Source organism: Chitinophaga deserti (assembly GCF_003149455.1).
Lineage (GTDB): Bacteria > Bacteroidota > Bacteroidia > Chitinophagales > Chitinophagaceae > Chitinophaga > Chitinophaga deserti.
In genome coordinates this window covers 794,620-852,290 of the sequence record NZ_QFFK01000001.1, presented here as the reverse complement: position 1 = coordinate 852,290, position 57,671 = coordinate 794,620, and the positions used below count along the sequence as shown (strand labels likewise).

47 protein-coding genes (2 of these 47 only partly in view) are annotated in these 57,671 nt (G+C 46.3%); 13 read left to right on the top strand and 34 right to left on the bottom strand.

What is annotated here, in order from left to right; all coding sequences use genetic code 11:
• On the top strand, nt 1-1,030 hold the 3' portion of the coding sequence (locus tag DEV76_RS03360; protein ID WP_109695060.1) for a hypothetical protein. The gene continues 413 nt to the left of window position 1, outside the view; 1,030 of the gene's 1,443 nt are visible here — the last part of the coding sequence; its start codon lies beyond the left edge, outside the window; it ends in the stop codon at nt 1,028-1,030.
• Between the two features lie 72 nt (nt 1,031-1,102).
• Here the strand turns inward: DEV76_RS03360 and DEV76_RS03355 are convergent, their stop codons facing one another.
• Both DEV76_RS03355 and ligA read right to left on the bottom strand, forming a co-directional pair.
• Nucleotides 1,103-1,543 carry a nucleoside deaminase gene (locus DEV76_RS03355; protein WP_109695058.1) on the bottom strand — a complete coding sequence of 147 codons (441 nt, stop codon included), beginning with the start codon at nt 1,541-1,543 and terminating at the stop codon, nt 1,103-1,105.
• Nucleotides 1,540-3,630 (bottom strand): NAD-dependent DNA ligase LigA, encoded by a 2,091-nt coding sequence (gene ligA / locus DEV76_RS03350; RefSeq protein WP_109695056.1) that lies wholly within the window; start codon nt 3,628-3,630, stop codon nt 1,540-1,542. Before ligA ends, DEV76_RS03355 begins: the two co-directional genes overlap by 4 nt.
• A 72-nt stretch (nt 3,631-3,702) precedes the next feature.
• Here ligA and DEV76_RS03345 point away from each other — a divergent pair, with 72 nt between their 5' ends.
• Together DEV76_RS03345 and DEV76_RS03340 are read left to right on the top strand one after the other, a co-directional pair.
• Nucleotides 3,703-5,337, top strand: a complete 1,635-nt coding sequence (locus DEV76_RS03345; protein ID WP_109695054.1) for an amidohydrolase — start codon at nt 3,703-3,705, stop codon at nt 5,335-5,337.
• Between the two features lie 38 nt (nt 5,338-5,375).
• Nucleotides 5,376-6,080 carry an NUDIX hydrolase gene (locus DEV76_RS03340; protein WP_109695052.1) on the top strand — a complete coding sequence of 235 codons (705 nt, stop codon included), beginning with the start codon at nt 5,376-5,378 and terminating at the stop codon, nt 6,078-6,080.
• A 1,208-nt stretch (nt 6,081-7,288) separates the two neighbouring features.
• Here DEV76_RS03340 and DEV76_RS03335 read toward each other — a convergent pair.
• Nucleotides 7,289-8,041: a hypothetical protein gene (locus DEV76_RS03335; RefSeq protein WP_109695051.1), complete on the bottom strand. Its 753-nt coding sequence runs from the start codon at nt 8,039-8,041 to the stop codon at nt 7,289-7,291.
• A 371-nt stretch (nt 8,042-8,412) separates the two neighbouring features.
• Here DEV76_RS03335 and DEV76_RS03330 point away from each other — a divergent pair, with 371 nt between their 5' ends.
• The 10 genes from DEV76_RS03330 to DEV76_RS03285 all read left to right on the top strand — a co-directional run bounded on the left by DEV76_RS03330 (nt 8,413) and on the right by DEV76_RS03285 (nt 23,756).
• Complete coding sequence (locus tag DEV76_RS03330; RefSeq protein ID WP_109695049.1) at nt 8,413-11,754, top strand: methylmalonyl-CoA mutase family protein; 3,342 nt, start codon at nt 8,413-8,415, stop codon at nt 11,752-11,754.
• A 79-nt stretch (nt 11,755-11,833) separates the two neighbouring features.
• Nucleotides 11,834-13,615: a MutS-related protein gene (locus DEV76_RS03325; protein WP_109695047.1), complete on the top strand. Its 1,782-nt coding sequence runs from the start codon at nt 11,834-11,836 to the stop codon at nt 13,613-13,615.
• 51 nt (nt 13,616-13,666) lie between these two features.
• Nucleotides 13,667-14,749 (top strand): PA0069 family radical SAM protein, encoded by a 1,083-nt coding sequence (locus DEV76_RS03320; RefSeq protein WP_109695045.1) that lies wholly within the window; start codon nt 13,667-13,669, stop codon nt 14,747-14,749.
• A 143-nt stretch (nt 14,750-14,892) separates the two neighbouring features.
• The gene (locus DEV76_RS03315) at nt 14,893-16,077 is read left to right on the top strand and encodes an ATP-binding protein (protein ID WP_109695043.1); all 1,185 of its coding nucleotides are present in this window, start codon (nt 14,893-14,895) and stop codon (nt 16,075-16,077) included.
• A 78-nt stretch (nt 16,078-16,155) separates the two neighbouring features.
• Nucleotides 16,156-18,066, top strand: a complete 1,911-nt coding sequence (locus DEV76_RS03310) for a transglutaminase-like domain-containing protein (RefSeq protein WP_109695041.1) — start codon at nt 16,156-16,158, stop codon at nt 18,064-18,066.
• A 6-nt stretch (nt 18,067-18,072) separates the two neighbouring features.
• Nucleotides 18,073-20,274, top strand: a complete 2,202-nt coding sequence (locus DEV76_RS03305; RefSeq protein ID WP_109695039.1) for a DUF3857 domain-containing protein — start codon at nt 18,073-18,075, stop codon at nt 20,272-20,274.
• A 522-nt stretch (nt 20,275-20,796) separates the two neighbouring features.
• Nucleotides 20,797-21,363: a DinB family protein gene (locus DEV76_RS03300; protein WP_109695037.1), complete on the top strand. Its 567-nt coding sequence runs from the start codon at nt 20,797-20,799 to the stop codon at nt 21,361-21,363.
• 83 nt (nt 21,364-21,446) lie between these two features.
• A complete protein-coding gene (locus DEV76_RS03295) occupies nt 21,447-21,644 on the top strand; it encodes a hypothetical protein (protein WP_109695035.1) in 198 nt (65 codons plus the stop codon).
• Between the two features lie 46 nt (nt 21,645-21,690).
• The gene (locus DEV76_RS03290) at nt 21,691-22,272 is read left to right on the top strand and encodes a hypothetical protein (RefSeq protein WP_109695033.1); all 582 of its coding nucleotides are present in this window, start codon (nt 21,691-21,693) and stop codon (nt 22,270-22,272) included.
• A 74-nt stretch (nt 22,273-22,346) separates the two neighbouring features.
• Nucleotides 22,347-23,756, top strand: a complete 1,410-nt coding sequence (locus DEV76_RS03285) for an RtcB family protein (RefSeq protein WP_109695030.1) — start codon at nt 22,347-22,349, stop codon at nt 23,754-23,756.
• A 77-nt stretch (nt 23,757-23,833) separates the two neighbouring features.
• Here DEV76_RS03285 and fcl read toward each other — a convergent pair whose 3' ends face one another.
• From fcl to DEV76_RS03125, 31 genes are all read right to left on the bottom strand, one after another.
• Complete coding sequence (gene fcl / locus DEV76_RS03280; RefSeq protein WP_109695028.1) at nt 23,834-24,763, bottom strand: GDP-L-fucose synthase; 930 nt, start codon at nt 24,761-24,763, stop codon at nt 23,834-23,836.
• Nucleotides 24,764-24,767: 4 nt separating this feature from the next.
• Nucleotides 24,768-25,880 carry a GDP-mannose 4,6-dehydratase gene (gmd, locus tag DEV76_RS03275; protein ID WP_109695026.1) on the bottom strand — a complete coding sequence of 371 codons (1,113 nt, stop codon included), beginning with the start codon at nt 25,878-25,880 and terminating at the stop codon, nt 24,768-24,770.
• Between the two features lie 99 nt (nt 25,881-25,979).
• Nucleotides 25,980-27,110: an acyltransferase family protein gene (locus DEV76_RS03270; RefSeq protein ID WP_109695024.1), complete on the bottom strand. Its 1,131-nt coding sequence runs from the start codon at nt 27,108-27,110 to the stop codon at nt 25,980-25,982.
• Between the two features lie 66 nt (nt 27,111-27,176).
• Nucleotides 27,177-29,081, bottom strand: coding sequence for an ABC-F family ATP-binding cassette domain-containing protein (locus DEV76_RS03265; protein WP_109695021.1), 1,905 nt, complete (start codon nt 29,079-29,081; stop codon nt 27,177-27,179).
• A gap of 641 nt (nt 29,082-29,722) precedes the next feature.
• A complete protein-coding gene (locus tag DEV76_RS03255; protein WP_109695017.1) occupies nt 29,723-31,309 on the bottom strand; it encodes a hypothetical protein in 1,587 nt (528 codons plus the stop codon).
• A gap of 116 nt (nt 31,310-31,425) precedes the next feature.
• A complete protein-coding gene (locus DEV76_RS03250; RefSeq protein WP_109695015.1) occupies nt 31,426-32,178 on the bottom strand; it encodes a glycosyltransferase family 2 protein in 753 nt (250 codons plus the stop codon).
• A gap of 6 nt (nt 32,179-32,184) precedes the next feature.
• Nucleotides 32,185-33,402 (bottom strand): polysaccharide biosynthesis protein, encoded by a 1,218-nt coding sequence (locus DEV76_RS03245; protein ID WP_109695013.1) that lies wholly within the window; start codon nt 33,400-33,402, stop codon nt 32,185-32,187.
• Nucleotides 33,403-33,431: 29 nt separating this feature from the next.
• The gene (locus tag DEV76_RS03240; RefSeq protein WP_109695011.1) at nt 33,432-34,403 is read right to left on the bottom strand and encodes an NAD-dependent epimerase/dehydratase family protein; all 972 of its coding nucleotides are present in this window, start codon (nt 34,401-34,403) and stop codon (nt 33,432-33,434) included.
• Between the two features lie 70 nt (nt 34,404-34,473).
• Nucleotides 34,474-35,787, bottom strand: coding sequence for a hypothetical protein (locus DEV76_RS03235; protein ID WP_109695009.1), 1,314 nt, complete (start codon nt 35,785-35,787; stop codon nt 34,474-34,476).
• A 1-nt stretch (nt 35,788) separates the two neighbouring features.
• A complete protein-coding gene (locus tag DEV76_RS03230; RefSeq protein WP_109695007.1) occupies nt 35,789-36,640 on the bottom strand; it encodes a glycosyltransferase family 2 protein in 852 nt (283 codons plus the stop codon).
• A complete protein-coding gene (locus DEV76_RS03225) occupies nt 36,621-37,808 on the bottom strand; it encodes an oligosaccharide repeat unit polymerase (protein WP_109695005.1) in 1,188 nt (395 codons plus the stop codon). Before DEV76_RS03225 ends, DEV76_RS03230 begins: the two co-directional genes overlap by 20 nt.
• Nucleotides 37,809-37,812: 4 nt before the next feature.
• Nucleotides 37,813-38,724, bottom strand: coding sequence for a glycosyltransferase family 2 protein (locus DEV76_RS03220; RefSeq protein ID WP_157962693.1), 912 nt, complete (start codon nt 38,722-38,724; stop codon nt 37,813-37,815).
• A gap of 17 nt (nt 38,725-38,741) precedes the next feature.
• Complete coding sequence (locus DEV76_RS03215; protein ID WP_109695001.1) at nt 38,742-39,704, bottom strand: glycosyltransferase; 963 nt, start codon at nt 39,702-39,704, stop codon at nt 38,742-38,744.
• Nucleotides 39,705-39,719: 15 nt separating this feature from the next.
• Complete coding sequence (locus tag DEV76_RS03210) at nt 39,720-40,862, bottom strand: NAD-dependent epimerase/dehydratase family protein (RefSeq protein ID WP_109694999.1); 1,143 nt, start codon at nt 40,860-40,862, stop codon at nt 39,720-39,722.
• A gap of 31 nt (nt 40,863-40,893) precedes the next feature.
• Entirely contained in the window at nt 40,894-41,466 is a 573-nt protein-coding gene (locus DEV76_RS03205; protein ID WP_109694997.1) for an acyltransferase, read from the bottom strand.
• 1 nt (nt 41,467) lies between these two features.
• Complete coding sequence (locus DEV76_RS26335; RefSeq protein WP_109694995.1) at nt 41,468-42,184, bottom strand: CatB-related O-acetyltransferase; 717 nt, start codon at nt 42,182-42,184, stop codon at nt 41,468-41,470.
• Nucleotides 42,181-43,734 carry an MATE family efflux transporter gene (locus tag DEV76_RS03195; protein ID WP_109694993.1) on the bottom strand — a complete coding sequence of 518 codons (1,554 nt, stop codon included), beginning with the start codon at nt 43,732-43,734 and terminating at the stop codon, nt 42,181-42,183. The genes DEV76_RS26335 and DEV76_RS03195 overlap by 4 nt, the downstream gene beginning before the upstream one ends.
• Nucleotides 43,735-43,754: 20 nt before the next feature.
• Nucleotides 43,755-45,569, bottom strand: a complete 1,815-nt coding sequence (locus tag DEV76_RS03190) for a hypothetical protein (protein ID WP_109694991.1) — start codon at nt 45,567-45,569, stop codon at nt 43,755-43,757.
• On the bottom strand, nt 45,566-46,144 hold the full coding sequence (locus DEV76_RS03185) for an acyltransferase (RefSeq protein ID WP_109694989.1): 579 nt from the start codon (nt 46,142-46,144) through the stop codon (nt 45,566-45,568). The genes DEV76_RS03190 and DEV76_RS03185 overlap by 4 nt, the downstream gene beginning before the upstream one ends.
• Nucleotides 46,145-46,165: 21 nt before the next feature.
• Nucleotides 46,166-46,906, bottom strand: a complete 741-nt coding sequence (locus DEV76_RS03180; RefSeq protein WP_109694987.1) for an oxidoreductase — start codon at nt 46,904-46,906, stop codon at nt 46,166-46,168.
• Nucleotides 46,887-47,822 carry a Gfo/Idh/MocA family protein gene (locus tag DEV76_RS03175; RefSeq protein ID WP_109694985.1) on the bottom strand — a complete coding sequence of 312 codons (936 nt, stop codon included), beginning with the start codon at nt 47,820-47,822 and terminating at the stop codon, nt 46,887-46,889. Before DEV76_RS03175 ends, DEV76_RS03180 begins: the two co-directional genes overlap by 20 nt.
• Nucleotides 47,819-48,541: an acylneuraminate cytidylyltransferase family protein gene (locus tag DEV76_RS03170; RefSeq protein ID WP_109694983.1), complete on the bottom strand. Its 723-nt coding sequence runs from the start codon at nt 48,539-48,541 to the stop codon at nt 47,819-47,821. The genes DEV76_RS03175 and DEV76_RS03170 overlap by 4 nt, the downstream gene beginning before the upstream one ends.
• A gap of 14 nt (nt 48,542-48,555) precedes the next feature.
• Nucleotides 48,556-49,602, bottom strand: coding sequence for a nucleotidyltransferase family protein (locus DEV76_RS03165; RefSeq protein ID WP_109694981.1), 1,047 nt, complete (start codon nt 49,600-49,602; stop codon nt 48,556-48,558).
• On the bottom strand, nt 49,599-50,273 hold the full coding sequence (locus DEV76_RS03160; RefSeq protein WP_109694978.1) for a PIG-L deacetylase family protein: 675 nt from the start codon (nt 50,271-50,273) through the stop codon (nt 49,599-49,601). Before DEV76_RS03160 ends, DEV76_RS03165 begins: the two co-directional genes overlap by 4 nt.
• On the bottom strand, nt 50,270-51,157 hold the full coding sequence (locus DEV76_RS03155; RefSeq protein WP_109694976.1) for a formyltransferase family protein: 888 nt from the start codon (nt 51,155-51,157) through the stop codon (nt 50,270-50,272). The genes DEV76_RS03160 and DEV76_RS03155 overlap by 4 nt, the downstream gene beginning before the upstream one ends.
• Entirely contained in the window at nt 51,154-52,329 is a 1,176-nt protein-coding gene (gene neuC / locus DEV76_RS03150; protein WP_109694975.1) for a UDP-N-acetylglucosamine 2-epimerase, read from the bottom strand. The genes DEV76_RS03155 and neuC overlap by 4 nt, the downstream gene beginning before the upstream one ends.
• Nucleotides 52,326-53,333: an N-acetylneuraminate synthase gene (gene neuB / locus DEV76_RS03145; RefSeq protein WP_109694973.1), complete on the bottom strand. Its 1,008-nt coding sequence runs from the start codon at nt 53,331-53,333 to the stop codon at nt 52,326-52,328. Before neuB ends, neuC begins: the two co-directional genes overlap by 4 nt.
• A gap of 3 nt (nt 53,334-53,336) precedes the next feature.
• Nucleotides 53,337-53,972, bottom strand: coding sequence for an acetyltransferase (locus DEV76_RS03140; RefSeq protein WP_109694971.1), 636 nt, complete (start codon nt 53,970-53,972; stop codon nt 53,337-53,339).
• A gap of 26 nt (nt 53,973-53,998) precedes the next feature.
• Nucleotides 53,999-55,147: a LegC family aminotransferase gene (locus tag DEV76_RS03135; RefSeq protein WP_109694969.1), complete on the bottom strand. Its 1,149-nt coding sequence runs from the start codon at nt 55,145-55,147 to the stop codon at nt 53,999-54,001.
• A 112-nt stretch (nt 55,148-55,259) separates the two neighbouring features.
• Nucleotides 55,260-56,333 carry a lipopolysaccharide biosynthesis protein gene (locus DEV76_RS03130; RefSeq protein ID WP_109694967.1) on the bottom strand — a complete coding sequence of 358 codons (1,074 nt, stop codon included), beginning with the start codon at nt 56,331-56,333 and terminating at the stop codon, nt 55,260-55,262.
• 28 nt (nt 56,334-56,361) lie between these two features.
• A protein-coding gene (locus DEV76_RS03125; protein ID WP_157962692.1) for an SLBB domain-containing protein crosses the window boundary here: on the bottom strand, nt 56,362-57,671 show its end. The gene runs 1,342 nt beyond the window's last position; 1,310 of the gene's 2,652 nt are visible here — the last part of the coding sequence; its start codon lies off the right edge, out of view; it ends in the stop codon at nt 56,362-56,364.

Below are 57,671 nucleotides of genomic sequence, written 5' to 3'. Positions count from 1 at the left end.
TACAGACAGCTGCCAGGGTAACCTGGGCTATACCTATCGTGTTACCGCAAGCCAGCCGCTGAAGAAGCCTGTTCAACTGGCATTCGATTACCGGTTCATGGAGTTGCACGGATCGGATCACCGTTGCCTGATGGTAGCACGCCATAACAGTGACAAAGTCTGGTATGTGCAGGAGAATTATGAGCACGATGCGCCCCGCACACGCATTGTAATACAAACCAAAGAACCGGGCGACTTTACATTGATGCGTACCCTCCTTATCAGCCCCAAAGATTCCTCCCTTGTAGTAGGCGGCGAAACGGATGTGGAAGTGATGCGTGTGATACCCCTGCGCCCGCAGGAAGGAAACGGGGATGTGCTGGCACCCCTCAAACCAGTGGGTAAAGACGTTTTCACCAAAGGCATTCCCGTTATTAAAGCAGTGCCATTGGAAAGGGAACTGGTGAATAACTGGACAGCTGAAGAACTTGCTGCCATTACGGATATAGGCAATCATGCCATCTGCCATGCCAGACCGGAAAACCCCGAAGGCATGAATGCACGCATCTTTGCAAACCTGAACGCCCGCGTTACATCAGATTTTTTAATGGCTGTATCGTATACCCTGCCTATTACCGGTGATGCACTGGAGCTGAAGATTGCCAACCACAACTGGTTCTCCCTTCCGGCGCGTATCAGTGAAGTAAATGGCATGTACAGGTTGCTGTATCAACAGGGAGAGTATCATGTGATGGTTGCATGGCCCATTACTGGCAGCGGGCCCTGGAATTGGGAATCGGGGAATGCACCGCCTGCAACATTTGAAGCAGGAAATATTTATATGGGCGACCGCATGTCTTCCTGGTACATTGATCCTGTTACCGGAGAAAGAAAGCCCAGCGGAGGTATGCTGACAATTACCAGCAATGGAGGGCCCGGAGAATTTGTGGAAGGGCATTTTGTGCTAACGCATGCAGGGAGATATTATGACCTCGGGTACAGGGTATCGGAGCGCGTGGAAGGCAAGTTCCGCGTAAAGAGAATGCCCTGAGGATTTATATTCCTTCGCATTGTTGATGAAAAAACGGCGGCCCTTAAAAGCCGCCGTTGATTTTTTCTGTCATTATTTCCTTCGCCGCTGGAAGAAGTCCTTCACCATCTGCAGGCTTTCATCCCCCAGCAATCCGCTTTCCACTTTGGTTTTCGGATGAAAGGGCGATCTGCCTTCGGTAACACGGCGGTAGCCGTTCTTTTCATCTTCCGCTGCATACACAATACGGGCAATTTTGCTCCAATACAATGCTCCTGCACACATTACACATGGCTCCAGCGTTACGTAAAGCGTTGCCTCCATTAGGTATTTGGAACCGAGGTAATTGAATGCGGATGTAAGTGCAATCATTTCCGCATGCGCGGTACAATCGTTCAACATCTCCACCTGGTTGTGCCCGCGGCCAATCACCTGTCCGTTCATCACCACTACTGCGCCGATGGGTACTTCTCCCTTCTCTTCTGCCACGCGCGCTTCTTTTATGGCCTGGCGCATGAAATGCTCATCGGTCATTGTACCATATTTATGAATTCATCTTCCGTCAGAATTTTAACGGTATTTATCTTCTTTGCTTTCTCCAGTTTGCTGCCTGCATCTTCTCCTACAATGAGGTAGTTGAGTTTGCTGCTTACGCCACTGAGTATCTTGCCGCCCTGTGCTTCCACCATGGCTTCGGCATCGCTGCGTTTCAGTTTGTGGAGGGTGCCGGTAAAAAGGAAGGTTTGTCCGCTGAGGGTACCTTCTTCAGACCGGGAGCCTTTGCTGCTGGCGAGGTTCAGTCCAAGTGTTTCCAGCTTCTGCAACATGTGTATGTTGTCTTCATTCAGGAAAAACTGCCGTACGCTGCCTGCTACTTTAGGACCGATATCTTCCAGTGCCAGCAACTGCTCTTCTGTATAATTAGCGAGGTCGAGCAAATGAGACACGGAGTTGGCAAGGGTTTTGGCCGTGGTTTCTCCCACATACCGGATACCTAAGCCAAAGATTAACCGGTGCAGCGGCTGGCTCCGCGACGCCTCTATGGCAGATTGCAGGTTAGCGATCGATTTAGGGCCGAAGCCTTCCAGCTTGCTGATGGCCTCGAAGTCGAGCGCATAAATACCGGGCACATCATGAAGTAAGTTCAGTCCGTAGAATTTACGCACATTGCTTTCTCCGAGGCTCCGGATGTCCATGGCATCTTTACTGACAAAATGGATCATCCGCTCTACCACCTGCGCTTCGCAGTTGATGTTTACGCAACGCCATACGCTTTCGCCTTCCGGTTTAAAAAGCGGGTCTTTACAAACCGGGCATTCTTTCGGGAAGAGGATATCTTTTTCAGTGCCATCCCGAAGGTCGGCAACGGATTTTACGATGTAGGGGATCACATCACCGGCTCTTTCCACGAGTACGCGGTCGCCTATTTTGAGATCTTTTTCGCGGATCACGTCTTCATTGAACAGGCTTACGGAAGCCACGGTAACACCGCCAATGGGCACAGGATCGATCTTGGCCACGGGAGTAATGGAGCCGGTACGGCCTACCTGGAACTCCACATCACGGAGGATGCTGGTAGCCTGGCGGGCTTTGAATTTGTAAGCCATCGCCCAACGGGGGTGGTGCGTGGTCATCCCCAGTTTATCCTGCAGCTGGTAGTCATTTACTTTGATCACCATACCATCTATCTCATAAGGCAGATCATCGCGGTGCGCTTCAAATTCAGCACAGTAAGCGATCACGGCATCGATGCCTTTCACCGCTTTCATTTCTTTGGCCGGACTGCGGAAGCCAAGCTGCCAGAGCATATCGAGCGTATTACTGTGTGTCTGGATAGCAGCGGGTTCTTCCATGCCATCGTTCATGGTATGGAAGCTCATATGATAGAGGAACGCTTCGAGGCCGCGGCGTGCTACTTCCTGCGGGTCTACAATACGGAGTGATCCGGAGGCCGCATTGCGGGGATTGGCCAGCGGGGGCTGGTTATCAGCTGCACGCTGTTCGTTGAGGCGGGCGAAGGTTTTTTTATTGATGAGCACTTCACCACGCAGTTCGATCTGCTGAATACCGAACTTTGAGAAGTTGGCAGACAGGGGGATGGAACGTATCTGGCGGATGTTCACCGTAATATCATCTCCCTGCACCCCATCGCCACGAGTAGCGCCGCGCTCCAGCATATCGTTTTCATAAATGAGGGAAATGCTGGCACCGTCGAACTTAGGTTCTACACAGTATTCGATTTCAGTGAGGCCGGAAGCTTCCCGGTTTTTACGGTCCCAGTCGAGAAGGTCGTCTGCATTATAAGAGTTCTCGAGGCTGAGCATGGGCACGAGGTGCTGCACCGTAGGGAAGTTTTTGGTAAGTCCCTGGGCTACACGTTTGGTGGGAGAGTCTGGCGTTACCAGCTCCGGATGGTCCTGTTCGAGCTTCTTGAGCATGGCAAACAGGCGGTCGTATTCTTCATCGCTCAGCACGGGATCGTCCTGCACATAATACCGCCAGTCGCTGTGGCGGATCACCTGGCGCAGGGAATCGGCAAGTGCCTGCGGCGTGTCCGTTCTGCCGGACAGTAGCGCTTTAGCCTCATTGGCGAGCGAAATTTCAATGTCTTTGGCGTACATGATGTATCTGGATAAATCAAAAGTCTGGCGTAAATTTAAACTTTAGTTACCACGCGCGTATAATTTCTTACCATGAAACACAGCTGCCTTGTTGCACTTGCTATCCTGCTTTTTGCCTGTAAACGTAAAGAACCAACGGACCTCCTCGTCAGAAATGCTGTTATTTATACGGTAGATACCGGTTTCAGGGTAATGCAGGCCATGGCCGTGAAGGATGGTATGATTGTGGCAACTGGCTCCGATAAGGAAATGACCGAACGCTTTGCTGCTAAAGAAGAGCTGGATGCGCAGGGAGGCACCATTGTACCGGGCTTCAATGATGCACACGCGCACTTTGTAGGCTATGCTGCTTCTCTGCGGATGGTAGACCTGACCGGTGCTAAAAGCTGGGACGAAACCCTGAACCGTGTACGCGACTTTGCCGCCAGGAATCCCAAAGGCTGGATCATAGGCCGGGGATGGGATCAGAACGACTGGCCCGTAAAAGCTTACCCCGATAAATCGGCCCTCGACCGTATGTTCCCCGACCGCCCCGTGTTCCTGGAGCGGGTAGACGGGCATGCTGCATTGGTAAACCAGGCTGCCATTAAACTGGCTGGTATCACTCCGGCTTCTACAGATGGTGGCGGATCAGTGGAAGTGAAGAACGGGGCTATGACTGGTATTCTGATAGATAATGCCATTGCCGGTGTTTCCAAAATAATTCCCGATGCTGATACGGCTGCAGTGATTGCCTCGCTGCTGGCTGCAGAACGTAACTGTTTGCAGGCAGGTATAACAAGTATAACAGACTGCGGCCTGTCTCTCCCCGAAATGCGGCTGCTGGAGAAACTGCTCACTTCCAACCGGCTCAACCTCCGCCTGAATGTGATGCTCAGCGATTCCGAAGAAAACATAGACTGGATATTGAAGAACGGTCCTTATGAAAAAGGGAACCTGCTAGTGCGCAGTGTTAAGTTTTATGGAGACGGGGCACTGGGATCCAGAGGCGCCTGCCTGAAGCATGATTACGCGGATAAAGCGGGCTGGAAAGGGTTTATGAGGAAGGATTCTGCATATTTCGCAGCCATGGCTGGGTTGCTGGCCGGGTCAGATATTCAGATGTGTACCCATGCCATTGGTGATTCTGCAAACCGTATTATCTTACAGGTGTACGCCAATGTGCTGAAGGGCCGTAACGACCGGCGCTGGCGCATCGAGCATGCACAGGTGGTAGATTCTATTGACCGGCGCTGGTTCGGGGAATACAGCATCGTTCCCTCCGTGCAGCCAACCCATGCCACATCAGATATGTACTGGGCCGAAGAGCGGCTGGGCGATAAGCGCGTAAAGAACGCATATGCTTTCAGAGACCTCATGAACCAGACAGGATGGTTACCTTTGGGAACAGATTTCCCGGTAGAGCACATAGAACCCATACGTACGTTCTATGCCGCGGTAGCAAGAAAAGATACGGCAGGATATCCTACAGGAGGCTTCCAGATGGAGAATGCACTCAGCCGTTCGGAAGCTTTGAAAGGAATGACGCTGTGGGCCGCACAGGCATCGTTTGAAGAAGGCCGCAAAGGCAGTCTGGCCCCGGGGAGGTATGCCGATTTTGTTATCCTCAATCAGGACATTATGAAGGTAGCGGAAGATAAAATACCCGCAACTAAGATTATAGCTACCTATATTTACGGTAAGCCACGTTATCAGGCGCCCCGCTGATGCGCCGCATATTATTGACTATTCCACGATTATGCTGTATGCACACCAAAAACATTAACACGCACCGCATCGAGATCAGGGATTATTTCATGGCGGCTATTTCCGTCGATTGTGTAATCTTCGGTTTCGATGAAAACGAACTGAAAGTACTATTGATCAAGTCTGATCTGAAAGAGTACAAAGGCAAACCCTCTTTGCTGGGCGATATTGTGCATCCGGACGAAGATCTGGAGACGGCAGCATACCGCGTACTGCGCGACCGTACCGGGTTGGAAGATCTGTATATGGAGCAGGTGCAGGCCTTTGGGGGCATTAACCGGCACCCTGCGGGGCGTGTAGTCACTATCGCTTTTTATTCCCTCATCAACATCCAGCATGCAGAGTTAAAAACGCAGGAGAACGAGCTGCACTGGCATGCCGTGAAAGATATTCACGAGATGGCTTTCGATCATAAAGATATCCTGGATACCTGCTATCAGCGGCTTCAGGCAAAGGTGATCGATCAGCCGGTGGGCTTTAATCTGCTGCCCAAGAAGTTCTCCCTCCGCGATCTGCAGAACCTGTATGAAGCTATTCTTGATGTGAAGCTGGACCGCCGCAATTTTCGGAAGAAGTTTTTTGCGATGGATTACCTGGTGGATTTGAATGAAGAGGAAAAGGATGTGCGCCACAGGCCAGCGAGGCTCTATAAATTCAACCACGAGAAGTACAACCTGCAGCACAAAAAAAGCCTTGGTTTTTAATAGGATTTTACCTTTTTAACCGAATTTATTAAGTTGGCCTGAATCCTTTACTGTAAAGGGTTTGGGGAAGCCTTTGCCCTACAAGTGGGGTAAAGGGTATGTGATATTATTTTAGAAAAGCCGGGCGGAAAATTGTTTTTTAACAAACTTTTAATTAAGATTGTGTACGAGATACACAGTATTGCAAAAGGAGTGTATTCCCGTAAGCAGAGGCCAGATCTAAATCCAACTAATTAATCAACAGACGACATTCAGGAGAGAACCCGTGGCGTGAGCCAGATAAACTAATTATCGCCGGTATGGCGAGTTCGTCAACTCTTTATATTGCATTTTATCAAATTCCACGTTGTGATGCAGGACTCACAAGTCTTTCATTAAACAGGCTGTTTCTTACCGGACAGCCTGTTTTCATTTCAGGTATCCGGTTCCATGGTTTTGAGTATTCCCAGTAAAGTGATCCGGGGGCATATAGGCACCTCCGTGCCGGGGAAAGTATGCAATGTGGTGGCTCTGAATAAGTGGGAGGCCGGGATCAAAGGCAATTAACAGTGGAATTATTTAGCCGGGTTTTAGGGCTTGTAGCAGACGTGCACTCGCGGTGGAGACGCCTCCGTATAGGGGAATGTATGTATTGACGGTTAGGTAATCAGGTGCAATGCATCAGGCCGGAGCGGGAAGACATGGGGTATAGACCAGGTGTAACAGGGTTAAAAGCCAATTGGCTGTGGAAGTATTGGGTTGACATTTAGCCGGGTATTAGGGCTTGTAACAGACGAGAAGGTTGCGATCACCCCGCCTCCGTGGCCGGGAAAGTATGGTGTTGAGCATGGGGAGGCTGGGCAGTTGGGGAATGATGACGGGAATAAAAGACAGTTATTAGGGGGGTAATTAAGGGTTAAAAGAGGGATATAGTATGGTATTACATGCTGGTATCTATATAGTATCTATGGAGTATCTGTGTAGTAACTACGTAGTAACCTACAATTAAGTTCGGAGATGAGGTGGACATGAGGTGGACTTGATGCGGAGGTGATGTGTATTTGATCTGAAGGCAAGGTTTAGTTGGTAACAGGCCTGAAAGGCGGAAACAGGGTGCCTTCTGCTCATAGGAATGGCTTTCGGAGGGATGGCCTGCCGGGTAGATTGTGGTTCCGTATGAATTGATAATGAACTTCTTACAACAAAATATCCTTATTCATGGCTGCGGGTTATTCCCGCGGAACGGGGTCCTGACCGTTTATAGTGGGTTTGGTAGCCAGTGAAGCGTGGGGTTGCCGCTTGTTGGGGCGTGATTTGGGGGCTACCACTTCCGGGGTTACCACTTCTTCCACGGCGATGATTTCGGCGGCATTAAGCCTTCTGTCGTAGGAAACCCCGTCTTTCAGGAAGGTCCTCACCTGCAGGGTCACCAGCAAAGTTCCTTTGCCGGGTACGCTGACCGATAAATCCGCTCCTGTGAAAGGTTGCTCCAGGTCGATGTGCAGCACGTCCGCATCCATCCCTGTAACGCTGCGGGTGGTAAAGTCGATCCGGGTGGCAATGAGCTTTACTTCCATCCGTACCGCATCTCCAAAGCCCTGTAGCTTCTGCGCTGGGATATGCAGCTTACCATCCTGTGAGAAGACAGGCAGCTCGGGGAAAAACTTTTCGATCCCCGTGTGCCCGTTGAAGCGGAAGCCTTTCAGGGCAGCGTGGTTGTTCCTGCCAGCGGTTACGATGGTACTGTTGAGCCGGTTCACGGCATGGCCATCGCAGAGGATGTCGAGATCGGGCGCCAGTGCGCTGCGGATAAAGGCGCCTTTACGGCTGGCAGCGCCGAACCATTTGGCGGAACGGCGGGTATTGGCCGTTTGCCTGACGGTTTCCGGCACAGTGCGCAGGCAGGTTTTGCCGTTGCGCTCGTAGGCAATCATATTGCCCACTTTGCCTTTAAAAGTGATAACGGAAGTGATGATTCCCATGTAAGGACGATTTTGTTGTAACTGAATATACGTAAGACGCATCAGACGGGGGGCAGGGGTGTATTGGAGAATATTTAAACCCGCCGCGGCCCATTTACAGTTCCTGCAACCGCAATCGAATTGGAGTTGGATATTTTCGAAAGCCCCTTTCATCAGGCTTAGATGTTTTCGAAACCTGCCATCCCTGTTTTTAGCTGAAATTTTAGCAATTTTTTCAGTTGCAAGGGGTTGCAGTTGGAAATTTTTTAATGAATGGAAGTTCTGGTAATCAATGTTCCAAATTCCATCTCTGCCGCACCCGCACCCGCTATTTTCGTAACTTGCATGTTTCCCTGCGCGATGCGTGCCGGGCACAAGAAGCTTTGTCAAACATGACTTATACACCGAACAACAAAATCAGGATTGTAACCGCAGCGGCCCTTTTCGACGGGCACGATGCGGCTATCAACATTATGCGCCGGATCATGCAGAGCACCGGTGCTGAGGTGATCCATCTGGGTCATAACCGCTCAGCGGCTGAAATCGTGGACTGTGCCATTCAGGAAGATGCGCAGGGTATCGCGGTAACATCGTACCAGGGCGGGCACATCGAGTTTTTTAAGTACATGTACGATCTGCTGAATGAAAAAGGCTGCGGCCATATCCGCATCTTCGGCGGCGGCGGCGGTACCATCCTCCCCATTGAAATCGATGAGCTGCATGCTTATGGCATCGCCAGGATTTATAGTCCGGATGACGGGCGCAAGTTCGGTCTCGCAGGTATGATAGAAGACGTGATCCGCCAATGCGATTTCGAAACCGTTAAGCAGGGCGAGTGGAAGCTCGACCCCGCAAAGCTTACACAATACGATTCTCCGGAGATCGCCAAAGCCATTACTTACGCCGAGAATTATGCGCTTAACGGGCAGCAGGAAGATCTGAAGATCCTTGCCCGTAAAACACCCGTACTGGGCATCACCGGTACCGGGGGCGCAGGTAAATCCAGCGTAACCGATGAGCTGGTCCGCCGCTTCCTTCGCACCTATACCGATAAAACCATCGCCGTTATTTCGGTAGACCCCTCCAAGAAGAAAACCGGTGGCGCCCTGCTGGGAGACCGTATCCGGATGAACTCCATCCACCACCCCCGCGCTTACATGCGCTCCCTCGCTACCCGCGAAAGCGATAAAGCCATCAGTCTGCATATACAGGAAGCCATTGATATCTGCAAAGCCGCAGCATTCGATTTTATTATCCTCGAAACATCCGGTATCGGCCAGAGCGATACTGCCATCGTGGATTACTGCGATGTTTCCCTCTACGTGATGACGCCGGAATACGGCGCAGCTTCCCAGCTGGAGAAAATCAACATGCTGGATTATGCGGATCTCATCTGCATCAACAAATTCGATAAAGCCGGCGCGCTCGATGCCCTGCACGACGTGCGTAAACAATACAAACGTAACAACGGATTATGGGAAGCCAAAGATGAAGACCTGCCCGTTTTAGGCACCATCGCTTCGCAGTTCAATGACCCCGGGGTAAACCAGTTGTTTGGCCGCCTGATGCACCGCATCGCGGAGAAAACAGGTATCCACTTTACAGACGATCAGCCCGATAAACCGGTTACCGCCACATCCACAAAATCACTCATTATTCCTCCCTCCCGCGTGCGCTACCTGTCGGAGATCGCAACCGCGAGTAATGATTATAACGATTGGGTGAAAGAGCAATGTGCCCTTGCCACGCAATGGTACCAGCTCGATGGTGTATTGAAAACACCCGGACTGAAACATGCATCCGAACTGGAAGAGATCAGCAAACAGGTGCAGGAAAAAATTACCCCTGAATGCAAAGCCCTCATTACCGGTTGGCCTGCTGTAGTGGAGAAATATAAAGCAGAACATTACGCTTTCCAGGTAAGGGACAAGGTTATCAAACTGCCCCTTTTCAGTGAGAGTCTTTCCCATACCCGCGTTCCCAAAGTATCGTTGCCGCAGTATAAAGACTGGGGCGACATCCTCCGCTGGCAGCTTACAGAAAACCTGCCGGGAGAGTTCCCATATGCAGCAGGGGTATTTCCCCTGAAGCGTGAAGGGGAAGATCCTACGAGGATGTTTGCCGGGGAAGGCGGTCCGGAAAGAACGAACAAACGCTTCCACTATGTATCTGTAGACCAGCCGGCCAAGCGTCTTTCCACTGCATTCGACAGTGTAACCCTTTACGGGGAAGACCCTGCTTACCGTCCGGATATTTATGGTAAAGTAGGAAACAGCGGTGTGAGCATTGCTTCGGTGGATGATGCCAAGAAACTCTATTCCGGCTTCGACCTCTGCGATCCTAAGACCTCCGTGTCGATGACGATTAATGGTCCGGCCCCGATCCTGCTCGCCTTCTTCATGAATGCCGCCATTGATCAGGAATGTGAAAAGTATATAGCGAAAGAAGGACTGGAAGATAAAGTACAGGCCATTATAAATAAGAAGTTCAAAGACCATCCGCTGCCCCGTTACAACGGCGATTTGCCGCATGGTAATAACGGGCTGGGCCTGCGGTTACTGGGTGTTTCCGGCAGTGATGTACTGGAGCCGGAAGTGTATGCGAAGATAAAAGCTTATGCCCTGAGCACAGTACGCGGTACGGTTCAGGCCGATATCCTGAAAGAAGATCAGGCACAGAATACCTGTATCTTCTCTACAGAATTTGCATTGAAGCTGATGGGCGATGTGCAGGATTATTTCATCCGTGAGAAAGTCCGCAACTTCTATTCCGTGAGTATTTCCGGATACCACATTGCAGAAGCAGGCGCTAACCCTATTACACAGCTGGCTTTCACATTGGCGAACGGCTTCACGTATGTGGAGTATTACCTGAGCCGCGGCATGAATATCGATGATTTCGCGCCTAACCTGTCTTTCTTCTTCAGCAATGGTATGGACCCCGAGTATGCCGTGATTGGCCGTGTGGCCCGCCGCATATGGGCGAAGGCCATCAAATACAAATACAAAGGAAACGACCGGTCGCAGAAACTGAAGTATCATATCCAGACATCCGGCCGTAGCCTGCATGCGCAGGAGATCGACTTCAACGATATCCGCACCACCCTGCAGGCGCTTTATGCCATATACGACAACTGTAACTCCCTTCACACAAACGCTTACGACGAGGCCATCACTACACCTACCGAAGAAAGTGTGCGCCGGGCAATGGCCATTCAATTGATCATTAACCGCGAACTGGGAACTGCGAAGAACGAGAACCCCAACCAGGGAAGCTTCTTTATTGAAGAACTGACCGACCTGGTGGAAGAGGCCGTGCTGGCAGAGTTCAACCGTATCACAGAGCGTGGCGGCGTGCTGGGTGCCATGGAAAGGATGTATCAGCGCAATAAGATACAGGAAGAAAGCCTGTATTACGAATCACTGAAGCATTCGGGAGAATTTCCCATTATCGGCGTGAATACATTCCTCAATAAGAATGGTTCCCCCACTATTATTCCGGCAGAAGTAATCCGTTCCACCACCGAAGAAAAGGAATACCAGATCACCGCACTCAACGCTTTCCAGGAACGGCATGCTGATCATGGAGAGGAGCAGTTGAAGAAGCTGCAGCAGGTAGCGGTAGACAATGGTAACCTGTTCGAGCAGCTGATGGAAACCGTGAAATACTGTACCCTTGGGCAGATCACCCATGCGCTGTATGAAGTAGGCGGGCAGTACCGGAGGAATATGTAGAATAGCGTATTTTATTTTGAAATACTGACCGGACGGGCTAACCGTCCGGTTTTTTTGTGTGGATTCATTAACTTGAGGCATGCAAATCGCGCAAACTTATCAACAACGTATAGACGAATACCGACGTTTACTCAATGCCACGGAAAGCCGGATGAAAAGCCTGGGGCTGATACGCCTCGCCTGCTTTCTTGCCATTGCCTGGTTCGGATACAAATACTTTTCCACTTCTTTTTATACGGCATGGCTGCTGGCAGCCGGGGCCATGTTTGTAGGGTTTATTGCTTCACTGGTGCAGTATCAGCGTGCTAAAGACAGGCAGGCGCTGTACAAGGCACTGCTGCTGCTTAATGAAAAGGAATTGAAGCTCGTAACCGGACAGGGGGCTGATTTTGAAGATGGGGAAGAATTCATCAACGATCAGCACGATTTTTCGGGAGACCTCGATGTGTTTGGCCCTTCATCGCTGTTTCAGCACCTGAACCGCACGGGGACGCTCTCCGGAAAGCAGCGCCTCGCTGGTTGGTTTCAGCAGCCATTACAATCGTCTGAAGAGATTATTTCGGTACAGAAAGCGGTTGCTGAACTAAGCCACAGAATAGGGTTCCGGCAGGATTTTACAGCGCATGCGCAACTGGCAAATGAAACCCCGCGCGATCTGAAGGAGATCCGCCTCTGGAAATCCGCACCTATGGAGTTCCTGGGAAAAAAGGGTTTGCTGATAGCTGCTTATGTGATGCCGGCATTGCTGTTGGGGGGGATTATTTATTATGCTGTTACGGGTGTGGTAGTCTGGATGACATTGATGCTGTTCGTGAACTGGGGGATTTTGCTGATGAATGTAAAGAAGGTAAATGCGCAGCATGCTTTACTGTCGAATAAAGAAAAAGTGCTGGCAAAGTTTGCGGTGCTGTTGAAGATGATAGGTACGGAAGACTGGAAAGGAGTGCCCTGGCTGGAAGCAAGGAAACGCACTGCCCAGGAGGCCGACCGTTCGCTGCATCAGCTTGCCCGTATCAGTAATCTCCTCGATCAGCGGATGAACCTGCTGGTGGGGCTGATATTGAATTCCCTCATGCTGTATGATATCCATTGTATATTCAGGATGGAGCGCTGGAAGGAGAAGTACCGGGACGACATGGATGAGTGGCTGGAGGCGATTGCGCTTATGGAAACTGCGAACAGTCTGGCTACGTTTGCTTTCAACCATCCCGAGTATATTTATCCGGAAGTGGGTGGTGAAATGAGTGGTACCGGCGGCACGGGCATCGGCCATCCGCTGATCCCGGAGCAGGAATGTGTGAAGAACGACTGGCGGATAGATGCAGCAGAGCAATGCCACATCATCACCGGGTCGAACATGAGCGGTAAGAGTACCTTCTTAAGGAGTGTGGGGATAAACTGGCTGCTGGCCATGGCGGGAGCGCCGGTGTGCGCAGCGCAGTTCAGGTGCCACCCGGTGCGTATCATGACATCCATGCGTATTAAAGATTCCATCGCAAGGCATACTTCATATTTTCAGGCAGAGCTGCAGCGGCTGCAAAGGATTATTACGGTGCTGAAAGGCGGGGAAGAAGTGTTTATAATTCTGGACGAAATTCTGAAAGGAACGAATTCAGAAGATAAGCTGACGGGTTCGCGCGAACTGGTGAAGCACTTCCTGCAATACCGCTGTGCAGGTATGATTGCCACGCACGATCTGGAACTGGGAACGTTGGAAAATGAATGCCCGGGGCGGGTACGGAATTATTGTTTTGAAAGCAGCCTCGAGAACGGGATGCTGCTTTTCGACTATACCATGCGGCCGGGGATAGCACGAAATAAAAATGCCACCTTCCTGATGCGTCAGATGGGAATAATATAAAATTTTTATCTACTAATTAATTTAGTATTTTTACTAAAATAATTAGTGTATATGACGCTTCCATTCAGCGATACACCCGCATCATTCCCTTACTATAAAGGCCGGGGCGCCCAGGTGAACCCGAAAAACCGGTTCCTGACGGAAGAGTACGCTCAGGAGCATCCCGAAGGCATAGACGAATGGTGGCAGGCGGATGTTCCTACCCAGATCTTCGAAGAAAACGCCAAAACCCTGGTGAATAAAGTGGATAGTCCCGATGTAGGGATGTGGTATTCCATGAACCCCTACCAGGGCTGCGAGCATGGTTGTATATATTGCTATGCCCGAAATTCCCACCAGTTCTGGGGCTTCAGTGCAGGGCTTGATTTTGAACGGAAGATAGTCGCCAAAATAAATGCACCGGAGCTGCTCCGTAAATTCCTCAATAACAAAAGCTGGACGCCCAAACCATTATCCCTTTCCGGGAATACGGATTGCTACCAGCCCCTGGAGCGTAAGATGTGGATTACCCGGCAGTTGCTGGAGGTGGCATGGGAATACCGCCAGCCGGTAGGTATCATCACGAAGAATGCACTCGTGCTGCGCGATAAATACATTTTGCAGAAGATGGCTGAGCATAACCTCATTTGTGTGTATGTGAGCCTTACCACCCTGCAGGAGGATCTCCGGCAGAAGATGGAACCGCGGACGGCCACGGGTGTACAGCGCCTTAAAGTGATCCGGGAGCTTTCTGAACTGGGGGTGCCGGTAGGTGTGATGACGGCGCCCATTATCCCCGGCCTGAATGATCATGAGATACCCCGGTTGCTGGAACAGGCTGCCGAAAACGGGGCGAAGTATGCAGGGTACACGGTAGTTCGCCTGAACGATGCCGTGCAGGTGATATTCAAAGACTGGTTACATAAGAATTTCCCGGACCGGGCAGATAAAGTATGGCATATGGTGGAAAGCCTTCATGGCGGGCAGGTGAACGATAGTGAGTTTGGCCGCCGTATGCGGGGCGATGGTAATATAGCCGACATTATCCGCCAACAGTTTAGGGTACAAACGAAACGCCTGGGTATGAACCAGGACAAGTTCGAGTTTAATACTTCCCTTTTTGCCAGGCCTACCAACCAGTTGAAGTTGTTTTAAGGGGATTTCTCTGGGAATTTAGGATCCATAAAGAATGGATTTCACCTTGTAAATCTAACATTTAGTATTCGATTTGCAAGGTAAAAGTATAAAAATAGCCTTTTAACCTTGTAAATCTAACATTTAGTGTTAGATTTACAAGGATGATTAAACGGTTAATTCAACAGGATGTAAAGCAATTGCTGGAAGAGTTTCCGGCGGTTGGTTTGCTGGGGCCACGGCAGGTTGGAAAAACAACGCTGGCGATAGAGATTGCTGAAGCCCTGCATCAGGATCCCATTTATCTGGATCTGGAAAATCCTTCGGATTTAATAAAGCTGAATGAAGCTGAACAATATTTTGAGTATACGAAGGGTAAGCTGATCATTCTTGATGAGATTCAACGGCTGCCGGAAATTTTCCAGGTATTAAGGGGAGTCATCGACAAGCGCAAGCGTGAAGGCGCGAAAACCGGCCAGTTTCTCATTCTGGGATCGGCATCGCTGGATTTACTGAAGCAATCCTCAGAAACATTAGCCGGCCGGATCGCATACAAAGAGCTGACAGGACTCAATCTGGAAGAGATCATGAATGCAGGCAGCGGCAGTATGCAGCAATTATGGCTCAGGGGAGGCTTCCCGGATAGTTACCTCGCCGCGAGCGATGCGGCCAGTTACCGCTGGCGGACTAATTTTATCACTACTTACCTGGAACGAGACGTTCCACAATTTGGTCATCGTATTCCAGCCAACAGTCTCCGCTTACTATGGACAATGCTCGCGCATAGCCAGGGAGGCCAGTTGAATATTGCTCAATTGGCAGCGAACCTGAGTGTGTCTGCTCCTACGGCAAAGCGGTATGTCGAATTGCTGGAGGATTTATTATTGCTGAGGTCTTTAAAACCCTGGGCAACCAATATCGGGAAGCGATTAACCAAATCCCCTAAAGTTTACATCCGGGACAGCGGATTGATGCACGCGCTGCTGAACCTGACAGATGCTGATGATTTGCTGGGCCATCCGGTAGTAGGCGCAAGTTGGGAAGGCTTTGTAATTGAAAACCTGTTATCTGTATTGCCGGAAGGAATTAGTCCATGTTACTACCGCACAGCGGCTGGAGCAGAAATTGATCTGGTGCTGGAGAAAAATGCGTCGTTTAAATACGCAATTGAAATTAAAAGGTCGTTGGCCCCGGTGGTTTCCAAAGGGTTTCATCATGGATGTGAAGATATTGGTGCAACAAAGCGTTTCGTAGTATACTCCGGTTCCGACCGTTTTCCAGGGCCGGGAGGCACCGAGATCATCTCTCTGAAAAGCATGATGGATGAGGTCGCCCAAATGATAAAATAACACACTGGGAAATGCAGGTGAGGGGTTAATATATAGAGATTTTCTGTATCTTTAACCTCCTTATACCTTGCGAAATATATGCGTATCACGCTTATCTCCCTGTACCTCAGTGCCTTGCTCTGTAGCATGGCACCGCTATCCGTGTATGCCGGGCCGCATACCCCGTACTTCATAGCCAGGGAAGACGAAAATCCCAATATCATTATCCGGGAAAAAAAGGAACGAATCGAGTTTACCCGCGGAGATAAGCAAAACCCGGTATGGGTAAAAGAAAAATCCTCCACCACCTACCGTTGCAACGAATTCCGTGGCACAATTCCCGTAGTTGCATTTTACAACGATTACAGCCGTATTGATGAAGTGAAAGCCTGGGTGAATAACGACCGTTTTAAAGTAAAGCCGGAACACCGTTATTATGCCATCGAAGATATCTTTTATGCCGATGCCCGCATATGCGGTTTCATGCTGCCGTTCGAAAAGATAAACACCGAAAGCCGCGCAGAAATAGAGAAAACTACCCTCGATCCCCGGTATATCAATGCCATATACTTCCCGGAGGAGTATTTCACCGCTTCAAAAGAAATTACCATCGTAATACCCCGCTGGATGAAGGCGGAGATCAGGGAAATGAACTTCGCCGGCAGCGGTATTCAATCTTCCAGATCATTCGATTCCAGAGAGGAAGCGGATGTGTATACCTTCACCGCCAGCAACCTGCAGCCTTCTAAAAGTGAATCCGATGCTCCCGGTCCCAGCCACATCTATCCCCATATCCTGATTTGCAGTCACAGTGCGCAATTGCCTTCCGGTAATACCGCTTACTTCGGGAGCCTGGAAAACCTTTATTCCTGGTACCATAGTCTTGTAGCTGATATAGGAAACGACCGGGATGCTGTGAAGGCCACTGCAGCATCCATTGTGCAGGGCAAGGATACTGACCTGGATAAAATTAAAGCCGTCTACACCTGGATGCAGGAAAACATCCGCTATATCGCTTTTGAGAACGGTATAGCGGGCTTCAGGCCTGTCAAAGCACAGGAGGTGCTCGCTAAAAAGTACGGCGACTGTAAAGGCATGGCTAACCTCACACGCGAGATGCTGGCCTCGCTGGGATTCGATGCACGCCTTTGCTGGATAGGCACACGCCATGTAGCTTACGATTACTCCATGCCCAGCCTGGCGGTAGACAATCATATGATCTGTGCTGTTAACCTCGGCGGCCATACTTATTTCCTCGATGCAACGGAAACCTATATCGGCTTCGGCCAGTATGCGGAGCGGATACAGGGGCGGCAGGTACTCATAGAAAATGGTGCAGGTTATCAGCTTGCCCGTATTCCTGAACCCGGGTTTGAACAAAACAGGCAAACTGAAAAAAGAATACTGCGGATCGAGGGTGAGAAGCTGACAGGGAATGTTACCCACCGGATGACGGGTGAATGCACGGAGAATGTATTGTCGCAGATACATCAGATCCGCAAAACCAAATTGGAAGAAGCTTTACAGGAATATCTCACGAACGGGAACAGCCAGTATACCATTTCCAACATCCGCACCTCCGATCTGCATGACTGGAATACAGACCTCACGATCAGTTACGACCTTTCCCACATAGATGCAGTAAGTGCTTTTGGAGAAGAGATGTATGTGGAAATGGATTTCCGGAAGGAATTGAGTAATGCAACAATAGATACCCTCAAACGCAGGCATGATTACTGGCTGCCTTATAAACGCGGTATGGTGCAGGAAACGGTGCTCCAGTTACCCGAAGGCTATAAGGTGAAGTCACTGCCTCCGGCACTTCGCATAGATCAGTCTAAGTATACTTTCTCCACAACTTACGAGCACAAAAACGGACAGGTGATTTACCGGAAGGAAATCATTATCCGCGATACGCGACTACAGCGCAAAGACTTTCAGGCCTGGAACAACGACATTCAGAAACTCCGCCAGTCTTATCACGAACAAATCTCCCTTGTAAAAAAATAATCACCCATGAGGACATTCATTGCCATTTTCATCTGCCTGCTGCTGCTCATCTCCGGCATGATGGCCCAGGAGCGGAAGCCTGAGGCCTGGGATCTGAAGGCAGAAAAGAAATATATAAGCCGGCAGGAAGAGGTGAAAGAAGAGGTATGGTCTATAAAACAGGCCGGCTTCCGTAACCGTATGGTGCCCGCTGAGTATGCGAAAGAATCTGCTGTAGTGCTGGCCCGTCATGTGGAGCTGATTACCCCGCAGAAGAACGTGAAACTGCACCGCACCGAACGTAACCTTGTTGCCATCAATGACAAGGCGGCCCTGGAACAATATTCCGAATTCGAGTTCAAACAATACCTGAACAGCGATTTCTATTACCCGCTGGAGCCTTTCGACAAGCTTACAAAGATCACCTATATCGGGGTGCGCATCTATAAGAAAGACGGCAGCATGCGGGAGATCTATGGGAATGAAGCGGTGGTAACCGATCTTGTCCGTAAAGAGCATAAAACCCGGAAACTGGCCATCCCGGATCTGCAGGTAGGCGACCTGGTGGATTATTTCATCCGGGAAGAAGAGTTTATGAAAACCAGTAACGCCTTTTCCAAGGAGCTTTTTGTGTTGGGGGAAGAAGTGCCGGTACTGGAATATTCCATCCATATTGCGGCATGGAACGAAGTATTCGCCCTCGAATACCGTTCTATGAACGGTGCGCCCAACTTTAAAGAGCGGTTTGATACCCATATGATTCATCTGGATATGCTGGTGCGGAATATTCCGCCTGTGCCCCGTAACCTCTGGATGAACCCTTTCCGCCAGTTGCCCATGGTGCGTGCCCACCTCCGCCCCGGCGCCCGGAACGAGAAAGCAGGCCGCAGAAAGGAAGGAATGATTTACGGCAACCCCAACGCAATAAGAATCCGGGATGAAGCCATCAGCTCCGGCGGATACTATCCCGAATATGCCATGCCTTCTCAGGACGCTGCCAAGAACTTCGTGGCAAAGTTCAAAAAGGATCATCCTAACGCCACTAAGCAGGAGCTGGCAGAATTTATTTACTACATCCACCGCTATGTGTTGTTATACCGTGTTTGGCCCGGCGATCCTATTGTGGTAGACCGCCGGCGGAATTACTCCGACCCGGGGAGGTATGCCTTCCTGTTATCCGTTAAATACGAGCTGGAGAAAAATGGTATCCCTGCAGACATAGCACTGCTCACCTCGCGCTTCGGTCCTTCGGACACAGATGTTTTTACCGAAAGGGATTATGAAATGATGGTGAAAACAAGGGGAGATAAGCCGCTGTATATGTCCGCCGTTGGTATGTTCCCCGTTACCACCTACATACCTGATGATTTCGAAGGGCAGAAAGCTACCCTCGTCAACAATGGTGAAATAACAGGCAGCTGGGAGATCCCGTTCAGCAAAGCGGAGCAGAACAAACAGCTGAACCGCCTGCAGATTTCCCTGAAAGCAGATAACATACAGCAGCTGGAGATTAACCGGGAAACTACGATTACCGGTCATTTCAAACAACGTACCCAGCAGCAGCTCTTCCTTTTTGAGGATTATTATGATAAAGAACGGGAGTACCTGGGAATAGAAACCTCGTTCCTCGATGAGTTTGCTGCTACAAAGGGCAGCAGGGCGCTGGTAGAGGAATATAAGAATGCGTTCAGTAAAGCCCGGCGCGACCAGAAAGAGCAGTTCCTGCTGGAAGTGGCGGAGCAATTTGAGAAAACACCGCAGTCGCTGGATTCTTTCAGTCTGGTAGAAATGGGCCTGCGCAGCGATAAGCCTGATGTGGTGTATAAGACCCGGTTTACGATGGATGGATTTGTGAAGAAGGCGGGCCCTAATTACATCCTGGATGCAGGGAAGCTCATTGGCGGGCAGATTTCCATCAAGCCATCCCAGCGTACCCGTAATGTGGATGTGCAGATGCCTTTTGCGAGAACGATTGAATATGAGATGGAACTGGATATCCCGGAAGGGTATGTGGCGGAAGGGGTAGATAAGCTGGCGCGGAATGTGGATAATGAATGCGGGAGCTTTATCGTGAAACCGGGGCTGGGTGCGAATAAGCTGCGGCTGCATATTACCAAAACCTATAAGCTGGCGGTAACGCCTGCTGCCAAATGGCCGCTGCTGCTTGAAATGCTCGATGCGGCAGAGGCTTTCCGGGAACAGAAAGTGCTGATCAGGAAAGTGGGATAAGAAAAATTTTCCGGAGGAAACAATTTTTTAATAAAAAATATTGTGTAAGCAAAAAAATAAAAACTACCTTTGTTGACGTAAACAAACAGCTAAATAACAATGTCACGCAATTGTACATATAAGATGAAGGTCGCAAAGCGCATGCACAAGCAGGCGGGATGCGATATGCGGGCAAGTTATAGCTGGTAATAACAAGAAAGTTATCCGATAGATATAACAAAAGGTCCCGCAGAAAATGCGGGACCTTTTTTATTATCGTGCTGATGGACATACAACTGAACAAAACTACCGCGCAAGTGAGACGCATGGCAAAAGCGTCAGGGGAGTGCTTTTCATGGCATAGCCCTGGTGGAATAGGTATGTATTGATGTAAACGTAACAATTACGAACATTTATATAGCCCGGTCCGCCGCTCAAAGCCGACCGGGCTTATTATTTAAGCCCCCCGGAAACGGAAATGAACATATATATAACATGGTAAGTGCTTTTTTGTAAAAGTGATTTGCCCCAAAACGAGACCCAATGAGAAATGTAGTACAATTTGTAAGAGAGGCCCTGATCAACAACTTCCGGGAACTGGACCAATGGTTTCAGCAAGACCAGGTGCTGCTGCACTTTAAACCTGAGCGCGGCCAGTGGAATGCACGTGAAGTACTTGAACACATCAGCCTGACTAATTACTTTTTACTCCTGACCATCAATAAGAGTACCCGCCGTGCGCTGGACCGTAAGATGGACGGATTGTATATAATGCCCGGAGCCGATTATGAAGCTAAGTTCCGGCAGATCGAAATCGTCAGCAGTAAATCCTTCGGATGGGTAAACCCGGCACACCTGGAGCCTACCGGCACACAAGACCTCGAAGAGATCCGCACTCTCCTGAAGCAACAGTTTGCCCAGTGCATGTATAATCTGAGCCTGCTCAAAAACGGCGAAGGCAGACTGGTGAAAACGATGATGACTGTGAATGATCTGGGGAAACTGGATATTTATCAATACATCTTTTTCCTCACCAAGCACATAGAGCGCCACATCGCACAACTGCAGGAACTGCGGGAGCAATACGAGGAAAGCGCCATATTGATCTGAACTTTTTTAGATACACAAAGAAAAGAGTCAACCCCGGCTCCCGTCTTTGGCGGGAGCTTTTTTTAACACTAAAAATGCCAACAATGAGAAAGAATCATAAGTCCACATACAAACCCCTGAAACCGGACCGGTACACGGTCCTATCTGTAAACTACAACATCAGGTATGATGGACAATTCGACGATGGCGGAGGAAAGCTGCTCCTTGCACTCCTTCCGCATACGGTGCCCGCGCTCACGAAAACGAGCCGTTCGGGCGCACAAGGAAAAGCAACTGATTAAACTGGAAAAAGAAAGAAGGGAACTGTGGTACATACAATGCCATAAAGTGGAGTATGTACCTCTGGACCCTCCTATTCAGCGTGGCTTCAGGCGGAGCTTCGTACTTCGTGAGGATGTAGCCCGAACTGCCCGCGCAGCGTTTTACCAGGCTATTCTGGACAAGATCAATACCGTACTCTTGCATCACGACCGTGCGTTTACGAAGAAACTGAGGAAGAAAGGGAAAAAGAAAATCCCCATCCCGCAATTCCTCAAAGAATTTGATAACGCTCAATTCCTGCGGTTAAAGCTCTCTGAGAACGAAGCCGCGCAATTTTACCTGGGGATTGCTTCCAATCCCCGCCACCGCCAACATGGTGAGGTATGGAAGTTCAAAGAGCCATGGAGGTTTCGCCTGCAGATTCGCCGCAATATGATCACCCAACAAAAAGTGGAGAACATTGAAGTGGAAAAGCGACTCAAGGAAATTAATCGGATAATGGACGATCCTGGTATTTCCGGGAAAATTGAGAACATGAAGGGCCGGCCCTACATAGCATACAGCTGGTGCCAGCCTCCCCGTGCATATCGAACCCATTATAACACCCGCCAATGGTTACAAATGGTGGAAACTGAAAACAACCCATAAAACCCCGCTGTGGCATGAAAGGTGCTGCAGTATTATTAAATTGTCCGCAAAAGGCGGACACACAATTCATCTATATGTCAAAACTCAAACTTCGCGGCAAAGATCTCCGGGCCATTGGTTACCCTGAGTCTCCGGTGATCAGCGTCGCGATCGGTGTCATGGAAAAGCATTATAAGCATCATTCCGAAGACGCCGCGCTGGCCCTGTTAACCCAGGTGCTGGAAAACCCCGCAGCTTTTGCTGCCGATGAACATCTTGGGAAGATCGCAGAAAAGCTGATCGTAGAAGAGCCCGAGGAAATTGCCCTCCTGCCCGAAGCGCTGCCTTACAAGATTTTCGGGAAGGAATTTATTGAAGATGGCGCCCTTCGCCAAATGGAAGGTGCCATGCGCCTCCCCGTTACCGCTGCCGGTGCGCTGATGCCGGATGCCCATCAGGGTTACGGCCTCCCGATTGGTGGTGTACTGGCCGTCCGTAATGCCGTTATCCCTTACGCAGTAGGCGTAGATATCGGTTGCCGGATGTGCCTGAGCATCCTGGATATCCCTGCGGCCAACCTGGAAAAGAACGCATCCCAGTTTAAGCGCGAACTGATTGCCCAAACAGCTTTCGGTGCCGGTATGGCCTGGAAGAAACAGGAAGATGACCCTGTACTGGAGAACCCGGCCTTTCAGGAGATCGGGCTGCTGAAGCACCTGCACGGAAAAGCCGCTGCACAGCTGAGCACCTCCGGTTCCGGTAACCACTTCGTGGAATGGGGCCTCGTGGAACTGACGGACCCTCATAACGAATGGGGCCTGGCAACAGGTACTTACCTGGGGCTGTTGTCGCACTCCGGCTCCCGCGGCCTGGGAGCACAGATTGCAGCTCACTACACAAAAGTGGCAAGGGACGTATGCCAGCTTCCGCGGGAAGTGCAGCACCTGGCCTGGCTGAATATGGATACGGACAACGGCCTGGAATACTGGACGGCGATGAACCTGGCAGGGGATTATGCCTCTGCTAACCATCACCACATCCATCGCCGCCTGATCAAATCAGTAGGCGGAACCCTGCTGGCCAGGGTAGAAAACCACCACAATTTCGCCTGGAAAGAGAACCATGGTGGCGAGATGCTCTATGTTCACCGGAAAGGCGCAACACCTGCCGGAAAAGGAGCACTTGGTGTGATCCCCGGGTCTATGACAGCACCCGGCTTTATCGTCAGGGGCCGTGGATTTGAAGGGGCGCTGGATTCAGCCTCCCATGGTGCCGGCCGCCAGATGAGCCGCTCCAAAGCCACACAAACATTCACCCGTCATGAAATGAGCCGCCTGCTGAAAGAGCATGGCGTAACGCTTGTGGGAGGCGGACTGGATGAAGCACCGGGCGCCTATAAGGATATCCGGGTGGTAATGGCGGCACAGCAACCGCTGGTAGACGTTGTAGGGGCGTTTTATCCCAAAATCGTCCGTATGGCGGATGGTGGTCCGGGAGAAGATTAAACCCTGATAACAGGTATAAAAAACGGGGGAGACAGTCATCTGTCTCCCCCGTACTATTTTCAGGCAAAAAGCTATTCTCAGGCTTTCTGCAGGAATTTATCTTCATATACCTGGCGGATACCCTGCTCCAGGGAAATGGATGCTTTCCAGCCCAGGCTGTGCAGGCGTGATACATCCATCAGTTTACGGGGTGTACCGTCGGGCTTGGTGGTATCGAATACCAGCTTTCCTTCATATCCCACGATCTTTTGCACGAGGCGTGCGAGGTCAGCTATACTGAGATCCTCCCCTACACCGATATTGATGGGGCCTGGCTCGTTATAACCCTGCATGAGGAAGAAGCAGGCATCCGCCATATCATCGGCATGCAGAAACTCACGGAGGGGAGAGCCGGTTCCCCAGATCACCACTTCTTCCTGTCCGTTCGCCTTCGCATCATGGAATTTGCGGAGCAGGGCGGGAAGTACGTGAGAGTTTTGCAGGTCGTAGTTATCGTTCGGGCCATACAGGTTGGTAGGCATCACGGAGATGAACTGTGAACCATACTGACTGCGGTATGCATCGCAAAGTTTGATACCGGCGATCTTGGCAATGGCATAAGGCTCATTGGTAGGCTCAAGGAGGCCGGTAAGCAGGTATTCTTCCTTCAATGGCTGGGGGGCCAGTTTGGGATAGATGCAGGATGAGCCAAGGAACATGAGCTTTTTCACCCCATTGAGATGGGCATGATGGATCACGTTGTTCTGGATCATCAGGTTATCGTACAGGAACTCCGCACGATAGGTATTATTGGCAACGATGCCGCCTACTTTGGCCGCGGCGAGGAATACGTAGTCTGGTTTTTCTTCCTGGAAGAAAGCCGCTACGGCAGCCTGGTCACGGAGGTCGAGGGTATCGGAGGTGCGCGTTACGAAGTTGGTGAACCCGGCTTTCTGCAGGCGCCGTACAATGGCGGAACCTACCATGCCGCGGTGCCCGGCGATGTATATTTTGTCGTTCGGTTGCATGCGGTTATTCGAATTGGTTCAGAACTTTATACCCGGCGTCTTTCAGGAGCTTTTCACGGCGGAAGAGCTCGAGATCAGCAGCCATCATATCTTTCACGAGGCTGTAAAGGTCGTGTTCAGGAACCCATCCCAGCTGGGTTTTAGACTTGGTAGGGTCGCCAATCAGGAGATCTACTTCCGTAGGGCGGAAATAGCGGGGATCAACCGCCACTACTTCTGTGCCGGGCTGGAGGGGATATTCAGGATTTGATGCACTCTTCACATAGCCTTTTTCTGCTGCGCCTTCTCCTTTAAATTCCAGTTCAATACCGATCTCGGCAAAGCTGAGGCGGATGAAATCACGTACGGTATTGGTTTCGCCGGTGGCAATAACAAAGTCTTCGGGCTTTTCCTGCTGGAGGATGAGCCACATTGCCTTTACATAGTCTTTAGCATGACCCCAGTCGCGTTTGGCGTCGAGGTTACCCATAAAGAGTTTGTCCTGCATACCGAGGCCTATTTTTGCTACGCCGCGGGTGATTTTGCGGGTTACGAAGGTTTCGCCGCGCAGGGGAGATTCGTGGTTGAAGAGAATGCCGTTGCAGGCATACATATTATATGCTTCACGGTAATTGACAGTGATCCAGTATGCGTACATTTTAGCCACTGCGTAGGGAGAGCGGGGGTAGAAAGGAGTTTTCTCCGACTGGGGGATTTCCTGTACCAGCCCGTACAGCTCCGACGTGGAAGCCTGGTAGATACGGGTTTTTTCAGTGAGGCCCAGCAGGCGAACGGCTTCAAGGATGCGGAGGGTACCCACACCGTCTACATCAGCTACATATTCAGGGGTGGAGAAACTTACCTGCACATGGCTCATTGCTCCGAGGTTGTATATTTCGTCTGGTTGAACTTCCTGAATAATGCGAATGATATTGGTGCTGTCGGTCAGGTCGCCATAATGCAGTTTCAGCTGCACATTCGATTCATGGGGATCCTGATAAAGGTGATCAATCCTGTCTGTATTAAACAGGGAAGTACGTCTTTTAATGCCATGCACTTCATAACCTTTCTGAAGCAGTAATTCTGTCAGATAGGCGCCGTCCTGGCCTGTAATCCCTGTGATAAGTGCTTTTTTCATCTTTTTGGGCGGGTTTAATGCCGGCAAAAATAGCATTAAATCCAGATCAGGCCGGGAAAAATTCAGCCGCCCGGTTATTTGGGGCGGCTGAAATGATATTTAAACGCGTATATAAATCTTTTTTCTATCCATCCACCATCCTATTAACCATAATAGGAGCACATGGAAGAGTGCGAAGGCCAGAGAGCCGGGATAATCTCCGAATGCCGGCTGGAAAATGCTGTTGTACATCCAGCTGTAAAGGCCTTCATGGTTTTCACCAAGCCGGAAGTAGGAATAGGTGTCCACCAGCAGGCCAGACAGCACGTAAATGAAGAGGGGGTTCTTGCCAAAAACTTCAAAGAAATAGGTTCCTTTCCCCTGCCAGCCTTTCATTTCGATCAGGTAGATCAGAACTGAAAGAACCAGTGTTGCCAGGCCTACGGTGTAGAGCACATAGGAGCTGGTCCAGATCTTTTTGTTGATAGGGAAAACGGTGCTCCATAATAAAGCCAGTGCAATGAGGAACGAGCCTGCCAGCACCAGTTTAAGCAGCATTCCGCGTGCATGGCGGTTCTTTTGCACATAATCGCCCACCATAAAGCCAAACACCACATTGCCAACTGCAGGTAAGGTGCTGAGAAGCCCTTCCGGCTCAAAGGCCACCCCTTCTCCATGGTACATGTGCGATTCACCGAGTATGGCGAGATCGATGGCTTGTCCTGCATGCCCCGTCATACTATAAGGATCACTACCTCCGAAAAACCACATAACGGCCCAATAGCCCAGCAGTATAAGGCAGGATGCTATAAATGCCCCTTTGGGCTTCAGATAATGGATCAGCAGGGCTGCAATGCAATAACAAAGCGCGATGCGTTGCAGCACACCCAAAATGCGGAGGTTACTGAGATCGATGAAATTGAAGTGCCCTTCTGCATCGTACCGTCCAAACGGATAGAGATTCAGGAAGAGGCCGATAAAGAAAATAAGGATAGTCCGTTTGAAGATCTTCCCCAGCACCTGCGCGTTGCTCAGGGTGTTGAATTTCTTCATGGCAAAGCTCATGGCATTGCCTACGGCGAACAGGAAAAACGGAAATACCAGATCGGTAGGCGTACAACCGTCCCATTTGGCGTGATTAAGTGGCGCATATACGTACTTCCAGCTGCCCGGAGTGTTTACCAGGATCATGCAGGCAACGGTTAGCCCACGAAACACATCGAGGGATAGAAAGCGTTGATTTTGGTTCATTGGCACGGGTTTATCCGATAAATCTAATGGAAAAACCCGATAAATGCTAGTCCGTTTACGTTACCGTTAACCAGCCATTTCGCTAAGCTCCAGCCAACGCATCCCTTTCTCATCGAGTAGTTGAATCACTTCTCCTACACGGCGGGCGGCGTTTTGAAGCTGCTCATAAGGCAGAGATCCGGCTGCCATCTGATCGTCAAGCGTTTTTTTCTCCTGTTCAAGCGCTGCGATTTCCTTTTCCAGTAATTCCAGTTCCCTCTTTTCCTTGAACGACATTTTCTTACCCTTTTGCTCTACCTGCTGTACCGGAGCGGGGGCTTCCACTGGTGCTTCAACTGTGCGGGGCGCTTCCGTTTTGGCCTTTTCCTGGTCTTTTTCCCATTCGCGGTACTGGGTATAGTTACCGGGGAAATCCCTTACAACACCGTCGCCTTCGAAAACAAACAGGTGATCCACCAGTTTATCCATGAAGTAACGGTCGTGACTCACGATGATGATGCAGCCCTGGTAGTTCAAAAGGAAGTCTTCCAGGATGCTCAGTGTGGGCAGATCAAGATCGTTGGTAGGCTCATCGAGTACGAGGAAGTTGGGATTGCGGAAGAGGATAGAAAGCAGGTGAAGCCTTCTTTTCTCTCCACCGCTCAACTTGGAAATATAGGTATACTGTTTTTCGGGCGGGAAGAGAAACAGCTGTAGGAATTGTGCAGCTGACACTTTAGTGCCATCTGCCAGCGGAAAGTTCTCTGCGATATTTTTCACGAACTCGATAACGCGCATATCTTCCTTCACGACAAGGCCCTGTTGGGAGTAGTTCCCAAAAACAACCGTATCGCCTACGTTGATCTTGCCGGAATCTGGCTGTTCGGAGCCAAGGAGCATATGCAGGAAGGTGGATTTACCTACTCCGTTTTTGCCGACCACGCCAATCCGTTCGCCTTTTTTGAAGGTGTAATCGAATCCGCGGAGGATTTGGAGGCTTCCGTAAGCTTTGTATACTTTCTTGAGTTCCAGTATTTTACCACCAAGCCGGGTCATTTTAACGTTGAGTTCGAGCTGGGCCTGTTCGAGGCGTTTGGCGGCTTTTTCTTTTACATCATAGAAAGCATCCTGCCTGGATTTGGATTTGGTAGTGCGGGCCTTGGGTTGTTTGCGCATCCATTCCAGCTCCTTACGGTACAGGTTACGGGCTTTTTCGGTGCTGGACCTGTCAGATTCTTCGCGGGCGGCTTTCTTCTCAAGGTAGTTTTCGTAGTTGCCTTTATAGATGTAAAGCTCGCTGTTGTCGATCTCCATGATCTCGTTGCAGACGGAGTCGAGGAAATAGCGGTCGTGGGTAACGAGGAGGAGGGTCACATTTTCCTGGTCGAGGTAATGTTCCAGCCATTCGATCATGGATACATCGAGGTGGTTGGTAGGCTCATCGAGGATAAGGAGGGTGTGTTTATGCTCGAATCCGATATCGATCAGTACTTTGGCGAGGGCTACACGTTTCTGCTGGCCGCCGGAGAGTTTGTCTACCCGCTGATCGAGGTGGTGGATATTAAGTTTACCTAGTATTTGTTTGACTTTGGCGTCGAAGTGCCAGGCATTGAGCTCATCCATTTTTTCGATGGCGGCGGAGAGAGCGTAGGCGTCCGGTTCGGGGCCGTCTTCGTCGGTCAGGGCTTCGTATTCCTTGATGGCGTTAAGGATGGGGTGATCGTGGTCGAAGATGTTTTCGAGGACGGTTTCGCCCGGCTCGTGCTTTGAAGTCTGCTCGAGCATTACAACCGTTACGTCTTTATGAATCCATACCTTGCCGGAATCCGGGTGTTCGGTGCCGGTGAGGATTTTAAGAAGGGTAGATTTACCAGTGCCGTTAAGGGCCACGAGAGCTATTTTATCGCCCTCTTCAATATGAAAAGAGATATTTTCGAAAAGGGGTTTTTCGCCATATGATTTGGTGAGCCCTTCTACTGTTACGTAATGCATGGCGCGAAGTTAATCCCTTTTCATAAAATTGGTTTTTTCAATATTTTTTTCGTATATTCATAAAGGGAATAATAGATGGGATTTTTTACGGCGAGAACCTTATTACAGCCATCCAGTAACACTTTAAGAATCAACCTCCGCAACGCTGTTTCGTATATGCATTTGTGAAAATGATATAACCTGGGAGATACGGGAAGCATATTCCTCATCCATCGCTTGCCCCAGAAACGGCCTTTTTCCATTTTTTTGTGGTATCTTTTGTTTGTCTCCCCTGGTTGAAGGAGAATAAGAAATCCTGCCTGCATGGGCGGGATTTTTTTGTTGAGGAGGTTGGGTATAAAAAAGCCTCCCGGTGCGGGAGGCTCAATTGTTTTTGCTAAGAAAAATGGAATGGATAGGTAGGGACTATCTGGCTTTTTCAACCTTTTTCATTACCCAGGCCAGAGAAAACAGGCCCAGGAAAACGATCCCTCCGGATAGAAAATTCAGGAACAGGCTAGTCATGACAATTAGATTAAAGTATTGTTCCTAAGTTAAGAAATATTGGCATTAAGATGTTGCAACATTTTCGTGTGATTTTTGAAACAATACGAAAGCCCCTCTGGATGGAGGGGCTTTCGTATATATAAATTATGAAATCTTTAAAAATCGTAATAAAACTGCCGGAAAGTACTTCTGAATCCTATATTGAACATCATTTCACTTCTGCTGTCGAGGTCATTCTTCTGACGACGTACAGCTGCAGATGCTTCTACGCGCAGATTGTATCTAGGATTGAATACATAGGCAATTGTACCTTGACCATATATAAGCTGGGTTTTGAGGCCTTGTCCCAGTTTATTACCGTATTCAGTGTTACGTTTATCATAGGATTTAAAAATGTCCTGGCCCACATTGCTTTCTGCATTTGTATCAAGTCCATACGATGTATAATTGACCTGCCCTCTGAAAAACCACCGTTTATAGCTATAAGATGCAATACCAAGGGCTTCTTTAAAATTGGCACCAAGCGGGTGAGCAAGCGATTGCCCGTAATGGGCATAATTAGCAAGTGTATTGCGGAATGAATATGTGAAAGGTCTTACTACATTTACCTCGGCCTGTAAATCAAGTTTAGGAATTTTAAACAGGTCAAATGACCGGAAGCCTAGTTGTGTAGCCCATTTATTAGCCCACCATCCTTTACCGGAGAAGAACTCTTTTAATCTGAATTCATCCAATACAAACTGGCCGTATATCGTAGTTTTTGGGAATAACTTGTATTTTGCATTCAGTCCAAGCATAGAGTTGTCAGAAGATCCCACCGAATATTCTGCTGGTCTCAGGAATATAATAGGATTAACATAACTGAAATCAAAACTCCGTTTATTGCCTGCGGTATCCACATCTCCCCAGATTACAGCGTCAAAAATTCCAATTGTCAATTTCTTTGTGGCATTCCAATCAAGAAAATGGAATACACCCCATTTTTTGGGAAACCCGCGACCTTCGTATGCCTGGTCATATGATTTGCCTTCCGTATCCATGAACTGAGCCCACATTGAAGTATATTGGAATTGTCCAAGATTACCGGTTATACGAAGATATGGGTAGCTAAACCCAATATCTGAAAGGATCAATGATCTGTATCCGTCCCCATATGAGTTCGTGCCATACCCCAACGTGAAATTCACAAATTTTGAAGGTGTATAGGAAATTAAAGCGTTTACGTAAGAAAAATCGTAGGCTTTCCCTATTTTATCGTTGTATTTGATCATTCCCTGTCCTGGTATTACCCGTTTGCGACTGATGAATGAATCGAGATAAACAGGGAATACGCCCTGGTTTTCAAAAAAGGAGGTCTCGAAGTAAAACTTCTTCCCGATATTAGCCTGTACACGTGCGCCACGGGTATTCAACCAAAGTGTTTTGTCCTGATTGCTTTTCCCTACCTGAAAATCGGGCAGAAAATCTATAAAAATGTTGTATTCCGGCTCACGGAACTCAAACAGGTGTTCCCTGAAAAGCTTACGGTGAAACCAGGTACGGCGTACAGAGTCCTGTTGCCAGTACAGCGCTGTAGTGTCTTCATGAAGTATGGTTTTCAGTGCGGTGTGGTGGTTAACTGAATCCATGTACAATTCACGTATGTTTTGCGCATGATATGGGGTAATAACGGGCGACTTTTCCTGCGCTAAGGAGGGTAAACCGAGCAGGATAATTGATAAAACCCGGAGGAAGTGGTTCATTTCCAGTAGTTTGGTTCTCGAATGGTCAAAAATCATGCCCTTTGCGGGCAGAAAATATATGATATAGCATAAATACGAAATGCATTACGCTTTTGAATTTGATTGTCATCCCTTGATCACTGGCTGTGGAAGAATTGACCGATTTTTGATAAATTCTTGTAAATCAAAGCGAAATAAGGATTCAGACCATGAGATTTCATAATGGTAAAATCCTCTTTCCATTTTTTGATGTAGTTTTTAACAGAGCTGCTTGCCCCTCCAACTTTCATCGAAATAATATCCTTATTAATGTATTTTGCCCGGATCGCGTGTTGTTTGAGAAACCGCAATACGATATCATAGTCAGCTGCAATGCGGTAAGTATCGTTGAAGAGTCCATACCTAAGATAGACATCACGTTTAACATAGAATGTAGGGTGCATGGGCATCCAGCCTTTATTGAGGCGTTGCTGCCTGAATTCTCCGCTTTCCCACTTCCGGATAACTTTTCCCGTTTCCTTACTCACATACACGCCATTGCCATACACCGCGTCGCAACCTGATTCCCGAAAAGTTGAAGCGATAATTTGTAATGCATCTTCGCAGGCAAATGAATCGTCTGAATGAAGGAAACCTATAACATCTCCGGTGGCGGCTCTGATTCCTTTATTAAGTGCATCGTATATGCCAGTATCTTTTTCGCAAACAATATGAGTTACAATATCCCTGTATCTTTCCACCACTTCCAGGGTATTGTCTTTGGATTGACCGTCTACGATTATATATTCAATCTCGAGGTCGGAGCTTTTTAGCTGGCGTCTCATGCTACCCATCGCCTCTTCAATCGTGGACGCAGAATTGTAGCATGCAGTAATGACTGATATCTTCATGGGCTGTTACATATGCTGATCCAGGTTCTTGCCTTTCTCAATATGGTTGAATGTAGGAAGGAGTTCGTTCATCCTTTTTACGATATCTTTTTTGCTGATATTTTTGTCGAACAACAGTTTCAGGTCTTCTATGATGGTATTCAATTCACCGATATCCCTGCGTGCTGCATTTTTAATTACTCCTAGCGATCTGAACTTTTTGTTATCGAGTATTTCCTGTTCAGTATAAAATTCTTCATATAACTTTTCTCCGCTGGTACCACTATTAAAAAGATAGAGCGGATAGGCAACAGTATCTTCATTCAGATTTGCTGCGGCTTGTTTTGCATCTGATTCGTTATGACATATCTGAACGTCATATCCTATAAAGCGGATAAAGTCCTGCGAGATACGGGCCAGACTGGTTAAATCCTTTTCATGGCTGAGTTTGGGAAAAACCACATCTCCACTTTCAGCCATCAGGCATGCCAGTAAGCAAATTTCTCCGGATTCAGCAGGAGAAACGAAATACCGGTCTACATCTGAAGGAGAAACCAATGGCTGCTTTTTCATAATCCTTTCAATGAAACCAGCAAGCAAGCTGCCATTGGAGAAGGCTACGTTAGCAAAACGTGCGGTGGTTATCTTGAATCTATCAGAGTACGCCAAAATAACCTCTTCCATCAACTTTTTTGATGCGCCCATCATGTTAACAGGATTGGCAGCTTTATCTGTTGAAACGCAAAAGAAATGTTCGGGAGGAAACTCCAGCAGAAGATCCAGAAGCTTTTTCGCCTTGAATACGTTGTTATCAAGCATTGCTTCTATAGAATAGATATCTTTTTCACTTCTGACATGTTTATGCGCGGCGAAGTTTGCAACGATATGGAAGGGGCCTTCATGAATGAAAATTTTCCGGAAAACCTTGTCATCCATATTAATAGGATAAGATTTAAAATCTTCAGGCAATTCCAGTTCACTATGACTGCGGCAATCACGTACCAGTTCGGTTAATCCATTTTCGTTTATATCTACAACTACAAGCTTACCTGGTTTATAACGGAGGATGGCTTTGATATAAGATGAGCCTATGGTGCCTGCTCCCCCAATCACCAACACCGATTTGCCTTGAACAGCAGCTGTGAGTTGATCATGATACAGAGTTAGGTCAGGTCGTAACAAGCTGTCCTTCCTGTTCGTTACTTTTTCGGCAATGAATGAGTTTATGTTCAGTAATGGATTCATTGTTAATATATTATAGCGTTTGAGTCAAATTATTGATGCTTTTTTAACCAGCTTAATGTAATGCTTATGCCTTCCTGCATTGAATAGGGTGGCGCAGGCGCAATTTGATAAGTATCTTTCAGCTGGGGAATTATATTGTCGGTTTGCATATTCTTCAATCTGAAACTGGTAATGGGAAATGGAATTCCCAATTTTGTAAGTAAATCCCCCGCAATTGCGGCGGTTTTAAAAATAGCAAGTGGGAATTGTTTCAAAGGAATATGCAGTTGATGTGCGATTTCATCAGCCCATTCGTTGATATTGAGTGGCGGATGATCTCCGATGTAGAAAGTTTTGGTGTGTACAAGCTCAGAATCTGCATGCAGAAGACTTCTGATCTGATATACAGCATTTCCTACAAAGCCAAAAGTTTTAACAGCAACCTTTCCGCCAATCTTCACATATTTTTTCTGCATTACGATATCGAAGAAGTCTCTGTATGGTGTACCAAACCATGGGCCCCATATCGAAGTTGGACGGATAATGCACCACGTAAAAGGGAGCTCTCCGGCCGCCCTGATGATTTTTTCAGTTTGAACTTTGCTTTCCCCGTAAAGATTAGGGGGGCAATAATCCTGATCATTCTTTGGTATATATCCAACAGAGCAGACCAGCATGCTTGAAGTAAAAATTACCCGTTTCAGTCGGGTGCATTGCCGCAAAGCTGAAATCAGGTGACTAACCCCGTCTATATTTGCAGCATATCCTGAGATAGATTTGCGTTCGTCCAGATCAGTGCGGGCGGCCATATGAAATACAAAATCCGGGTCAAAGCCGGTTATGGCTGCTTTAATCCCTGCCTTGTCCATCAAGTCAGCTTTTTGCCAGATTGCAGCATGTGCGGGATTCCGTGGAGGTGCTGAATCCAGGTTCAGAATATTGTATCCTTCCTGGTGAAGGTAAAAATCTACCAGGTTAGTGCCAATGAAGCCGGAGCCGCCGATAATCAGTATATTTTGCATTTTGTGTAATTCCTGCACAAATTTTGGGTACAAAAACGGATGCAAGTTAAAAAAAATAGGAAACAAGCATTTAGTTGGTAATCGAAATTAGCCTTCCTTCCCCAGGTTCAAGGTCGAATTGTACTACGTTAATAGTTTGTCCAGCTGGATTCGAGGCTAGTATTGTTGATTTTATTTCTCCGGAATATCCCGTTATATGAGGTGAAATCCGATACTTGCTACCTAGTTTTTTCCCGATTCTAAGTTGCACCTGAGTTGCAGGGCGGGGAGACTTATTAACAACATATAAATAATAATTCGTTTTCTTAGTTGCATGTTGAAAAACGCCGATGAGAAGGTCGTCATTATTAGCAGACAGGAGGAATTTGTTGTTGCGCGGCAATGCCTGGGAAGGAAACTGTTCGTATTCTGATGATGTTGAAGTATGATAGGTGGCCAGGCGTTTGCTTGACATAATTACAGGCCCTACAATATCATGGATGTAGTGATTAATATTTTTTACGATATCGAATTTAAAGGTAGGTTTCCCGGATTTATCAATCAATCCTGTACTGTACTCTTTATATGGAAGTGTTTCATAAGTAAAATATAGCAGGCCTTTTGCCCCGTAAGCCAAAGGACTGGAGGTTGTGTAATATAACTGGTAGCGGTCAGGTTCAGGATATACAAGATGTTTGGTTGTGAGAATATAAATCCAGAAAGGCCGGCTACCAGCTTTCCTTGCGATGATGTCGAGATTATAAAAGTAATCTCCGCGCATTTTATTATTCGGGCCATTGAAAGGATAGTGATCATAAGCAACTACATCAGGAATATGCCTGGTGTTGGAGTTTTTAAGATAACCATCCAGGTAAGTTTCATAGGCCTTGTTACTTTGAAACCCATACCTTGGAAGTAAATAAGTATATGCAAGTTTGCCAGGGTCCTTGGATTTGAAATATCCTACCCATTTAGTGACGCGTGGAGTTTCTTCATGTGGAAATTCTCCACCGAAGTTATAACCAATTAGTGATTTACTTTTTTTGGATTTAAAGTGACTGATAATCATATCAGCATGGCGCTGAGCGAAAGTATCCCTGGTAATTCCAAGCCGGCTGTCGATCGCGAGCAGTTGCATATCCACGGCATCTGCGATTTTTATTAGCCTGTCAAGCATACTGAAGTCTCTTGCACCGGTATAGAATTGAGGGCCTGTAAGCAGGTTGAAATAGGCTGCTTTCGCACGGCCGAAAGTGGCCATATCTTTTTCCCAGTTTTCCGGTTTGGAAAGGTTTGGATCAGCAAACGAACCAATGATAAATGTGCGCTGTTTGTATTGCGCCACTGATATAGTCGCCGTCAGGGTGAACAGCAAAGTAAATATTAACCCGTGTATGCGCTTCATATTAGCTGGTTTTGAATTTAAAGAATCCTTCCAGCCTGCTCCTAAATGCCCAATAACGTTTATGAGCAGCTTCTTTCCGCAGCATGGCCGTAAGCATAAAAGAACAGGCAAGTTGATATGCACTGGAAGCGGAAAGATTCCAGATCATTGCAAGGCTGATGTGCTTTTTACATATTGCGCCATACCCTCTGGCATAGCTTTTTACTTTGGATAATGGCATGACGCCTACGTGAAGTTCAGGATGCCAGATTTCAATTTCAGGTGTAAAATGGATTACATACTTTTTTTCAATTGACTGCAACAACCAATCTAATTCTTCTCCCATTCCGTATTCAGTTCCCACGCCAAACCTCTCATCAAAGCGGATATCACGAATAGGAGTGAAGCAGGTGATTGCGCTGTAATTTAAATGGTAGTTCCAGATATTGATTCTGACCATCTTGCTTTTCCATTCCCTGAGTACGTTCTTGTTATTTTTACGATCATACAACTTGCCGTATAGAATTTGGGAATCAGGATATCTGTTCAGGCAATCATTTGCTTTAGCTATAGTATCTTCATAATAAGTACAATCGTCGTCGGCGAAACTTACAATTTCATGAGTTGCCTGATCAAGGCCCAGGTTTTTTGCATGAGCAATACCTTTACGGGTTGTTTTTATGTGCTTGATAGATATTTTTCCTTCAAATTCCTGGATTCCCGGAGTCAGGTCAATCTTATCGTTTTGGTCTACAATGATCAACTCCAGTAGAGAGAGGTTGTACTTCTGCCTGGTCGCGCTTTCGATAAATGCAAACAATTCCTGGCTTCTGCCGTAGGTGGGTATGATGATACTAAACGACCGCACTTTCATTTTTTTTAAGATAATTTGCCAGTTTTTTACGGGAAAAAGTATACAGATAAATGGATAGCAGACTCAGAATGGTTGTTAAAACCTGAGAAAACCACATAACGAAATCGAAACAATAGAGGAGTGTATAAAGTTGTGTTATCAGAGAGACAGAAATCAGAATATTGTTCGCATATTTTCTCCAGACCAGGAAATAAGCAGTTAACACGCCCACTGTTAGAATAATGGCACCGGTCATACCTGTATACATATAAAAGTATACAGGAAGGGTAGTGTTGATAGACATATATATTTCCTGTACAAATTCTTCACTATATCCCAGGAAAATTGCCCTGTAATATTGATTCGGCATTACATCAGGTGTAAATATATTCCCTGGGAATATGCTGTCGATCATTAGCTTAATCTGGTGCCAGATGCCATATTTGTCGAAGAACATATCCATGTTAAAATCGCCTGAATCTTTATAATGTATAGGAATTGCGGATAACTCAACCATTGATAGACGCCCGAAAATGGCTTTAATGATCAGATCGTCGCCAAGGAGACTAATTTCCATTCCTCTGACCTGGCTGGCCAATACAAATAAGAATGGAGCTGCCACCATAAAAATTGCCATATAGCGCCAAATCTGTTTTTTGTAATGCTCGTAGTTAGAGAATGCGGGGAAAATGAGGATTACAAGAAACAGGCTTATGATGGCACTGCGGCTTCCGGTAAATGTGATATAAGCGATTGTCACCAGAAATAACAAGCCAACATTATACTTTTTTTCCTGAAAGAACAGCAATACTTTTAAGATTACAATCGGGTTAATAAAAATCATTATGTAATTAAGGAGAGAGCCTGCCGTACTTCCGGAAATTGCGCCTTCATAGCCGCCTCTGGTTACATAGGAAACTATTCCGAGCCCGATTGAAAAGTAAAAAAAAGGTGTTAGGTTTTTGATATTGGGCTTGATTTGTTTCACTTTTGAAGGCAACATCCAGACGATAAGTGAAGTTGCCAGAAGTGATATTCCGTTGAGGAGGTAAGTTTTTTTAATTGCCTCGTAATCATTGAACCCGGCTTCGTAAATTGAAAAGAAGCCATCGTAGAGATAGTACAAGCCTGGAATCACGAAATGCGCAACCAGGAAAAAGATCAATATTGATATATAGGCTTTTTTCATTATACTATATGAATGTTCTCAGATATTGCATGGCGGATTTCAACCTGATCCGGCCATTTCGAGAGCATGCGCTTTGTTTTAACAATGCCCGTGCCGTTTTTAAGTCCTGCATCTTAAGGTAGATCAATGCTTTTTTGTAGCTCCAGTTGTAAGTTGCTTGCTGTATAAGATCTGCTGATTTAAGAGAGGTTACATGGGCGGCAAATATTCTATCAATTCTTTTTATCTGCCGGTTATCCTGCGCGGTAATATTATCCACACCTGATTCATCATAGCCGCCTAATATTTGTGACACGTATTTGAAACGATTAGTCTGTTTAGCACAGCGTAACCACAAATCATAATCTTCGACGGCAATCATTTCTCTGTCTTCGCTAAACCCACCACATTGCCGGATCAGCGAGGTTCTGACACAGGCACCTGAATTTACTATACAGTTATCGTTGATAAATAAATCTTCAAACACAGGAGTTTTCAATGTGCGCCCCGTATGTTGCTTACCATTTTTTTTGCCATTTACATATATGTCGAAATCATGGTAAACAAAATCTGTTGTGTCATTACAATGCGCAGCAACTACGGCCAGCTTGGCGGGATACCACCAGTCATCGGCATCAAGAAAGCAAAGCCATTCACCTGTTGCGGCTTCTATGCCCTTGTTCCTGGGGAATGCCGGACCTCCCCAATTGTTGTTATATATGTATCGGAGATTCAGCCTGCTATTCATGAAAGATTCAGTAATAGCTTTGGTATGATCGGTTGACCCGTCGTCTGCCACAACTACTTCAAAGTCCTTAAAGGTTTGGTTTTCCAGAGACTTGAGGCAATTCTTAAGTTTATCGGCCCGGTTATAGGTCGGTATAATAACGGTAAACTTTACCGATGCGATAGTGTTGCTATTTGGTTTTGTGTGCACGTTGGATTTATCCTTAGTCAGTTAGCCTGTAGTTTTCTACGAAAGTATTCCCTTACGTAGAGCATTCCGCCGCCGCAAAGGAATGGAACATTAAGTTTTTCGAACCTGAAAGTCGATTTAACCAGAGGGAAGAAGCTTTCTTTCCAGGCTTTGGGGCTATCGAGGTAATACCAGAACCAGATACTTCCAACGAAAGTTCGCAGTTTGAATTTTTCCAGGAAAGACAAGTTGTTTTCTTTCGCAAAATCGTAAAACAGTGCGAAAATCTCCTCTACCTGTACTTTCAGTTTGGTCTGGCTGCGAATAGTTGTACCATGCTGTCTGAAATAGTTCAGAGGTTTGGCAATATAATAGAAATCGGTTTTCTGAGATAGGTTTAGCCACATCGCCCAATCCGCGGCCATGATATATTTTTCTGAAAGGGTACATGGCGGGGTATAAAGTTCTCGGCGGATCATAGCTGCGCTTAGATTAGGGATTACACAGGCGTAATAAAGAAACCGGCGCATTTCCTTTTTTAGGATCAATGTATCTGTGACGCATTTTTCTCTGAAGGCATGTTCCCTGCCCTGAAAATCGTCAGTAAGGATGTTTCCCTCTCCGTCTACCAGCTGGCTTCTGGAAAACGCAACACCTACGCCGGGGTTTTCTTCCAACACACGCACCAGTTCTGAAACCTGGGTAGGGTCACTATAGTCATCACATTGGGCAAAAAGGAGGTATTGGCCTTTGGCAAACCGGGCCCCGTAATTGCTGGCTCTGACATAACTCCCTGTGTTTTTTTCCAGGAGATGAAGCTGGACCTGAGGATGTTGTTCGTATTGGCGAAGTATATCCTGGCTGTTGTCAGTCGAGCAATCATCGACGATAATCAATTCGAAATCTTTATAAGATTGCTGAAGGATGCTTTCTACAGCCTGGAGAAGGTATTCCTGGTGATTATAGCTTGTAAATACGATACTGACTAAAGGATTGTTCATTTTTCTTCTGAAGGGTTAATTTTTGTTTAACAAGCCACGTTCCTTAAGTTCGAGTAAGGATTGCTGATAATCGGCCATTGTTGCAGGAATATCATTCTGTGCCAGGGCCCACTTAAGAAATTCGTGCAATCCTTCTTTGAAGGACCAGGAAGGAGTGTAACCGAGTACTTCCTTAAGTTTGCCGAGATCAGCATAGTTATGCCTGATGTCACCTTCCCGGAAATCGCCGGAAATGAAGATTTCGGAATTACTGGAAAGAAACGATTTGATTTCCTGGGCCACTTCCATAACGGAAGTAGGTACGCCACTGCCAACATTTACGATGTGCTGTCCGTTTGCACCCTTTGTTACGGCAGCAACTGTGGCATTAGCGACATCATCAATGAAAACAAAGTCCCTGCTTTCCAGTCCGTCTTCAAATATATTGATAGACTGATGTTGAAGCGCCAGGCGTGTAAATATTGAAAGAATGCCGGTATATGGATTTTTCAGGGATTGGCCAGGCCCGAATACATTCTGGTAACGCAAGGCATAACTACTGATATTTTTCAATCTGGTTGCCATAATTACCATTTGTTCCTGAACCTGCTTTGTTATGCCATAAAATGAAGAAGGAAGAATTTTCGAGTTTTCATCAGTTGGGGCGAGCTGAAGCTTGCATTCATCTGATTCGGGGCAATAAACATCAAATTGACGGGCAGCACTCGCATTGGTTCGCGCATGAGGGTATACAACTCCATGATTTGGACAGATATATTTCCCTTCGCCATATATCGACCTGGAAGATGCTACGACTACAGATTTTAACTGATGCTCTTCATTTACGATGAAATCACAAAGATGGGCTGTTCCCATGATATTAGCGGAAGTATATCGTGCAATGTGGTACATCGATTGGCCGGTACCTGTTTCTGCCGCCAGGTGAACTACTGCGTCCTGATTTCTGAGGCACTTATAAAGGAGCTCGCGGTCTTCCACACTACCTTTCACGAGTCTTACCGCGGAGCTGAGATCTTCAGGAAGCGATGTATTTTCTCCATGTATCTGAGGATGGAAATTGTCCAGAATGGTAATTTCGTGACCTGCTGCGATAAGTTTTCTGGAAACATTTGTCCCAATAAAACCTGCACCGCCGGTGATAAGAACTCTTAGCTTCATATTTTATTCGAAGTATTTGATAGATAATTAATTAATTAATGGGTTGCATAGGTTTCACCCATTTTTGGGTTTCCTGATCAAAATAATTGATTACACGTGCTGGACTACCCACTGCTACACTATAATCCGGAATGTCAGTGGTAACCACCGAATTAGCACCTATGACACAATTTTTGCCGACATTAGCCCCCACAATACATACATTTTCTCCTATCCATGATCCTTGTCCTATTCTTACAGGCCCCTTAAGTATGATGGGTTGCCGTATTATGGGAGTGGTTATGTCGCGATATTCGTGCAAATTGTCTGAAATATATACATTGTTGGCAATCAGTACTGAATCTTCAATAACAACAGATTTAATTGCCGAAATATGGCAAAAATCCCCGATTGCACAATTCGTCGATATATCCAGCACGGGATGAGATTCCAACACATGCCATGCACCTATCCAGCCCTGGCGCTGTATAATAGTCCCCCCACCGATTGAGATAAATTGTTTCCCAGTAACACGGACGCTTCTTCTCACGAGGGCTTTAATATCCAGATAACGGAATCGCCTGGCGTTTAAAACATAGTAAAACAATTTATATAATCTCATCATATCAATGCGTATGTTTTACGGCCGACGGACTTGGTCCGGCATTATTAATTTTCGCCAGCAGCTGTGAAGGATTGACAAAATCGTCTGCATGTGCGGCGAGCCAATTATCATCCATTTCCCACCAGCGGGAATTCAGAAGTGCCTCGGCTATGTGTTCCTCAAACCTGTCTTTCAATTTGCGCGCGGGCAGGCCGCCTACAATGGTGTAAGGTGCCACGTCTTTCGTTACAATTGCGCCTGCAGCAATTACTGCGCCTGTTCCGATCGTAACACCATCCATTATCATTGCATGTTGACCAATCCAAACATCGTGTCCGATTCGCACCCGTAGGGAGGTTTCGACTTTGTCGTGCCCGGCGAAAGTCCGAACGAGTGGTGTGTTTTTTAGATAAAACGCAGGATGCGTTGTAACGCCATCTACCGGATGCATACCAGGACCAATTACTACCCCGGCTGCTATGGAACAAAAATTACCTATATCCGCATTCAACACTACTGACTCCTTCTGAATATATGTATGTGCACCTACAGAACAATTACTTACAACCGAATTTTTAAAAATGACCACATGCCTGCCAAAACTGGATCCTGGTGCCTGAACACCACTATAAAACCGGCTATCGGGAAATGCTGTTCGAATTGCTGCCAGATGCCGGCTGCGCGACAAGTACGTCCGCAGATCTTCTATCCAGGTATAAAACAATTTAACAATACTCATTTTTCCAGTTTGCCTAATTTCATGTTTTTAATCCGGTTAGATAATGTCCCGGCCATTTGATTAACAAATTGTCGGAAAATATTAGATGTAATATAGTAACAAGCTGTTGCGAGCAAGATTACGAATACTATGATAGTGATATATGTAATAAAACTTAACTTAGTGTGGCTCAAAGGTAAATATTTTCGCAGAAAGAGACATATGGCAGCCAGCAGGCCCACCGGCGGTACAGCAGGTAACAAAATCTTAATTATGAAATCCTTCCAGCTGGTTTGAAGAAAGCGTCGGATGGAAATGCAGTAAATTGTTGCACTCACAGCAAATGCTAGTAGTTTAAACCAGGCAAATGCAGCAAGACCCAGAAATTGAAATGTTAGAAATATCCCTGTCCAGTAAACCAGGGGTTGAATGCCACTGGTAATATACATCGTTTTTACTCTTTCCCTGGCCATCAAAAGGATCCCTCCCGGATAGGTAATGAAACTAAATACATAACAAAGTAGCAGTACCTGCATGATTTCAACGGAAGCTGAATATGTTTCTCCAACCCAGGTATAAACGAAATTCCGGGATGTAATAGAAATTGCAATGACTGGGAACATCGTAACCGGAATAAACAGTGCCAGAATTTTTACCAGAATTTCCTGGAGGCCTTTATTATCCTGCAATCCGATGAAATGATTGAAGCGGGCTATGAACGGCGTAAAAAGAATGCCGAAAAGTGATCGGAAATACGTCAGTACTGTGAGGCCAATAGCATAAACTGCCACTAGATCGGCTCCCATTATTCGGCCTATCACAAAGGGATCCAGCTCATAATATAAGATCCAGCAAAATGTCAGGAATAATGAGGAGAATGCCAGTTTACTCGTTTTTTTATAAAGATCACGCGAAAACCGAAATGAACGGAAAAGACCTTTTATATCGTAATCAAGTTCTTTCTTCGCTTTATATAGTCCAATTACAGCCGCCAGTAATGTGCAAAACTGGCTAAACAGGAAGTAACCAATTATGCTGTAATGACCGTTACCAAAAAAGTAAAAGGCAGAAGTAACCTTTAGCACATTGAAAATGATGAGAATACGCTGAAACTTATAGTCCTGTAATCGTATTCCAAAAATAATCTGAACTATTCGCTGCAATACAAGTGCGGGAGCGAAAATTGCTAAAATCAGGAGAAGGCGCTGCGCAATTATTATTTCCTCACCGGCTTTGAGATTGGGGATAAGCATGGTTGGGGTGAAAGAGAAGTACAACATAACTGCAGAGTAAACTGCCACAAATGTCATAAACACCATTCCAGCAAATCCGAGCGTTTTTACTTCTGATTCCCTGTCGCCCTTCGCATAACTCTCCGCAGAGTATTTCATTCCTGCACTGAGAAAACCAAGATCGGCATATGAAAGAAATAAAAACGCAGCTATCGCGATTGAATAAATACCATATAACGCCTGATTGGATGAAATGAATGGCGTTACGACAAAAACTGATGCTAAGTTGAAAATAAGTGAAACAACTTGCCAGAAATATATTTTTAAATATCTACCCATGCACGATTTTTAAACCTATCCTACAACCGGACCACCGGTTGCTTTCCCTCTAAGATGTCGTAAATCATCCGAAGATTATTGTTTGTATTATTTCCCGATAGCTCGCCAATGTATTTTTCCTGCGTGGATTTCTCCAGGAACCTGTCAAAAATAGAGCTGCCTGTATAAAAAGCGCGCATTTTTTCCGTTAGTTCTTCCAGGGTAAATGCGCTCACCAATTCGCTCTTGCCGTCAAATGGAGGATGAATCTCGTGAGTGTTGTTACTGTAATAAATTGTTGGAATGCCGATGCTTGCCGCTTCAAATATGGTCTGAGACCAGATAGATAGGTACAAGTCTGCACGCTGAATCACATCAAAAAAGCTTGCATCCTGTTCGATATCAACTTTAATATCGCTGAAATACTCATGAATAAGTTGCTGGTATAGGTGCACGTACCCATTTGCTCTAACTTTCAATACAACCTTTGCATTTCTACCTTCCGAAACCATCGCCCTGATAGCAGTGAGGACATCGTATAAGTAAGTGAATTCATGGGCAAGGAAAGAATTTAGGTCGATAGGACTATATCCGGCAGAGCCAATGATAATCGTGGGATTTTCTCGGTTGATGGATTTTTTCGGACTCCGGGCATATTTATCCATACGTGGATCTCCCAGGGGAAAGGCGGCAGGAGAATTGTTGAAATAATGCTGCCTGATCGAATCACTGTAACAATTGACGAAATCGCTGTCTTTGGCGTCCAGTAAATATGAAACATTTAGCAGGCCATTGATGATCATGAAGACAGGGATTTTATGTTTTTTACAATAATACATAAGTAGCCTGTTTTCGATCCAGAGATTGGTAATTGGTACCATCAGGTCGAGTCTGGCATGCCGGAAGTGATTTTCGATACTGTCTGCTTTATTGAGCGCCTCTTCCAGATGATGTTGTATGATAGTTTCTATCCGGCTATATATCAGGTCACTGATCTTATGCCCGTCGAATTCCCAAACACGATTACGGGTTTTCCGGAATTCATCCATCATGGATTCTGCCAATTTCCGGTTTTTTGAATATACAGTGTAATGAACTCTTCTTTCGCCTGTTAATTTCTTTAAGCCACTGTAATTCGCTAGGATTAACTGGATGTCATTATTTAATCTTAGCTTGTCCAGAATCCCGAAGGTAGGATGGTATGCCTGAATATAGATATAGTGCTTTTTGGCGGGCATAACCCGGTCTCTTGCAGAAAAGAAGTAGTCAAAACCATTTGCAATGGCATTCTTTAGTTTATAAGATAAAGAAGTACGCTGCGTTTTCTCCTGGATCCATTTAATTATGGGGAAGAAGTATACAGCCTGGGAGCCTTTCGTAGTATTTTCTTTCTTATACCTGATTTTAGCAAAATCAAGACAGGATAGTATAGTCGGGTTTTCGGTTGCAATTATGCAATTTTTATATTGCAGGGAAGGAATTGCAAGGATGTTGATTAAAAAATGGCAGGTATAAGTGACTTCATTGATAACAAAGAGCAGCAGGGAATCTCCGAGGCTATATCCATTATAATGTAATAGATCTTTTCCGTCTTTGTCAAGGAACCAGGCATTTAGGAAATTATGCATTTCAAAATTGAGAGGATCCAGAATGCGATTATTGACCAGGTGGTCTATGAATTCAGTGGTATATCCTTCAGCTTCCAGCTGATTTTTCAGCCCAAAATCGGTACACAGTACAAGGTCTTTAGCGGGGTCAGCAGCAGCGGAAACCGAAGACCAGGCATTTCTGTCATCGACAATATAAATATTGTTATATATTAGTTTGGGCAGTCGGATGTATTCAGGAGATATCATTTACCTGCGATTGGTGTATGCGAATATTTAATAATTTCTTTTAATACTTTAGCTGGTGTTCCCCCGGCAACAACGCGGGCTGGAACCGACTTAGTGACTACTGCGCCGGCAGCGATTACACTGTTTTCGCCGATTTCCACCCCGGGAAGCAAAATCACATTAGCGCCTATCCAGGCGCCTTTTCTGATTCGGACCGGTTTTGCGGCGCTATGTCCCTGGTCAATGATAGGGATATCAGGATCGCCGAAAGCGTGATTACCTACATATATATGAACTCCGCTGCCGATGAGCACATCGTCTTCGACGATGATATTGAGGCCTCCGTCAGGGGAGGCTGCATGCAGGTGAGACGCAGGCCGGATTACTACTCGTTCCCCAAGTGAAATCTGTGAACAACCTACAATATAGCTACCTGGCCTGACCTCAGCGGTAGTTGCAAAATGATAGAATTTCTGCTTGCAGATTTTTCGCATAGCTGTTGGGAAATAGAGCTTCCAATGCGTTAATGGAATGTCGGGACCAAGCCGGTCGGCGGCCTTCCAAAATTTTCTTCTGCGTAAAAATTCCTTTAACATAAAGAATGTTTTTAAGTAGAATCAAATACAAGTCCATCCTCCGTCGATGATCAGGTTCTGGCCGGTAATGTAGCGAGCATCATCGGACAGCAGGAATACCGCTCCTGGTGCAATGTCATCTGGCTGTGCCATCCTTCTCAAAGGGACCTTGCGTTCGTAATTGGCAACGAAAGATTCGGGTTGATTATCAAAAACCCCACCCGGAGATAAGCAGTTTACCCGGATGTTATATGGACCATAATAAGATGCCAGGTAGCGTGTAAAGTTCACCAACGCTCCTTTGATGGCAGAGTAAGCGGCCGGCATGGTCATTGGGGTATTTTCATAAACTGAAAAGTCGGGGCCGACTACACCATATATTGATGACATATTTATTATGCTGCCGTTGCCAGCAGATTTCATATGGTGAAGTACTTTTTGCGACATCATAAAATAGCTGTTAAGCTGGAGGTCTATATTTTTTTGCCAGGATGCAAAAGGGATCTCTTCAAATTTAACTCCCCAATCTTTGGTGCGGGGATAAGCGTTATTAATCAGCCCGTCGATTCGCCCATACGTTTTAATTATTTCATCAACCAATGCGCTTACAGCATCCGGACTGGTGATGTCACAGGACATTTCCACGACGTCCCCTATACCGCTTGGAGAAAGGTCCGCATTAATAATCTGTGCCCCTTCAGGCACTAAATGTCTGATGATCGATTTACCAAGCAGGCCGCTTCCTCCAGTTACTAATATAATCTTATCCGTTAGCTTTCCCATGATGAAGCGTGATTTGAAGTATTTGTAAAGATTCGTCAAGAGTATTCATAGGCGGATTACGCCCTTCGAGCATGCCAATGAAATAAGACAGTTGCTCCGTATATGTATGGATGATTCTGAATTCATCGTTACTGTAGATCACATTTCCGGTGTTGTCTGTAAGCCGGTTATTGAGCAGATCAACGGTAAAGGTACCCGATTCCATAACGATTTCGATCGTTCTTTTCGGGTCCCGACGATAGTAATTGAGCGTCATTTGGGCCACGAAACCGGGGTAAATGAGCTGGTAATTGGCATAGTCGGGTGCGCTGATTTGAAGGCTGGATTTGTTGCCAAGTAAGCTTTTAACCTCATCCGGAATACCGAAAAGCCAGCAGGTATAATCGAATTCGTGGAATAAATCAAGGTGGACCCCGCCACCCAGTTCTGGCCGTGAACTGTAAACAGTACGAAAATCCTGGCCTGGTCTCCATTCCGGAAGATATGACCCGCAATATACATTTACTTCATTGATGCGATATTCACTGGTGAGGAGCCAGTTTTTCAAAAAGCGGATTACTGGCAGAAAGCGCATATTACACGCAACGTAATTCATCAGCCCGGAATGTCTGTAACGGGCAGTAATATCGCTAAGGCCCTCGAGGGAGTTGGATAGCGGTTTTTCCACCATAACCGGGATTCCACGATCGGCGAGCTGTTGAAGTGTTTGTACATGCTGGTTGGTCGGATTGGAAATTATGGCAAAATCAGGTTTTTTCTCCCATTCATCCCATCCTGTGAGCTTCCCCAATTTCTCGGCCTCATCCTGGTTTCGACCGGATCTGAGAATCAAAATGCTGCTTTCCGGCCGAAGTGATTTCAGTGCGGCAATATGTTTTTTTGCGATCGAGCCGAGACCAATGATGAGTACCGTCATGTTAATTCAAATCCAAGTTTGTGATTAACGAAAAGGAACTCCATGAAATCAAAATCCACAGGATGATCCAGGTCGAAGCAAACATGTGGCATTTCATAAATCAGAGAGAGGTCCGTTACCGGTGAAGTGTATGACTGCTCAAAAAAATCGCGGCGGTAAAAGTAAAATGATGCGTTCATTTCATATACAGCAGGTGCACTTTGACGCGAGAGAGTGGGCGAGTTCAGTTTTTTGACGATACTATAGTAACCTTCTGGATTTCGTTCCACCATATTGAAGTATGGGTTTCGTCCAGCTTTATTTACCGAGAAAATATTAACTGCCCCGGCATCCTGTCGGATTAATTCGAAGGCACTGGTAAGGTCCTCAATTGTCCGAAGCGGGGAAGTTACATCCAGGTCGAGAATGTAATCGAATTTGCTGCCTTTACGTGATTCTTCAAACAAAAGGATATCGCGAATAGTATCGATTTTTCCCACAGTATCCCCGGATAATGCTTCTGGGCGGATGTATTCAGTTTCAAGTCCAAAGGAAGCTGCTACTGAGCGTATGTCAGGAGCGTCTGTAGATAAACCTACAGTACCATTATTTAGTGATGCAAATCGCTGTGCGATTTCAATAGAATAAGAGATTAGAGGCTTTCCTCCAAGCGGGCGGATGTTTTTCCCAGGGATTCCTTTGGATCCTCCCCGGGCGCAAATCGTAATTAAAACGGACATATCAGTCTATCAAATTAAAGAGTGATGTGTAAAATATCTTCCTGTGCTTTACGATAATCTTCGTGTTTGCCTATGTCCAGCCAGTATCCAAGGATAGGATAATGAGCTACTTTAAGATTCTCGCTGATCAACTTGTCCATAAAATCAGTAGCATTGAATGGCTGCCCTTTCGCCAGCCCGTTCAGAAGCGACTTATGGAACAGATAAATGCCTCCATTGGAGTAATAGTTGTACGTTGGCTTTTCCACGAAAGAAGTGACAGCGCCCTGCTCAATTTCCAATACGGCATATGGCACCTTCACTGTGTATGGGACGCTTGCGACAAGCAATTGTGCTCCGGATTCTAAAAAGGACTTATAAAAATCAGCAAAATCAATGTTGGTCAGGATATCGGAATTCATCAGCAGGATATGCTCCTGTTGAAAATCATCATACAATCCAAGGGCCCCGAAAGTTCCCAGAGGTTCGGTTTCCTCGATATATTGTATAATGATATCTTTTTCGGTTCCGTCGCCAAAATATTCCTTGATTTGTTCGCCTAAATAATTGATGGAAATAACAATTTTGGAGATCCCAAAATTGGCAAGACGATCTACATTATGTTCAATAATTGGACGGTCTCCTACTTTTAGCAGAGGCTTGGGGCATTTCTCCGTTAATGGCAGAAGCCTCTGGCCTTTCCCTCCGGCCATAATCACAGCTTCTACGGGAAGAATATTAGATTTGATACGAAGATTGAGTATATCAACTATAACATCTTCTTCGTTGAGAATAGGAATGATCTTGAGATTACGTTTTTTGTAAGACTCAATCTCACCCACGGTATATTTATCCTGGCGAATGAACACCGGCGATTTTTGAACAAAATCTATGATAGGTGTTTCGAATGACAGCCCCTTCAGGAAACCGCGTCGCACGTCTCCGTCTGTCAAGGATCCCAGTAGTTTGCCTGATTTGTCCGTCACGAAAAGGATGGCATCTATTCCCAGTACGTTTAGTTTCTCCAGGGCGCCGCGCACCAGTTCGTGTTCAAGTATCAGGTGGTTGGTAAACTTTTTCATCCTTTATCTATAAATTTTATCAATTGAAAGGCTTCCGCATAATGAACGCCCACACTGGCTCCCCTGAAATGAGCAAGTGCCCGGATATTGTCCAGGCTTCTTGGAAATGGATGATCACCGATCTCTGATTCATACACTTTCATTAATTCCAGTTTTTTGTCAATGTAGGAGGAGATATCTACAAAGTAGTTTGGAATAAAAACCTTCTCAAAAAGTGCAGGGGCGAACTCGGTTTCGGAAATACACTCATACATTAACACTTTTTTTATAAAAGGATATCTGAATGATTTTGTACAAGCCATTACAGCGTCGAAAATCACACGGTGATCCGAGTGAGCATCTGACCGATTCAGGCAATAAATTGTATCCGGCTCCACATTCGAAAAAATGGCAGATATTTCCGGGATAAGCGTTTGCAGACTGCCTGAAGTTAATGACATTGTAGGATAATCCAGCTTATAAGTAGACTTGATACCCAATTCTTTAGCAACAATTTCAATTTCCGCGTTTCGACTGGCTATTCTTTCCCGGGAAAAGCCATGTTCCTCATGAAGTCCGGTTACAATTAGCCAATAAACTTCATCTCCCTGTGCGACATGCTTCATCATGGTGCCACCGACACCAAGTACTTCATCATCAGGGTGCGCAGCTATAACAATAACTTTACTCATAGATAATCTCCTATTTTAGGCATGTCCGCTGTTCCAAACGAATGCCGGATCAACCATACGGAGCTATTTGCCGTTTTAACTTGAATTTTTTCACCATCCAGGCCAATGACCTTACCTGGTTCAATATTGTTTTGATCCACCTGCTCCTCTGACGCTTTCCACACTTTTACCTCTCCATTTGGCGTATCGATATGTGCTCCAACATATGGGGTTGTCAATGCCCTTACAAGATTGCAGATTGTAGAGCTATGCAATCTAAAATCTATCTTCCCGTCAGCAATACCTCTCTTTCTCCAGCTGTTGCCTGTATTAGTTGGTTGCTGAATACGTTTGTATGTATTGTTCGCCAGTGATATAGTGAATTCAGCAATTTGTCTAAGGGCAATTTCTGTCATTTTCTCATACAGTGTGCCAGCTGTATCTTCAGAACTGATAGAAATTGGTTCCTGGGACAATATGTCACCGGTATCAGCACCTTCATCCATAAAAAAGAAGGTTGAAGCCGTCTGCTGCAGCCCAAGTACGAGTGCCCAGATTAGTGGATGTCTGCCTTTGTTATAAGGTAAAGCTGCAGGATGGAACCCGATTACTCCAAGTGGAGCAATTCTCAGAATGTCTTCCTTTAACAAACTGGACCACCCAAAGCAATAAATTACATCCGGCTTCAATTCACGAATAAATTGCACATTATTAGGATGGTTAATATCCCGGACATGTTTATAAGGAATACCATGTTGTTCACACAATGGAGTCAGATCGCGATAATCTGCATTAAAATCTGATGCCGCGCGTGTGCATACCCCCACAACTTCAGCACCTCCATTTATCAGATGTTGCAGAGTATTAAAAGAAAATTCGACAGTTCCGATGAAAACTATTCTCATTGTATGTTGAATTGCAAGTCGTAAAATTTTTTCTTTATCAGATCTTCTATTTTCACATTGCGCAGGACTTCTACAATTCTGTCTGACGAGTTGCCGGTTCCATACGGGTTATGAATGTCTGGTAATTTTTTACGGAAGTTTTCTGAATATGCCATCTCCAATGCCAGTTTAATAGAAGAATAGTCAGGACCGCAAGAGATAACACTTTCTGCCGTTGGGCGCCCCCGTTGTCGGTCCCCGATATTGATCGTAGGAATTTTAAACGAAGGTACTTCCACAAGCCCGCTGGAAGAATTGCCTACCACTGCGTCTACATGCTGAAGAGAAGAAAGGTATCGTAGCTGCCCCAGTGAGGTAAAGGCTATGGCTTTATGTTTATTCGCCAGTACGAATTCGTCAATCAACTGGTTGATGATTCGGCCGTCGGTGTCTGCATTGGCTTTTGTGAAAATAAGATTTGTGTCTTCCCGTTCATCAAGTGCCTGTAGGAGCGATTTGAATTGAATTTCCGCAGAAGATTTTTCAAAAGTCACTGGATGGAAGGTTATCAGCAGATTCTTTTTCCCCAGTTGAAAATCAATACTTTCTTCAAAAGCCTTTTTATTCAGAAGAGATAACTTATTGATGTTTTCAATTCCAAGTCCGCCAACATTATATACGTGCTCTGGTTGCTCTCCCAGCTGTATGACCCGATTACGGAATATATCAGTAGCTGTAAAGTGTATATGTGACATTTTGGTGATGCTATGGCGGATAGGTTCGTCGATCAAACCCTCTGTAGCTTCGCCTCCATGACAGTGTGCTATTGGGATTCGGTGGATCATTGCTGCGCTTGCGGCCGAAAAGATCTCGAAGCGGTCACCCAGAACGAGCACTATGTCGGGCTGGAGCTCTGCTAAAGCATCAGCATATCCAATCATTCCAAGTCCCATGCTTTTAGCTATACCTGCTGGGGTGTCTGCAGAAACCAGCATCTCCACTTTCTTATTAATACGGAATCCGTCCTGTTCGATTTGACGGTAGGTCATGCCGAATTCCGGTGATAGATGCATACCAGTAGCCAGCACCTGGAGTTCAATTTCAGGTGCTTTTTCCAACGCTTTCATGGTCCAGTAAAGAAGCCCATATTCGGCACGTGTGCCGGTAATGACGCAGATTTTCCTTACGCTCATAACTGAATGATTTCGTCTGCTTCAAAATCCATTACTGCAGTTTTACCTACGACTTCGTCCCACTTCATGGGGCTGATACCCGTTCCGGGACGTTTAACGGTAAGATTATTTGCATCAAATTTTTCCCCTTTTTTAATATTGCGGGCGGCTACAATACTCTTGCGGGCTGCCGCCATATTCTTAATTTCTGATGGCGAGGGTTTTTTGTCTGCCTGGCCGAGTGCGGCTTCAATATTCCTGATGCAGGAACTCATATAAGCCAGTTCAACAGGTTCCAGTGAAGCTTTATGGTCGGGGCCTGGTAAATTTCTGTCGAGAGTGAAATGTTTTTCGATAACTGTGGCTCCTAATGCAACTGCTGCAATGGGGATTTCAGTACCGAGGGTATGATCAGAGTATCCTGTCGCAACACCGAAACGTTCGCGGATTTGTAACATAGCTAACAGATTTACATCCTTCATAGGGGTCGGATATTCTGTATTGCAATGCAGGATAGTTAAGTTTTCTTTTTTTGCACCTGCTTCAATCAGGGCACTTACTGCTTCCCCGATTTCATCAAGCGTAGCCATTCCGGTAGAAAGTATCAGCTGAGGAAAGGCGCGCGCCATAGCACGGAGGTAAGGGAGATTTGTGATCTCGCCGGAGGGAATCTTGCCTAAAGTGATACCGAGCGAAACTAACAGTTCGATGCTGTCAAGATCGAATGGGGTTGACAGAAACTCAATATTTTTCGATTTGCAGTAAGCAATTAATTCGTGATGAGCAGATTCATCCAGCTCCAGTTTCCGGAGCATTTCCAATTGCGAATTACTTTCACCAGCCTCTGCTTTGATTTGGTATTCTGCTTTGGAAGCTTGTTTCGTAACAAGTTTACTTGCCTTAAATGTCTGAAATTTTACGTATTCCACTTTTGCTGCCGCCGCCGCATCGATCAGCTGTTTCGCTTTTTCCAGATCTCCGTTGTGGTTGACACCTGCTTCTGCGATGATGATGGTTTTTCTCATAGTTTATTTTATTCTGATAAACGGAGCGGGGGCATATACACCCTTCTCCTGGACGTTTTTATAAATAACCGTACCGGCGCCGATAACGGTGTTATCCGGAATCGTTACACCTTGTACAATCACGGCACCGCTACCAATGAAAACACCATTTCCAATCCTGCAACCTCCGTTTATGATGGCACCGGTTGAAATGTGTACGTGATCTCCAATCTGTGCATCATGCTCAATATTGGCATTTGTATTTATTATGCAATTAACACCGGTTTTTGCATCCGCATTGATCTTGGCTCCGTGAAGAACGATTGTCCCCTGTCCAATTTCTGCAAACCTGGACATTTGTGCAAAGTTTGAAATTACAGTGGCGATCCGTGCATTTACATTACACAACTGATTATAACATTTAATACGGACTGCGGGGTCGTTAATCTGACCAACAGCAATCAAGAACCAGTAGTCCTCCTTCGCCAGTGTGGCAATATCGCTATCACTACCAATCACGGGATATCCCAGAATAGCGGTACCTATTCTGGATGATTGATCAAGTATGCCATGCAATTCCCATTCATCGCTATTTTCTATCGTTGCAATGCAGGATTTGGCATGTCCACCACCACCAACCAGTATTAACTTACGTTTCATTGAGGCAATGTTCTATTTAAAAATACTTAAACTCTTACACTGCTGGGAATATTCACTACTCTTTCTTCCAGCCAGGCTGCATTTGTGAGATCGCCAGTCTGGCATTGGGCATACATGGGAAGCCTGTTCATGAGCTGCCAAATAGGCCGGCACATAATACCTTTCTCATTCATATGTCGGAGAAACTCATTTTTAGCATTTGCGTTAGGTAAAATGAGTGTGTTTAGCCAGAAATTGGCTACACTGTTACTCGGTTCATCTACGAACAGAATGTCTGAATCGCGGAAGAAGGAAGAATACATGGCAGCAAGCTGACGTTTATTTTCCAGAAATGATGGCAATTGCTCTAATTGGGCTACTGCCAGAGCTGCATTCAAATTGGGCATCCTATAGTTGTAACCTACAAAATCATGCATGTACTCCCAGGCATGCGGGACTTTCGCGGTTGTAGAAATATGCTTCGCTTTTTTACCAAGCACTTCGTCATTCGTTACTATGGCACCGCCACCGCCACAGGTAACAGTTTTATTACCATTAAAGCTGAAAGTTCCAAGCAGTCCGATAGTACCTGTATGCCGGCCATCCACGGTGCTGCCAAGTGATTCCGCTGCATCTTCCACCAACGGAATATTATATTTTGTGCAGATATCTGCTATTTCATTGATCCGGAGGGGGAATCCGAAAGTATGCATGGGGAGGCAGGCTGCAATCCGTTTACCAGTAGTTTTATTATAACTGTGACCATCACCCCGGATTTCCGCATTAGCATCAAGGAAATTTTGCAATGCAATAGGAGACATGCCCATAGTATCCCGGTCTACATCAACAAACACGGGCTTTCCACCGGCATGTGTTATTGCATTGGCAGTAGCCACAAATGTAAGTGGCTGAGTAATCACTTCATCACCATGTTCTACTCCGGCCAGAACCAGTGCCAGGTGAAGGGCGGCGGTTCCATTTACAATGGCAACTGCATAGCGGGCGCCGGTGAACGCAGCCATTATTTCTTCAAACTTATTGACAAAGGGGCCAGTAGATGATACAAACGTAGTGTCAATTGTCTCCATCAGGTATCGCTTTTCATTGCCTAAAAAGCGGGGTTCATGCAAGGGAATAAATCCTTCCTGGTTATTAAAGGCGCTTCTGATGAATGATTCTACTTTTTGAAGTTCCATTGCTATTGGTGCGGTTTTTCGGATTTTTAGATTGGGTTCTGTTAAAAAAACAAATTGCTTTCGGGGTACAAAAGCAAATATTTACTAAATGCAGGGCTTGAATGTTGTTACATTATCCCATGATTTCCCTGTATAACCGGCGAATGATTATCCAGGCCAGCATAAGCAGGCCTGCAATAAACCCACCGGCGATAATTCCTTTAAGACGACCAAACTTTTCCTTTTTCAATGGTAAAATTGGTGAATCCACGATTTGCATGATAGGACGTTCCTGAGCCATTGACATCTTACTTAACTCCAGATTCTTTACAACTTCAGCATACATAGTCTGCAGTACAAGCTTGTCTCTGGCGTACATTTCTGTACTGACATTCGTAATACTCCGGGCCGGATTCATGTTCATATCCTGCGCAGTCGCAACGGAAAAAGTTTTCTTATTGAGTAAAGTGAGTAAACTGTCAGCTTTCATCTGCAGGTTATCGACGATCGACTTACTTTTTTGCGTTTTTGTTTCGATATAAAAGTTTGTCGCTTCTTTTACCAGTCGTTCGGTGAAAGTTTTGGAAAACAATTCATCTTTTGTAGTGCATTTCACGGAAATAAAGCTCAGTTTCTTATCCGGCTTGGACACCTCAAGATGTGCCTTGGAAATGGAATTATACAGAATCTGCAGGATACTATCCTGTTGTAGCGAAAATTTTGACCTGGGTACACCGGGAATAAAATGGAGGTCTTTCAGAGCAGGTTTCCCTTGCCAGCCATCCCTTAGCTCATTGAATTCAATGTAATAATCAGCCAGTGTAACAGTTTTTCCATTAATGTTTATAGAAGAAAGCAGTGTTTTTTCCACCATCAGTCTGGATTGCAGAAACCGAAGAATATTATCTCCGGAAAACACCCCGCTGCTGCTATTAGAGCCGAGGTCAATACCGAATTGACTGGCCAGGCCAGCATAACTGCTTAATGTAGAACCTTTTGTGTCTTCAAGTACAAAAGTCAGCTCCGCCGGATAGTTTGGCTTTTGCAGGCTGGCCAGGAGAAAACCAATTCCGCCACCGAGGATACCAGCGAGAATAAGTATGAATTTCCGTTTCCAAAAATATTGCAGCCAGTCCTGAGACTTCAGGATTACATCTTTTAACGATATTTCATCGTTTTGTTTAGTCATTTTGTTTTCAGGATCCATGAAAAATTACTTTTACTGCAATAGTCGACTATTTGATTTTGTCCAGAATCGTTACGAGAACAAGGGCGATTGAGGCAATACCGGCTGTGAGGCCAATAGCTTCGCCTGTGTTTATTCCCCGTTTATCTTTTCTGGAAGGCACATAGATTTCTGAACCGGGGCGAACTTTCGGATATGTGTTGAAAAAGAACGCTTTTTTGGTGCTTTTTACTTCACCATTAGGATAAATTACATAGCTTCTCCTTTTTAAAGCGCTGGCAGTGTAGCCACCAGCATTTCGGATATATTCCCGGAAGCCCATGTTTTTCACATAACGGACTTTTTTCGGGAAGTAAATCTCTCCAAAAATCTGGACTGTCTGTAGTTTTTTAGGCACTTTGATTACATCTCCCTCTTCCAGGAAGAGGTCGTATTTGGAACCTGGATTTTTTATAATTGCCTGAAGATCTATATTCAGGAGTTGTTCTTTCCTCAGTATGGCATTTTCAAGCTGGCTGAGAGAACTGGTGTCCCCTTGTTTGCTGCTAAAAACGCTAAGCTTGTAACTTAGCAGCGCACTGTCAGAAGAATTAGTGAAAGTTTTTCTTAACAATACTGCTCCTTCCGGATAAGATTCAGGTTTTAAACCGCCTGCACGGCTCAAAAGATCCGAAATTCGTTGACTCCGGCTGTTAAGTACATATCCGCCCGGATAAACCACTTCACCATCAATCGTCACACTGGCCTGTTCGATGTAAGTTGGTGATTTCCGGATAATGATTTCATCAAAAGGCTGAAGCATGAATTCAGAAGCTTCCGGACTGGATCTAAGGTCATTGCGGATCTCGAATTGTTGTACGATAGCTTTCTGAGAATCGGCTGGCATATAATCACGACCGCGTATACGCCGGGAGATCTCAACGCGTTTCAGTGAAGCCGCTTCACGTAATCCCCCAGCGATCAGTACGAGATCTTCCAGCTTCATGCTGTCCATAAAATCGTAATAACCGGCATTATTTACCAGTCCATCGATTTTAACCTTGAATTTCTCCTGTAACTGTAATTTTGAAAATATTACAACACTATCTTCTCTTTGCAGGAAAATTTTCTGCTTATCCTGTATAACATCTTCTACGTTGAAATTAATTATGGAAGGTGTATAATCTTCTTTCATTCTGCGGATAATACCACGGGATGTAGACGCGATTTCCATCAAGCCGTCTGCTTTCTTAATCAGGTCGAGGATTGTCATGCTTTTTTCAAGAGCGTAATCGCCCGGGTGGAATACTGCACCGGTGATACTAACACGATTGGAAAAGCGATCCAGTATAGCATCTACAAAGAAGCGGTCACCTGGAT

Excerpts from the sequence above, each read along its gene's own strand:
- DEV76_RS03355 (WP_109695058.1), bottom strand. The coding sequence starts at position 1,543 with ATGACCGATGAGCATTTCATGCGCCAGGCCATAAAAGAAGCGCGCGTG.
- ligA (WP_109695056.1), bottom strand. The coding sequence starts at position 3,630 with ATGTACGCCAAAGACATTGAAATTTCGCTCGCCAATGAGGCTAAAGCG.
- DEV76_RS03345 (WP_109695054.1), top strand. The coding sequence starts at position 3,703 with ATGAAACACAGCTGCCTTGTTGCACTTGCTATCCTGCTTTTTGCCTGT.
- DEV76_RS03340 (WP_109695052.1), top strand. The coding sequence starts at position 5,376 with ATGCACACCAAAAACATTAACACGCACCGCATCGAGATCAGGGATTAT.
- DEV76_RS03335 (WP_109695051.1), bottom strand. The coding sequence starts at position 8,041 with ATGGGAATCATCACTTCCGTTATCACTTTTAAAGGCAAAGTGGGCAAT.
- DEV76_RS03330 (WP_109695049.1), top strand. The coding sequence starts at position 8,413 with ATGACTTATACACCGAACAACAAAATCAGGATTGTAACCGCAGCGGCC.
- DEV76_RS03325 (WP_109695047.1), top strand. The coding sequence starts at position 11,834 with ATGCAAATCGCGCAAACTTATCAACAACGTATAGACGAATACCGACGT.
- DEV76_RS03320 (WP_109695045.1), top strand. The coding sequence starts at position 13,667 with ATGACGCTTCCATTCAGCGATACACCCGCATCATTCCCTTACTATAAA.
- DEV76_RS03315 (WP_109695043.1), top strand. The coding sequence starts at position 14,893 with ATGATTAAACGGTTAATTCAACAGGATGTAAAGCAATTGCTGGAAGAG.
- DEV76_RS03310 (WP_109695041.1), top strand. The coding sequence starts at position 16,156 with ATGCGTATCACGCTTATCTCCCTGTACCTCAGTGCCTTGCTCTGTAGC.
- DEV76_RS03305 (WP_109695039.1), top strand. The coding sequence starts at position 18,073 with ATGAGGACATTCATTGCCATTTTCATCTGCCTGCTGCTGCTCATCTCC.
- DEV76_RS03300 (WP_109695037.1), top strand. The coding sequence starts at position 20,797 with ATGAGAAATGTAGTACAATTTGTAAGAGAGGCCCTGATCAACAACTTC.
- DEV76_RS03295 (WP_109695035.1), top strand. The coding sequence starts at position 21,447 with ATGAGAAAGAATCATAAGTCCACATACAAACCCCTGAAACCGGACCGG.
- DEV76_RS03285 (WP_109695030.1), top strand. The coding sequence starts at position 22,347 with ATGTCAAAACTCAAACTTCGCGGCAAAGATCTCCGGGCCATTGGTTAC.
- fcl (WP_109695028.1), bottom strand. The coding sequence starts at position 24,763 with ATGCAACCGAACGACAAAATATACATCGCCGGGCACCGCGGCATGGTA.
- gmd (WP_109695026.1), bottom strand. The coding sequence starts at position 25,880 with ATGAAAAAAGCACTTATCACAGGGATTACAGGCCAGGACGGCGCCTAT.
- DEV76_RS03270 (WP_109695024.1), bottom strand. The coding sequence starts at position 27,110 with ATGAACCAAAATCAACGCTTTCTATCCCTCGATGTGTTTCGTGGGCTA.
- DEV76_RS03265 (WP_109695021.1), bottom strand. The coding sequence starts at position 29,081 with ATGCATTACGTAACAGTAGAAGGGCTCACCAAATCATATGGCGAAAAA.
- DEV76_RS03255 (WP_109695017.1), bottom strand. The coding sequence starts at position 31,309 with ATGAACCACTTCCTCCGGGTTTTATCAATTATCCTGCTCGGTTTACCC.
- DEV76_RS03250 (WP_109695015.1), bottom strand. The coding sequence starts at position 32,178 with ATGAAGATATCAGTCATTACTGCATGCTACAATTCTGCGTCCACGATT.
- DEV76_RS03245 (WP_109695013.1), bottom strand. The coding sequence starts at position 33,402 with ATGAATCCATTACTGAACATAAACTCATTCATTGCCGAAAAAGTAACG.
- DEV76_RS03240 (WP_109695011.1), bottom strand. The coding sequence starts at position 34,403 with ATGCAAAATATACTGATTATCGGCGGCTCCGGCTTCATTGGCACTAAC.
- DEV76_RS03235 (WP_109695009.1), bottom strand. The coding sequence starts at position 35,787 with ATGAAGCGCATACACGGGTTAATATTTACTTTGCTGTTCACCCTGACG.
- DEV76_RS03230 (WP_109695007.1), bottom strand. The coding sequence starts at position 36,640 with ATGAAAGTGCGGTCGTTTAGTATCATCATACCCACCTACGGCAGAAGC.
- DEV76_RS03225 (WP_109695005.1), bottom strand. The coding sequence starts at position 37,808 with ATGAAAAAAGCCTATATATCAATATTGATCTTTTTCCTGGTTGCGCAT.
- DEV76_RS03215 (WP_109695001.1), bottom strand. The coding sequence starts at position 39,704 with ATGAACAATCCTTTAGTCAGTATCGTATTTACAAGCTATAATCACCAG.
- DEV76_RS03210 (WP_109694999.1), bottom strand. The coding sequence starts at position 40,862 with ATGAAGCTAAGAGTTCTTATCACCGGCGGTGCAGGTTTTATTGGGACA.
- DEV76_RS03205 (WP_109694997.1), bottom strand. The coding sequence starts at position 41,466 with ATGATGAGATTATATAAATTGTTTTACTATGTTTTAAACGCCAGGCGA.
- DEV76_RS26335 (WP_109694995.1), bottom strand. The coding sequence starts at position 42,184 with ATGAGTATTGTTAAATTGTTTTATACCTGGATAGAAGATCTGCGGACG.
- DEV76_RS03195 (WP_109694993.1), bottom strand. The coding sequence starts at position 43,734 with ATGGGTAGATATTTAAAAATATATTTCTGGCAAGTTGTTTCACTTATT.
- DEV76_RS03190 (WP_109694991.1), bottom strand. The coding sequence starts at position 45,569 with ATGATATCTCCTGAATACATCCGACTGCCCAAACTAATATATAACAAT.
- DEV76_RS03185 (WP_109694989.1), bottom strand. The coding sequence starts at position 46,144 with ATGTTAAAGGAATTTTTACGCAGAAGAAAATTTTGGAAGGCCGCCGAC.
- DEV76_RS03180 (WP_109694987.1), bottom strand. The coding sequence starts at position 46,906 with ATGGGAAAGCTAACGGATAAGATTATATTAGTAACTGGAGGAAGCGGC.
- DEV76_RS03175 (WP_109694985.1), bottom strand. The coding sequence starts at position 47,822 with ATGACGGTACTCATCATTGGTCTCGGCTCGATCGCAAAAAAACATATT.
- DEV76_RS03170 (WP_109694983.1), bottom strand. The coding sequence starts at position 48,541 with ATGTCCGTTTTAATTACGATTTGCGCCCGGGGAGGATCCAAAGGAATC.
- DEV76_RS03165 (WP_109694981.1), bottom strand. The coding sequence starts at position 49,602 with ATGAAAAAGTTTACCAACCACCTGATACTTGAACACGAACTGGTGCGC.
- DEV76_RS03160 (WP_109694978.1), bottom strand. The coding sequence starts at position 50,273 with ATGAGTAAAGTTATTGTTATAGCTGCGCACCCTGATGATGAAGTACTT.
- DEV76_RS03155 (WP_109694976.1), bottom strand. The coding sequence starts at position 51,157 with ATGAGAATAGTTTTCATCGGAACTGTCGAATTTTCTTTTAATACTCTG.
- neuC (WP_109694975.1), bottom strand. The coding sequence starts at position 52,329 with ATGAGCGTAAGGAAAATCTGCGTCATTACCGGCACACGTGCCGAATAT.
- neuB (WP_109694973.1), bottom strand. The coding sequence starts at position 53,333 with ATGAGAAAAACCATCATCATCGCAGAAGCAGGTGTCAACCACAACGGA.
- DEV76_RS03140 (WP_109694971.1), bottom strand. The coding sequence starts at position 53,972 with ATGAAACGTAAGTTAATACTGGTTGGTGGTGGTGGACATGCCAAATCC.
- DEV76_RS03135 (WP_109694969.1), bottom strand. The coding sequence starts at position 55,147 with ATGGAACTTCAAAAAGTAGAATCATTCATCAGAAGCGCCTTTAATAAC.
- DEV76_RS03130 (WP_109694967.1), bottom strand. The coding sequence starts at position 56,333 with ATGGATCCTGAAAACAAAATGACTAAACAAAACGATGAAATATCGTTA.